The sequence below is a fragment of the Streptomyces sp. NPDC043861 genome (assembly GCF_056435905.1).
Map to the genome: position 1 here is coordinate 229,659 of NZ_JBWKDP010000012.1, position 55,734 is coordinate 285,392.

The 55,734-nt window shown below is 71.3% G+C and carries 52 protein-coding genes (2 of these 52 running past the window's edge); 27 read left to right on the plus strand and 25 right to left on the minus strand.

Annotation, left to right across the window (positions count from 1 at the left end):
* The 5 genes in view from AC068D_RS26095 to AC068D_RS26115 are tightly spaced (each overlapping or abutting the next) and all read right to left on the minus strand, a layout consistent with a single transcriptional unit that may run on beyond the window.
* Positions 1–637, minus strand: the 5' portion of a protein-coding gene (locus AC068D_RS26095) for an ABC transporter substrate-binding protein (RefSeq protein WP_478825484.1). 620 nt of this gene lie to the left of the window's left edge; only the first 637 of its 1,257 coding nucleotides appear in the window; it begins with the start codon at positions 635–637; its stop codon lies beyond the left edge, outside the window.
* Positions 634–1,890, minus strand: coding sequence for a branched-chain amino acid ABC transporter permease (locus AC068D_RS26100; protein WP_478825485.1), 1,257 nt, complete (start codon positions 1,888–1,890; stop codon positions 634–636). Before AC068D_RS26100 ends, AC068D_RS26095 begins: the two co-directional genes overlap by 4 nt.
* Positions 1,883–2,773 carry a branched-chain amino acid ABC transporter permease gene (locus tag AC068D_RS26105; RefSeq protein WP_478825486.1) on the minus strand — a complete coding sequence of 297 codons (891 nt, stop codon included), beginning with the start codon at positions 2,771–2,773 and terminating at the stop codon, positions 1,883–1,885. Before AC068D_RS26105 ends, AC068D_RS26100 begins: the two co-directional genes overlap by 8 nt.
* Positions 2,770–3,870, minus strand: a complete 1,101-nt coding sequence (locus AC068D_RS26110; protein ID WP_478825487.1) for an ABC transporter ATP-binding protein — start codon at positions 3,868–3,870, stop codon at positions 2,770–2,772. Before AC068D_RS26110 ends, AC068D_RS26105 begins: the two co-directional genes overlap by 4 nt.
* A complete protein-coding gene (locus AC068D_RS26115; protein WP_478825488.1) occupies positions 3,867–4,730 on the minus strand; it encodes an ABC transporter ATP-binding protein in 864 nt (287 codons plus the stop codon). The genes AC068D_RS26110 and AC068D_RS26115 overlap by 4 nt, the downstream gene beginning before the upstream one ends.
* A gap of 354 nt (positions 4,731–5,084) precedes the next feature.
* On the opposite strand from AC068D_RS26115, the gene AC068D_RS26120 reads away from it, so the two are divergent.
* The 4 genes from AC068D_RS26120 to AC068D_RS26135 all read left to right on the plus strand — a co-directional run bounded on the left by AC068D_RS26120 (position 5,085) and on the right by AC068D_RS26135 (position 11,087).
* A complete protein-coding gene (locus AC068D_RS26120) occupies positions 5,085–6,377 on the plus strand; it encodes a PucR family transcriptional regulator (protein WP_478825489.1) in 1,293 nt (430 codons plus the stop codon).
* A gap of 364 nt (positions 6,378–6,741) precedes the next feature.
* Positions 6,742–7,023 carry a hypothetical protein gene (locus tag AC068D_RS26125; protein WP_478825490.1) on the plus strand — a complete coding sequence of 94 codons (282 nt, stop codon included), beginning with the start codon at positions 6,742–6,744 and terminating at the stop codon, positions 7,021–7,023.
* Positions 7,023–8,642, plus strand: a complete 1,620-nt coding sequence (locus AC068D_RS26130) for a sodium/solute symporter (RefSeq protein ID WP_478825491.1) — start codon at positions 7,023–7,025, stop codon at positions 8,640–8,642. The genes AC068D_RS26125 and AC068D_RS26130 overlap by 1 nt, the downstream gene beginning before the upstream one ends.
* A gap of 1,047 nt (positions 8,643–9,689) precedes the next feature.
* Positions 9,690–11,087, plus strand: a complete 1,398-nt coding sequence (locus AC068D_RS26135) for an MFS transporter (protein WP_478825492.1) — start codon at positions 9,690–9,692, stop codon at positions 11,085–11,087.
* A gap of 111 nt (positions 11,088–11,198) precedes the next feature.
* On the opposite strand, the gene AC068D_RS26140 is transcribed toward AC068D_RS26135, so the two are convergent.
* From AC068D_RS26140 to lnt, 4 genes are all read right to left on the minus strand, one after another.
* Positions 11,199–13,094 carry a helix-turn-helix domain-containing protein gene (locus AC068D_RS26140; protein WP_478825493.1) on the minus strand — a complete coding sequence of 632 codons (1,896 nt, stop codon included), beginning with the start codon at positions 13,092–13,094 and terminating at the stop codon, positions 11,199–11,201.
* A 139-nt stretch (positions 13,095–13,233) separates the two neighbouring features.
* Complete coding sequence (locus AC068D_RS26145) at positions 13,234–14,013, minus strand: 3-hydroxybutyrate dehydrogenase (protein ID WP_478825553.1); 780 nt, start codon at positions 14,011–14,013, stop codon at positions 13,234–13,236.
* Positions 14,014–14,182: 169 nt separating this feature from the next.
* Positions 14,183–14,665, minus strand: coding sequence for an NUDIX hydrolase (locus AC068D_RS26150; RefSeq protein ID WP_478825494.1), 483 nt, complete (start codon positions 14,663–14,665; stop codon positions 14,183–14,185).
* A 56-nt stretch (positions 14,666–14,721) separates the two neighbouring features.
* Entirely contained in the window at positions 14,722–16,326 is a 1,605-nt protein-coding gene (gene lnt / locus AC068D_RS26155) for an apolipoprotein N-acyltransferase (protein WP_478825495.1), read from the minus strand.
* 246 nt (positions 16,327–16,572) lie between these two features.
* Between lnt and AC068D_RS26160 the strand changes: the two genes are divergently transcribed.
* Positions 16,573–17,691, plus strand: coding sequence for an O-antigen ligase family protein (locus tag AC068D_RS26160; RefSeq protein ID WP_478825496.1), 1,119 nt, complete (start codon positions 16,573–16,575; stop codon positions 17,689–17,691).
* A 49-nt stretch (positions 17,692–17,740) separates the two neighbouring features.
* Here the strand turns inward: AC068D_RS26160 and AC068D_RS26165 are convergent, their stop codons facing one another.
* Together AC068D_RS26165 and AC068D_RS26170 are read right to left on the minus strand one after the other, a co-directional pair.
* On the minus strand, positions 17,741–18,301 hold the full coding sequence (locus AC068D_RS26165) for a hypothetical protein (RefSeq protein WP_478825497.1): 561 nt from the start codon (positions 18,299–18,301) through the stop codon (positions 17,741–17,743).
* 132 nt (positions 18,302–18,433) lie between these two features.
* Positions 18,434–19,234: a glutamate racemase gene (locus AC068D_RS26170; RefSeq protein ID WP_478825498.1), complete on the minus strand. Its 801-nt coding sequence runs from the start codon at positions 19,232–19,234 to the stop codon at positions 18,434–18,436.
* A 58-nt stretch (positions 19,235–19,292) separates the two neighbouring features.
* On the opposite strand from AC068D_RS26170, the gene AC068D_RS26175 reads away from it, so the two are divergent.
* Entirely contained in the window at positions 19,293–20,477 is a 1,185-nt protein-coding gene (locus AC068D_RS26175; protein ID WP_478825499.1) for a glycosyltransferase, read from the plus strand.
* A gap of 13 nt (positions 20,478–20,490) precedes the next feature.
* Here the strand turns inward: AC068D_RS26175 and AC068D_RS26180 are convergent, their stop codons facing one another.
* Entirely contained in the window at positions 20,491–21,807 is a 1,317-nt protein-coding gene (locus AC068D_RS26180) for a TerD family protein (protein WP_478825500.1), read from the minus strand.
* A gap of 252 nt (positions 21,808–22,059) precedes the next feature.
* Between AC068D_RS26180 and AC068D_RS26185 the strand changes: the two genes are divergently transcribed.
* The 4 genes from AC068D_RS26185 to AC068D_RS26200 all read left to right on the plus strand — a co-directional run bounded on the left by AC068D_RS26185 (position 22,060) and on the right by AC068D_RS26200 (position 26,949).
* The gene (locus AC068D_RS26185; protein WP_478825501.1) at positions 22,060–22,512 is read left to right on the plus strand and encodes a DUF6643 family protein; all 453 of its coding nucleotides are present in this window, start codon (positions 22,060–22,062) and stop codon (positions 22,510–22,512) included.
* Between the two features lie 242 nt (positions 22,513–22,754).
* Complete coding sequence (locus AC068D_RS26190; RefSeq protein ID WP_478825502.1) at positions 22,755–23,579, plus strand: MOSC domain-containing protein; 825 nt, start codon at positions 22,755–22,757, stop codon at positions 23,577–23,579.
* Between the two features lie 184 nt (positions 23,580–23,763).
* Positions 23,764–24,174 (plus strand): hypothetical protein, encoded by a 411-nt coding sequence (locus tag AC068D_RS26195; RefSeq protein WP_478825503.1) that lies wholly within the window; start codon positions 23,764–23,766, stop codon positions 24,172–24,174.
* Positions 24,175–24,519: 345 nt separating this feature from the next.
* The gene (locus AC068D_RS26200; RefSeq protein WP_478825504.1) at positions 24,520–26,949 is read left to right on the plus strand and encodes a right-handed parallel beta-helix repeat-containing protein; all 2,430 of its coding nucleotides are present in this window, start codon (positions 24,520–24,522) and stop codon (positions 26,947–26,949) included.
* Between the two features lie 80 nt (positions 26,950–27,029).
* Here AC068D_RS26200 and AC068D_RS26205 read toward each other — a convergent pair whose 3' ends face one another.
* A complete protein-coding gene (locus tag AC068D_RS26205; RefSeq protein WP_478825554.1) occupies positions 27,030–29,435 on the minus strand; it encodes a hypothetical protein in 2,406 nt (801 codons plus the stop codon).
* Positions 29,436–29,819: 384 nt separating this feature from the next.
* Between AC068D_RS26205 and AC068D_RS26210 the strand changes: the two genes are divergently transcribed.
* From AC068D_RS26210 to AC068D_RS26225, 4 genes are all read left to right on the plus strand, one after another.
* On the plus strand, positions 29,820–30,656 hold the full coding sequence (locus AC068D_RS26210; protein ID WP_478825505.1) for a DeoR/GlpR family DNA-binding transcription regulator: 837 nt from the start codon (positions 29,820–29,822) through the stop codon (positions 30,654–30,656).
* A gap of 4 nt (positions 30,657–30,660) precedes the next feature.
* Positions 30,661–31,116 carry an SRPBCC family protein gene (locus AC068D_RS26215; RefSeq protein WP_478825506.1) on the plus strand — a complete coding sequence of 152 codons (456 nt, stop codon included), beginning with the start codon at positions 30,661–30,663 and terminating at the stop codon, positions 31,114–31,116.
* Between the two features lie 183 nt (positions 31,117–31,299).
* Positions 31,300–31,812 carry an SRPBCC family protein gene (locus AC068D_RS26220; RefSeq protein WP_478825507.1) on the plus strand — a complete coding sequence of 171 codons (513 nt, stop codon included), beginning with the start codon at positions 31,300–31,302 and terminating at the stop codon, positions 31,810–31,812.
* A 301-nt stretch (positions 31,813–32,113) separates the two neighbouring features.
* Positions 32,114–32,497, plus strand: a complete 384-nt coding sequence (locus AC068D_RS26225; protein ID WP_478825508.1) for a VOC family protein — start codon at positions 32,114–32,116, stop codon at positions 32,495–32,497.
* 158 nt (positions 32,498–32,655) lie between these two features.
* Here the strand turns inward: AC068D_RS26225 and cds1 are convergent, their stop codons facing one another.
* Positions 32,656–33,771, minus strand: coding sequence for an L-cysteine desulfhydrase Cds1 (gene cds1 / locus AC068D_RS26230; protein WP_478825509.1), 1,116 nt, complete (start codon positions 33,769–33,771; stop codon positions 32,656–32,658).
* Between the two features lie 182 nt (positions 33,772–33,953).
* Here cds1 and AC068D_RS26235 point away from each other — a divergent pair, with 182 nt between their 5' ends.
* Together AC068D_RS26235 and AC068D_RS26240 are read left to right on the plus strand one after the other, a co-directional pair.
* Positions 33,954–34,286 (plus strand): hypothetical protein, encoded by a 333-nt coding sequence (locus AC068D_RS26235; protein WP_478825510.1) that lies wholly within the window; start codon positions 33,954–33,956, stop codon positions 34,284–34,286.
* Positions 34,287–34,577: 291 nt separating this feature from the next.
* A complete protein-coding gene (locus tag AC068D_RS26240; RefSeq protein WP_478825511.1) occupies positions 34,578–35,150 on the plus strand; it encodes an ATP-binding protein in 573 nt (190 codons plus the stop codon).
* A 90-nt stretch (positions 35,151–35,240) separates the two neighbouring features.
* On the opposite strand, the gene AC068D_RS26245 is transcribed toward AC068D_RS26240, so the two are convergent.
* Genes AC068D_RS26245 through AC068D_RS26255 form a run of 3 tightly spaced genes read right to left on the minus strand, consistent with a single transcriptional unit; the run spans position 35,241 to position 38,871 of the window.
* Positions 35,241–37,811, minus strand: coding sequence for an ABC transporter permease (locus AC068D_RS26245; protein ID WP_478825512.1), 2,571 nt, complete (start codon positions 37,809–37,811; stop codon positions 35,241–35,243).
* A complete protein-coding gene (locus tag AC068D_RS26250; RefSeq protein ID WP_478825513.1) occupies positions 37,808–38,605 on the minus strand; it encodes an ABC transporter ATP-binding protein in 798 nt (265 codons plus the stop codon). The genes AC068D_RS26245 and AC068D_RS26250 overlap by 4 nt, the downstream gene beginning before the upstream one ends.
* A complete protein-coding gene (locus tag AC068D_RS26255; protein WP_478825514.1) occupies positions 38,602–38,871 on the minus strand; it encodes an SHOCT domain-containing protein in 270 nt (89 codons plus the stop codon). Before AC068D_RS26255 ends, AC068D_RS26250 begins: the two co-directional genes overlap by 4 nt.
* A 198-nt stretch (positions 38,872–39,069) precedes the next feature.
* Here AC068D_RS26255 and AC068D_RS26260 point away from each other — a divergent pair, with 198 nt between their 5' ends.
* On the plus strand, positions 39,070–39,666 hold the full coding sequence (locus tag AC068D_RS26260) for a TetR/AcrR family transcriptional regulator (protein WP_478825515.1): 597 nt from the start codon (positions 39,070–39,072) through the stop codon (positions 39,664–39,666).
* Between the two features lie 21 nt (positions 39,667–39,687).
* Positions 39,688–40,269: a DUF4865 family protein gene (locus tag AC068D_RS26265; protein ID WP_478825516.1), complete on the plus strand. Its 582-nt coding sequence runs from the start codon at positions 39,688–39,690 to the stop codon at positions 40,267–40,269.
* A gap of 15 nt (positions 40,270–40,284) precedes the next feature.
* Here the strand turns inward: AC068D_RS26265 and AC068D_RS26270 are convergent, their stop codons facing one another.
* Positions 40,285–41,067, minus strand: a complete 783-nt coding sequence (locus AC068D_RS26270; RefSeq protein WP_478825517.1) for an SAM-dependent methyltransferase — start codon at positions 41,065–41,067, stop codon at positions 40,285–40,287.
* A gap of 149 nt (positions 41,068–41,216) precedes the next feature.
* Here AC068D_RS26270 and pip point away from each other — a divergent pair, with 149 nt between their 5' ends.
* Entirely contained in the window at positions 41,217–42,176 is a 960-nt protein-coding gene (pip, locus tag AC068D_RS26275) for a prolyl aminopeptidase (protein WP_478825518.1), read from the plus strand.
* Positions 42,177–42,254: 78 nt separating this feature from the next.
* Here the strand turns inward: pip and AC068D_RS26280 are convergent, their stop codons facing one another.
* Positions 42,255–43,481, minus strand: coding sequence for an ROK family protein (locus AC068D_RS26280; RefSeq protein WP_478825519.1), 1,227 nt, complete (start codon positions 43,479–43,481; stop codon positions 42,255–42,257).
* Positions 43,482–43,660: 179 nt separating this feature from the next.
* Here AC068D_RS26280 and AC068D_RS26285 point away from each other — a divergent pair, with 179 nt between their 5' ends.
* From AC068D_RS26285 to AC068D_RS26295, 3 genes are all read left to right on the plus strand, one after another.
* Complete coding sequence (locus AC068D_RS26285; protein ID WP_478825520.1) at positions 43,661–44,902, plus strand: MFS transporter; 1,242 nt, start codon at positions 43,661–43,663, stop codon at positions 44,900–44,902.
* 89 nt (positions 44,903–44,991) lie between these two features.
* A complete protein-coding gene (locus AC068D_RS26290) occupies positions 44,992–45,345 on the plus strand; it encodes an SCO4225 family membrane protein (RefSeq protein WP_478825521.1) in 354 nt (117 codons plus the stop codon).
* Positions 45,346–45,366: 21 nt separating this feature from the next.
* Positions 45,367–46,107, plus strand: coding sequence for a maleylpyruvate isomerase family mycothiol-dependent enzyme (locus AC068D_RS26295; RefSeq protein ID WP_478825522.1), 741 nt, complete (start codon positions 45,367–45,369; stop codon positions 46,105–46,107).
* A 29-nt stretch (positions 46,108–46,136) separates the two neighbouring features.
* Here the strand turns inward: AC068D_RS26295 and AC068D_RS26300 are convergent, their stop codons facing one another.
* Entirely contained in the window at positions 46,137–46,541 is a 405-nt protein-coding gene (locus AC068D_RS26300) for a MarR family winged helix-turn-helix transcriptional regulator (protein WP_478825523.1), read from the minus strand.
* Positions 46,542–46,626: 85 nt separating this feature from the next.
* On the opposite strand from AC068D_RS26300, the gene AC068D_RS26305 reads away from it, so the two are divergent.
* The gene (locus AC068D_RS26305) at positions 46,627–48,114 is read left to right on the plus strand and encodes an MFS transporter (protein WP_478825524.1); all 1,488 of its coding nucleotides are present in this window, start codon (positions 46,627–46,629) and stop codon (positions 48,112–48,114) included.
* A gap of 84 nt (positions 48,115–48,198) precedes the next feature.
* On the plus strand, positions 48,199–48,483 hold the full coding sequence (locus AC068D_RS26310; protein ID WP_478825525.1) for a DUF6332 family protein: 285 nt from the start codon (positions 48,199–48,201) through the stop codon (positions 48,481–48,483).
* On the opposite strand, the gene AC068D_RS26315 is transcribed toward AC068D_RS26310, so the two are convergent.
* The 3 genes from AC068D_RS26315 to AC068D_RS26325 all read right to left on the minus strand — a co-directional run bounded on the left by AC068D_RS26315 (position 48,444) and on the right by AC068D_RS26325 (position 51,169).
* The gene (locus AC068D_RS26315; RefSeq protein WP_478825526.1) at positions 48,444–49,109 is read right to left on the minus strand and encodes a response regulator transcription factor; all 666 of its coding nucleotides are present in this window, start codon (positions 49,107–49,109) and stop codon (positions 48,444–48,446) included. The two genes, AC068D_RS26310 and AC068D_RS26315, sit on opposite strands and share 40 nt — an antisense overlap.
* On the minus strand, positions 49,106–50,314 hold the full coding sequence (locus tag AC068D_RS26320; RefSeq protein ID WP_478825527.1) for a sensor histidine kinase: 1,209 nt from the start codon (positions 50,312–50,314) through the stop codon (positions 49,106–49,108). The genes AC068D_RS26315 and AC068D_RS26320 overlap by 4 nt, the downstream gene beginning before the upstream one ends.
* A 111-nt stretch (positions 50,315–50,425) precedes the next feature.
* Complete coding sequence (locus AC068D_RS26325) at positions 50,426–51,169, minus strand: TetR/AcrR family transcriptional regulator (protein WP_478825528.1); 744 nt, start codon at positions 51,167–51,169, stop codon at positions 50,426–50,428.
* 142 nt (positions 51,170–51,311) lie between these two features.
* Between AC068D_RS26325 and AC068D_RS26330 the strand changes: the two genes are divergently transcribed.
* The gene (locus AC068D_RS26330; protein WP_478825529.1) at positions 51,312–51,764 is read left to right on the plus strand and encodes a nitroreductase/quinone reductase family protein; all 453 of its coding nucleotides are present in this window, start codon (positions 51,312–51,314) and stop codon (positions 51,762–51,764) included.
* Here the strand turns inward: AC068D_RS26330 and AC068D_RS26335 are convergent.
* Positions 51,754–53,058, minus strand: coding sequence for a geranylgeranyl reductase family protein (locus AC068D_RS26335; protein ID WP_478825530.1), 1,305 nt, complete (start codon positions 53,056–53,058; stop codon positions 51,754–51,756). The genes AC068D_RS26330 and AC068D_RS26335 overlap by 11 nt on opposite strands.
* A 149-nt stretch (positions 53,059–53,207) precedes the next feature.
* On the opposite strand from AC068D_RS26335, the gene AC068D_RS26340 reads away from it, so the two are divergent.
* Positions 53,208–54,572: a M20/M25/M40 family metallo-hydrolase gene (locus AC068D_RS26340; RefSeq protein ID WP_478825531.1), complete on the plus strand. Its 1,365-nt coding sequence runs from the start codon at positions 53,208–53,210 to the stop codon at positions 54,570–54,572.
* A 110-nt stretch (positions 54,573–54,682) separates the two neighbouring features.
* The gene (locus AC068D_RS26345) at positions 54,683–55,381 is read left to right on the plus strand and encodes an MBL fold metallo-hydrolase (protein WP_478825532.1); all 699 of its coding nucleotides are present in this window, start codon (positions 54,683–54,685) and stop codon (positions 55,379–55,381) included.
* Between the two features lie 65 nt (positions 55,382–55,446).
* Here the strand turns inward: AC068D_RS26345 and AC068D_RS26350 are convergent, their stop codons facing one another.
* Positions 55,447–55,734 carry the final stretch of an NUDIX domain-containing protein gene (locus AC068D_RS26350; RefSeq protein ID WP_478825533.1) on the minus strand. The gene runs 750 nt beyond the window's last position, so 288 of the gene's 1,038 nt are visible here — the last part of the coding sequence; its start codon lies beyond the right edge, outside the window; it ends in the stop codon at positions 55,447–55,449.

The window sequence follows — 55,734 nt, forward strand, 5'->3', positions numbered from 1 at the left end:
GCTTCTGCTTCTTGGCCGCGTACGCGGCACCGGCGAGCGCGTTCTCGCCGTACTCGCCCTCGAAGTAGACGTGGCCGATCTTGTCGCCCGCCTTCAGCCTGGCCGTGCGGACCACGAAGTCGACGCCGTTGATCATGTCGACGTCGTACGTGGAGCCGACCACCTGTACGTACTCGCGGCCCAGCAGGGTGGAGGCCCAGGCCATCGGGAACGTGAGCAGGTGCTTGGACTCCAGCTCCTGTTGGAGCGAGGACACCACGGGAGAGCCGACCATCTGGGACACGGCGGCCACGTTCGGCTCGGTCTCGGTGAACGCGGACACGGCCTTCTGCACGTCGTAGCCGTGGTCCTTGACCGTGATCTTGACGGTCCGGCCGCAGATGCCGCCGGAGGCGTTGAGCTGGTCGGCGTACAGCTGCTGGGCGTTGACGATGCTCTTGCCGAGCGAGGCGTACGGGCCGGTGAGGTCGGTCAGCGCGCCCAGGGTGATGGTCTTCTCCGTCACTCCGGGGCCGGTCTTGATGCCGTCGCTGCCGGCGCTGTTCGCGTCGGTACCGCTCTTGGTGCTGCAGGCCGTGGCGCTCAGGGCGAGTGCGGCGATGACGGCTGCGGCCGGGGCAAGTCGGGTGTGTCTCACGGGGTGTGCTCCTTCTGGGTGGTGCGGGTGCGGAGGGGGAAACGCCGGGTGCGGGGGGAGTCGTCGCCCTTGCGGCGCGGCCGTCTGTGGACCAGTCCGGCCAGGCCGCCGGGGGCGAAGATCAGGACGAGGACGATCGCGGTGCCGTAGAGGTAGCGGGCCGCGTCGCCCGGGGACACGCCCGATCCCGTGGTGCCGGGAGCGGTGAGCAGGGGCAGATCGTCGGCGTACTTGGTGAGCAGGTGCGGGATCAGGGCGACGAAGACCGCGCCGCAGGCCGCGCCGCCGACCGAGCCGAGGCCGCCGATGACGATCATCGCGAGGTAGTCGATGGACAGCAGGAGCCCGAAGTGGTCGGGGACGACGCGCTTGAACACCAGGGCCAGCAGGGCACCCGCGGCGCCCGCGTACATCGAGGAGACGATGAACGCCGAGGCGCGGTAGCGGGTGAGATGGACTCCCATGACGGCCGCGGCGACCTCGCTGTCGCGTACGGCGCCGAGTGCGCGGCCGGGGCGCCCGCGCAGGAGGTTGTGCGCGGCGAGCCAGGCCACGGCGACCAGGGCCAGGCCTACGTACCACAGGCGCTCCAGCCCGCCGAAGGGGACACCGATGACGGTGAGACCCTCGGGTGAGGTGTCGGTGAAGGAGAAGCCGAGGATGTCCAGCGGCGGTACGGAGCGGCCGTTGAACCCGCCGGTGACATGCGGGGCGTTGAGCATCATGTGGTGTCCCAGGAAGACCAGGGCGAGGGTCGCGATGCCCAGGTACATGCCGCGCAGCCGGCCGGAGATGGGGCTGAACAGGCCGCCCGCCGCACCGGCGAGGACGATGGCCAGCACGAAGGCGAGCACGGGCGGGAGCTCGAGGCCGTACAGGCTGCTGGAGCCGGTGCCGGACGGCTCGGACGCCAGCCACACATAGCCGTACGCGCCCACGGCGAGGAAGAAGGCGTGGCCGAGGGAGAGTTGTCCGGTCGTCCCGGAGAGCAGGTTCAGCCCGATGGCGCCGATGACGGCGGCCATGGCGAACAGGCCCGTCTGGAGCCAGAACGAGGTGACGTAGAAGGGCAGGGCCAGCAGGACCAGCACGCCTGCGGCGAGGGTGGCCGCACGCCGCCCGCGCGGGGAGACCTTGCCGGACCACCTGCCCGGGGCGGACGGGGAATCGGGGGGAGCGGCGGCGGGGGCCGTCACGGTGTCCGTGGGTTCGGTGGGTACGGCGGGTTCGGTGGTGGCGCGGGTGTCAGACACGGGTCAGCTCCTTGGATCCGAAGAGACCGGTGGGCCTGACCAGGAGCACGAGCACCATCACGAGGTAGGGGGCCACATCGGAGAACCCGGCGCCCAGGACGCTCAGTTCGTTCTGATAGCCGGCGGCCATCGCCGCCGTGAGGCCGATCACCAGGCTTCCGACGAGCGCGCCGACGGCCGAGTCCATGCCGCCGAGGATCGCCGCGGGGAAGGCACTCAGGGCGATCTGACTGGTCGTACGGTCGAGTCCCGGTGCGGGGAAGGCGGCGAGGAACACGGCGGCGATGGCGGCCAGTACCCCGGCGACGCACCAGGCGATGAGGCGTACGCGGTCCAGCCGTATCCCCATCAGCGCCGCGGCTTCCGGGTCGGCGGCCGCGGACCGCATGGACAGGCCCCAGCGGGACCAGCGGAAGGCTGCGAAGAAGGCGCCGATGACGACGACCGCGACGACGATGCTCGCCATCCGCGCGTCGGCGACGGTGATGCTGCCGAGCCGGGTCACATGGGCGCCCCAGGGGTCGCCCATGGTGAGGTAGTCGGCGCCAATCCGGCGGTTGAGTTCGGTGCTGAGCAGGACGTCCACCCCTATGGTGAGGATCGTCAGCGTGTGGATCTCCGCGCCGCGCAGGCCGCGGGTGGCCAGGAGCTGCACCAGGCCGGCCAGTGCTGCGGCGAGCGCGGCACCGACGAGGACGGCGGGGATGAAGCCGATGGCGTCGTGGAGGCGGGCCGTGACATAGCCGCCGAAGAGCAGCAGGGAGCCGTGCGCGAAGTTCATGACGCCGGACGCCTTGAAGATCACGACGAAGCCCAGGGCTATCAGCGCATAGACGGAGCCGAGCGCGAGTCCGTTGAGGACGGTTTCGGTGAGCTTGATCATGATTCTTCCTCCGAGTCGCGCTCGGTGTCCTTGGCGGGGTCCGAGGCGGCGGCAGTGGCAGGTTCCGGGGCCGGCTCGGTGTCCGGTTCGGTCCCCTCCACCGGCTCGGGTGCCGGGCCGGCTTCTGGATCGGGTGCCGGGATGGGCTCTGGACCGGATGCCGGACCGGGTTCTGGTTCGCGTGTCGGGCCGGGCCCTGGACCGGATGCCGGACCGGGTTCTGGTTCGCGTGTCGGGCCGGGCTCTGGACCCGGCTCTGTTTCCTGGACCGGGGTGCCGAGATACGCGCTGATGACCGCCGGGTCGTTCTGGATGCGCTCGGGCGGTCCGTCCGCGATGAGCCGGCCGAAGTCGAGCACCGTCACCGAGTCGGCGATCCGCATGATCAGGCCCATGTCGTGCTCGACGATGAGGATCGAGATCTTCAGGGCGTCACGGACCCGGGCGATCGTCTCGGCCATAGCCAGGCGCTCGGTCGGGTGCATGCCGGCGACGGGCTCGTCGAGCAGCAGCAACTGCGGTTCCATGCACAGCGCGCGCGCCATCTCCACTCGCTTGCGGTCGCCGTACGCAAGCCCGGCGACCGGCTTGTCGAACGCAGGGCCGAGACCCAGGAAGTCGGCGACCTCGGCCGCCCGCTCCCGGTGGCGGCGCTGCTCGCGCACCGTGCGAGGCAGTCGCAGCGCGGTCGCGGTGAAGCCCGCCCGGGTCAGCCGATGGCGGCCGAGCATGAGGTTGTCGGCGACGGTCCCGTGGGTGAGCACGATGTTCTGGAAGGTGCGGGCGACGCCGAGCTGCGCGATGCGGTGGGGTGCGAGGCGGGTGAGGTCCTTGTCCGCGTACCGGACGCTTCCGGCGGTGGCTCGGTAGACGCCGGAGATGACGTTGAAGCAGGTGGACTTGCCCGCGCCGTTGGGGCCGATGAGGGCGTGGATCGTGCCGGGCGGGACCGTGAAGGACAGGTCGTCGAGGGCGACCAGGCCGGAGAAGCGCACGGTCAGGTTCTCGACCGTGAGGGCCGGGACCGGGTCGGGCCCCCTGTCCGGTCCGGGGGCCTTGGCGGCCTCGGGGGTGGTGACCGTGGTGTCGATGCTCATCCGTTCCACCTGCCGAGTTCGGTCAGTCCCGGTCCGGTCACGGGCGGAGTGCTCGCGGACGTCGCGTACTGCGCGTCGGCGTCGGGCGCGCCGCAGCCGGTCTCGTAGCTCTCGCCCAGATACAGCCGCCGCACCTCGTCGGCCGCGGCGAGATCGGCCGAGGCCCCCTCCAGCCGCACCTGACCCACGTCCAGCACCGACGCGCGGTCGGACAGGTCCAGCGCCATGGCGGCGTTCTGCTCGACGAGCAGGATCGAGGTCCCCTGGGCGTTGATCTCGCGGATGATCTCAGCGATACGCCGGACCATCAGCGGCGCGAGGCCCAGCGAGGGCTCGTCGAGGAGGAGCAGGCGCGGCCCGGCCATCAGCGCGCGGCCCATCGCGAGCATCTGCTGCTCTCCGCCGGACATCAGCCCGGCGGCCTGCCGCCGACGTTCGGCCAGTACCGGGAACTGCGTGAAGACACGCTCGCGGGCGGCTCGCAGCTCGGCGCGCGAGCGGCATGCCGACCCGAGGAACCCGGCCCGGAGGTTGTCCTCCACTGAGAGGGCGCCGAAGATCCGCCGGCCCTCGGGCACCTGCACCACCCCGGCGGCGACGGACCGCGCGGCGTCGCCGCTCAGCCGTACGCCGTCGAAGTGCACGGTGCCGCAGTCGACCGCGCCGCGGTGCAGCGCGAGGGTCCCGGAGACCGCCCGGAGCAGTGTGGACTTGCCCGCGCCGTTGGAGCCGAGCACGGCGACGATCCGGCCCTGCGGGACGGTCAGCGACACCCCGTGGAGCGCCTGCACGGACCGTCCGTAGCTGACGTGCAGATCGCTGACCCGAAGGGTCCCGGACTCGGTCTCTGGTGGGCTCATCAGGGCGTTCTCCTTGCTCCTCGGCGAGCGGGCGCCGGACTGGAGCGCTACGGGAACACGGCGGGGGCAGGGCGTCCATGGACTGGGAACGAGCCGCTGTCAACTCCCAGCCCGGGCGCGCCCCGATTGTGAGGGGGCACAATCCGTACCTCCTGCTGTGCGTGGATCATCACGATTTGGCGGAGGTCTCGCCCCAAGGGGTGACCGACTGCTTAGCATGTGGATCCTTGAAGGGTGCGCCGCCGCCACACGCCGATCGCCGACCGGTGGCGCACCCGCACCCGCGACCCGCGCGGCACAAGACATGGCGACCCGCCGTGGTGTCCCTGCACGCCCCGTCCGTCTGGAGGGTCCATGTACACCAGTTCCGTCCGTGGCGCGGCCCGCCCCCGCGTCACCACCGTCGGTCCGCTGCCCCAAGCCGCCGCCGAGCCCTTGCCGCTCCAGCTGTTCGACCACGCCTGCCGGCGCCTTCTCGGGCGGGGCACCTCCTTCACCGACTCCGTTGTGCACCGGATCCGCACCGAAGTGCCGTACTACGCCGACCCGGTACTCTCGCCGCCCGACCTCAAGCAGTCCGCGGACACCGGCATCCGCTTCGCGCTGGAGGCCGCCCTCGACCCGGGCCGCATCGTGGACATCGAGCGCTACACCCGTGAGCTCGGCATACGCCGTGCCGAGGAGGGCCGCCCCCTCGACGAGGTGATGCACGCCTTCCGGGTCGCCGGCTCGGAGGTCTGGGGCGGGATCATCAGCGTCGTGGAGCGGGACGGGCTCGGCGAGCAGCGTCACCTCGTGCACGTGGCGGAGCTGGTGTGGAAGATGAACGACCGCGACACCGTCCTGGTCGCCGACGCCTACCGCCAGGTCGCCAAGGGCGTGGCCAGCCGGCACAACGAGCGGGTGCGCCTGATCCTCGCCGCCGTCCTGGAGAGCCGTAACGACCCGGTGTTCATCAAGGACGCCGCGTCGATCCTCGATCTGCCGCCCGACGGACGCTTCGCGGTGGCGGAGCTGCGGGCCACGCCGCCCTTCGGCCGTGCTCCCGACGCCGTTCCGGAGATCCGTGGCATGCGCGTCCTGCGCCACGTCGGCGCACAGCGCGATGTGCTCGTCGCCCACCTCGGCGACCGCCCACTCGACGCGCTCGCCTCCGCCCTCGACGCCGGACCCGGCATGCGCATCGGCATCAGCCCGGTCGTCCACGGCCTGGAGAACCTGCCCCGGGCGCGGGACATGGCGGGACTCGCCCTGCGCACCTGCCGCGCGGACGGGGAGGTCGCCCGGCTCGACGCCCGTCTACCCGACGGTCTGCTGGTCTCACGGCCCGACCTGTCCGCCGAGCTGGCCCTGCGGGTGCTCCGGCCGCTGTACGACCTGGAGCCCGCCGACCGCGAAACGCTGATCGACACGCTCGGAGTGTGGATCGAGAAGGGCGGCTCCGCGGTCCAGGCGGCCCGGTACATGCTGTGCCACCGCAACACGGTGCTGAACCGGCTGCGCCGCTTCGAGCAGATCACGGGTCTCGAACTGTCCCGCCCCCGCGACCTCGTACGGCTCACGCTCGCCTTCGACACCCTCCAACTGCTCGGTCCGGCAGCCGTCCTCGGCTGCGGGGACGCCTGGCACTCCGACCCGGAAAGCTGAAGCCGCACGGCGGTACGCCCGTCTGGCACACGTAGTCCGCGGGAGTGCGGCCGCCGGGCACGCGTACGGCTTCACGGCGGTGGGCAACTCCCGCCACGCGTACGGCCGCACGGCGGTACGCCCTCCCGGCACGCGTATCGCCATGGCCGGATTCCTTACATCGGATGGCCGAATGGGCATCAGCACAGTCGCACCCCTACGGCGTTGGGAGCGGGCAACGGGGTGCCCGCAGCGCGTGGACTGACCGGTCGGTACGTGCTCTGGTGAGCCCTCATCAGGGGCAATGCCGTCAGGGGCAATGCCCTCGCCAGGCATCGCCCGAGCGAAGCGATGCGCGCGCATCCCTGCCCGCCAGGAGAACTCCATGGCCCATCAGCACGCCCATCCGCACACCCCCCGGTTCCATCAAAGACCCCGCCCCCACCGGCCGGGCAGATCCTTCGCGCTCGTCAACGGACTGACCTTCGTGGTCCATCTCCTGCTTGCCTGCACCGCAGAGGACATGCTGGCCACCCGTGTCGCCGGACAGATCAACCTCGGCGTCGTCGCCGTTCTCGCGCAGGGCTCGCTCCTGTTGTGGACGGCGGCGCGTTACGACCGCGCCGCCCAGGAGGAGGCCGCGTACGAGCCGGCGGAGGAGCACTGATGCTTCCTCAGATCCTGCTCGCCGCAGGGGATCCCGGCGCCCTCGACCTGGACACGAACACCCGCTCCTGGGTTCTCGTCGGCTTCCTCACCTTCATCGTCCCGATCCTGCTCATCTGCGTGCTCAACGGCCCCGAGCGGGACCGGGTCAACGACTTCTACACGGCGGGCCGCAGACTGCGGCCCGTCCAGGGCGCCCTCGTCCTCACCGGCGTCTATCTCTCCGCCGCGACCGTGCTCGGCACGACGGGAACCGTCGCGGTCTTCGGCTTCGACGGCCTGTTCATCGCCCTGTGCACCGTGCTGTCGCTCGGCGTCCTGCTCCTGCTGTCCGGCCCGCTGCGGGAACGCGGCAGCTACACCCTCGGCGACACGTTCGCCCTGCGGGCCCCGGGGCCCTCGGTCAGGATCGCGGTCGCCGTCGTCACGCTGAGCGCGTGCGTCCCGTATCTGATCGTCCAGCTCTCCGGTGCGGGCAGGACCACCGCCATGCTGCTCGGCCTGTCCGGTCCCGGCGCCGAGCAGACCGCCATCGTCATGATCGGCACCCTCGTCGTCTGCGCCACGGCCTTCGGCGGGATGCACGGCATGATCGCGATCCAGGTGATCAAGACTGTGATCCTGCTCGCCATGGCCGTGGCCGTGGCGGCGGTGCTGCTCCACCGCTTCCACTGGAGCCCCGACTCCCTCATCGAGGCCGCCGGGCGGGGCAGCGGCCGTCCCGTTGGCTATATGCGTCCGGGCCTGCGGTTCGCTGCCAGCAGCCCGGTTGAGGGGACCCTCGACTTCATCGGTCTGATGATCACCGTGGTGCTGGGCGTCGCATGCATGCCCCATGTCGCCACCCAGCTCAACACCGCGCCCGACGCCGCCGCGGCACGCCGTACGGTCCGCCACACCATCGCCATCGTCGGTGCCATCTGCCTGCTCACCACCGTGCTGGGTTTCGGGGCCGCGGCGCTGATCGGTGCCCCGAAGATCCTCGCCGCCGACCCCGGGGCCACCAGCAGCTTGCTGATGCTCACCGGCGATCTGGCGGGCGGCTCGTCGGCGCAGACGGGCGAGGCATGGCTCGTCGTGCTGGTCTCCTGTGCGGTGTTCCTCACCACGCTGGCGGTCGTCGCGAGCGTGACGCTGGCGGCCGCAGGCTCGGTCGCCCACGACCTCGTCACCAACGTCGTCCGCCGCGGGCGCACGACCGAGGGCCGGGAGGTGGCCGCGGCCCGTATCGCGTCCGCCTTGGTCGGGGTGCTGAGCATCTGCCTCGCGGTATGGGTGCAGGGCTGGAACATGGGCTTCCTGTCCACGATCTCCCTGGCGGTGGCGAGCTCCTGCCTGCTCCCGGCGCTGGTGTACTCGCTGTTCTGGCGCGGCTTCACGCGCAGGGGGCTGCTGTGGACGCTGTACGGAGGTCTCGGCTGCGCGCTCGGACTCCAGGTCGTGAGCCCCGTCTTCTCCGGCAGCCCGGTGGCGCTGTTCCCCGAGTGGGACATCGCCTGGTTCCCGCTGCAGACGGTCGCCCTGGGGTCGCTGCCCGTCGCGTTCCTGCTCGGCTGGCTGGGGAGCGTCACAGGACAGCGGCGTGCTGCCGCGTTGCCGGAGCAGCCCGTCAGGGCCTGACGCACGAATGCGGCGGCCGGTGGAGCGCCTCACACGCTCCACCGGCCGCCGCCCCGTGCCGCGTTCAGCCTGCGGCGACGTCGTCGATACGCCGGCGCAGGTGCCGCATCCCGCGCAGCCACCGGTCGGTGTCAGTCGCGCGGTAGGCGTGCCCTCGCCGGCCTCGCCGACCAGCTCCTCGGTGTGCTCCCAGTCGGTGGAGCGAGGCTATCCGACGGGACGCGCGGCAAGGCGCAGTTGACTGTTGATGCGGCTCATTTCCGCGGCTCCTCGACAGGTGGCCGTCGGCGAAGCATAGGCATACCAACTGGTTGGTATGGTTTTCGCGAGGCTAAGCGCTCGCTGGGCGTGGAGGCAAGCCCCGAGGGGCGTACGACGGTGTGATCAAGCCGTCGGCGAGGCGGCCGGTCACCAGGATCAGGGGGAAGTGAGCCGCGCCGTCGCTGCTTTGGCAGTGGCCGTGCGGTGCAGAACTTCGCCCGACGTCCCATCAGAACTAGCGTCCGCACCAAGCCTCTGCGGCGCGTCGGCATGCAGACACAGACAACGACTCTGTTCCGCGCAGCTGACACACAGCCGCCCAACGAAGAAGGCGCCCTGAGCCCCGACGCTCTGACGCGCATCGCTGCACCAGAGCACTCGTCCGGCACGGGCCCTTCACGGCTCATGGTCCAACCAACGACCAATCCACCTCGCGCCGCACGGCCCGGCGCCCGATCTGCAACACAACCGGAGTTCTGAACAGCGTAGTCAGCACCAAGTCAGCACGGGAGGGGTGGGAACGGGTGATGACGTGGGCTTCTGGTCAGCACCAGACCAGCACGGGAGTCAGCACGCCACCTCCAAGTCGTACCCCAACAGTGCAACTCGGACAGCCTCCTTCGCGGCCATCGAGGCCGTCACAGAGCCTCCGACACCCCCTCATGGTGGCCGCGCGCATCCCAGCGCCCAGAACTATGGTGTCCCACCACATACGCCTCTGACCTGCGCGTTCCTACGGTGTGGCAACACGCAAACGTCCCCGTCAACCGCCAGGAAGTGGTGCCGATGTCCTCCCCCGCGACCGCTCCGCCAACCCCCGCCAGTCTCAAGCGCATCGTCGCCGCCAGCCTCATCGGCACGACCATCGAGTGGTACGACTTCTTCCTGTACGGATCAGCCGCAGCTCTGGTGTTCAACAAGCTGTTCTTCCCGGGCTCCGATCCTCTGGTGGGAACCCTGCTGTCGTTCCTGACCTATGCCGTCGGATTCGCCGCACGGCCGCTCGGGGCCCTCGTGTTCGGGCACTACGGGGACCGGCTCGGGCGCAAGAAGCTGCTGGTGCTGAGTCTGCTGCTGATGGGCGGGGCGACGTTCGCGATCGGGCTGCTGCCGACCCATGCCACGATCGGGACGGCGGCTCCCGTACTGCTGACCGTCCTGCGGCTGGTGCAGGGCTTCGCCCTCGGCGGTGAGTGGGGCGGCGCCGTCCTGCTGGTCTCCGAGCACGGGGATGCCGAGCGTCGCGGGTTCTGGGCGTCATGGCCGCAGACCGGGGCCCCGGCCGGGCAGTTGCTGGCAACAGGGGTGCTTGCCGCGCTGACGGCGGTCCTGTCGGATGCGGCATTCGGCTCATGGGGCTGGCGCATCCCGTTCCTGCTGTCCGGTGTGCTGGTGGTCGTCGGCTTGTGGATTCGTCTTTCTGTCGATGAATCGCCGGTGTTCAAGGACGCGCTGGCGCAGGCGGAGGAGCGCAGGGCAGCTGCGGGCGAGGTCGAGAGGATGCCGCTCGTGGCCGTGCTGCGGCACCACTGGCGCGAAGTGCTCATCGCGATGGGGGCGCGGATGGCGGAGAACATCAGCTACTACGTGATCACCGCCTTCATCCTCGTCTATGCGACCACCTCGGCCGGGCTCAGCAAGCAGACCGCGCTCAATGCCGTGCTGATCGCCTCCGCGGTGCATTTCGCGGTGATCCCGATGTGGGGTGCGCTGTCGGACCGGATCGGACGGCGGCCGGTGTATCTGATGGGCGCCGTCGGCATGGGCCTCTGGATGTTCCCCTTCTTCTCGCTCATCGACTCCGAGTCCTTCGGCAGCCTGCTTCTGGCCGTCACGCTCGGACTGGTGCTGCACGGGGCGATGTATGCACCGCAGGCGGCGTTCTTCTCGGAGATGTTCGCGACGCGTATGCGGTACTCGGGCGCGTCCATCGGCGCCCAGTTCTCGTCGGTGGCGGCCGGGGCGCCGGCACCGCTGATCGCGACCGCGCTTCTCGCCGACCACGGCAGCTCCACGCCCATCGCCCTGTACGTCATCGCCGCCGTGCTGGTCACCGTCGTGGCGATCGCCTGCGCCCGGGAGACCCGGGACCGGGACCTGGCGGACGTGCCCGCGGTGCAGGACGCCCGGGTGCCCCGGGACACGGACGCGGTGACCACCATGGACGCCCCGACCAAGGCCTGAACCGGCACGGCGGCGAGCGCACGCACCCACGTCCGCCGACGCCCGGGCCGGTGGGACCCAGGGCCGCGTGGACCGGCAGCACGGTTCGCGCGGCCTGCCGTGTCTGCGGTGTCAGCGGGCAACGGCCGTGGATATCGCGTGGAGCCGGAGCGCGAGCTGGATCTCGAGAGCACGGGCCGGGGACTGCCAGTCCTCGCCGAGCAGCCGGCCCACGCGTTCCAGCCGCTGGGCAACTGTGTTCACGTGGACGTGCAGTTCGTCCTTCGTACGGGCCGGGCTCATGCCGCTGGCGAAGTAGGCGTCGAGTGTGCGAACGAGGTCCGTGCCGCGCCGCTCGTCATAGTCGGCGACCGGTCCGACGGTACGCCGGACGAAACCCTCGATGTCCCGGGGGTCGGCGAGCAGCAGCCCGAGGAAGCCCAGGTCCTGCGCGCCCGCCCCGTCACCGGAGCGGTTCAGCAGCCGCAGTGCCTCCACGCAGCGGCGTGCCTCCGCGTATGCCCCGGCCATCGGTCCCGGCACACCGGCAGGCTCCGCCACCGGGTTCGAGGCGCCGACCGTGACGGGCTCGCGGAGGGTGCCGCCGAGGTGCCTGGCGGTCTCGCGGGCGAGATCGCCGGCACTGTCCCCCGCACCGAGCGGCAGCAGAAGCACCGCACCTCCGTCGCGGGCAGCGGCCAGGCCGTGACGGGTCGCCGCGAGATGGGAGGCCGCGGACGAGAGGCGCTGTCGGTCAGCGGTGGCGCGGTCGGCGGTGGCGGTGCCGGGGTGGGCGTCGATCCGGGCGGCGAGCACGACATGGGGCACGTCCAGGTCGGCGCCGAGCCGGGCCGCACGCTCGCGCAGCAGACCCGGGTCGCGACCGGGCGCGTCCAGCAGGTCGTCGAGGAGTTCGCCCCGTACGCGCTGCTCGGCCTCGCCCGCGGAGCGTCGGGCGAGCAGCAGGAGCGACGTGACCATCGCGGCACGCTCGAGCGTGCGCCGGTCGACCGGGTCGAGGGAGGGGTGCCCCCGCAGGACGAGGGCGCCCAGCAGCTCACCGCCGGCCGAGACCGCGGCGACCCAGTCGTCCCCTTGCCGTATCGCATGACCGTCGGAACCGGTGAGCTCCACGGCGTTGAGGGACGGATCGCCCGGATCCGCGAACTCGACGGTCCCGTCGAGGACTTCGGACAGCGCATTCGCCACGTCGTGCACCCCTCCACCGTGCAGCACCAGTTCGGTGAGCCTGTCGTGGACGTCCGAGGCCCGTTCGATGACGGCGCTGTGGTCACGGATGATCTGGTTGGCCCGCTCCAGCTCGGCGAGTGCGGTGCGGGTTTCCCCGAGCAGGTTGGCGGTGTCGATGGCGACCGCGGCGTGTGCCGCGAACGAGCCCAGGAGGGCCACCTGTTCGCGTTCGAAGACGCGGGCGCGCCGGTCGGCGGCGAAAAGCACGCCGATCACCTGGCTGCCCAGCAGCAGCGGAACACCGAGGATCGCGACGAGGCCCTCGTCCCTGACGCCCGAGTCGATGGTGCGGGTGTGCCGGAAGCGCTCGTCGTCGAAATAGCTGTCGGTCACATAGGGCCTGGCCGTCTGGGCGACGAGGCCCCCGAGCCCCTCCCCCATGCCGAGCCGCAGCTGTTGGAAGCGGGCCGAGACGGAGCCTTCCGTGACCCGCATGTATGTGTCGCCGGCGACCGGGTCGTTGAGGCTGAGATAGGCGACCTCGGTCCCGAGCAGTGAACGGGCGCGCTGCACGATGGCCCGGAGCACAGCGTCGAGGTCGCGCAGGCCGGACAGGTCGTGCGCGGTCTCGAACAGCGCCGACAGCTCCGCCTCGCGGCGCCGTCTGCCCTCCAGCTCGGCGCGCACGCGCAGCGCGAGCTGTTTGGCATGCTCCAGGCCGGCCAGCGTCTCGGGGCCGGCGCCGCCCGCGCGGGCGAGCAGCACGGGCCGTTCGTACGCCTCGGCGGCGGCGCCGCGGGCGAGGAGCTCCAGGTAGGAGGCCTGATCGTGGGACATGGAAACAGGGATACCTGCCGTGCGGGGGTCGCACCAGCCCCTGTGGACGGCACGGCTCCTGTGGACAACTCCGTCACACCCGCGCCGGGCCGGCGAAGGTGTGGCAGGGGGAACCCGGGGGTGACGGGGCCGGGTCGCCTCAGTGCGCCGTCCAGCCCCCGTCCAGCGCGAGCGAGGTGCCGGTGATGAAGGACGCCTGCGGCGAGCAGAGGTAGGCGACGGCCTCGGCCACCTCGTCCGGCTCGATGAGCCTCTTGAGGGCGGAGTCCTTCAGGAGGATTTCGGCGACGACCCGGTCCTCCGGGATGCCGTGAGCGGCGGCCTGGTCGGTGATCTGCTTCTCGACCAGTGGGGTGCGCACATAGCCGGGGCTGACGCAGTTGGAGGTGACCCCATGCGTGGCGCCCTCCAGCGCAGCGGTCTTGGAGAGTCCTTCCAGCCCATGTTTGGCAGCCACATACGCGGATTTGTAAGCCGAGGCGCGGAGCCCGTGCACGGAGGAGATATTGACGATCCGGCCCCACCCCTGCCCGTACATATGCGGCAGCGCCCCTCTGATGAGACGGAACGGTGCTTCGAGCATCACGGTGAGCACGGTGCTGAAGACCTCCGGAGGGAACTCCTCGATGGGTCGGACCAACTGCAGCCCGGCGTTGTTGACGAGGATGTCCGTTCCGGCCGCTGCCGTCTCCGCCGCATCAAGGTCGGTGAGGTCGAGGACGTACGGCTCCACCGAGCCCGGAACGTCCAGGGCGAGGGTGCGCTCGACGAGGGCGTCGAGCCCCTCCGCCTCCTTGTCCACGGCTCTGACCTCTGCCCCGGCGGCGGCGAGCCGGAGCGCGCAGGCCCGCCCGATGCCACCCGCTGCACCGGTGACGAGCGCGGTACGACCTGCGAGTTCGACGCCGATGGCACACATGGCCGTGGACGTGGGGGCCTGAGCCGGCGGACGAACGGCCGTGTCGGCACTGGTGTGGGCAGGGGGAGGCACGGCAGCCGAGAGCTGGGGGGCGTGCCCCGGAGTCTTGGTCATGCTCCGAACCCTAGGGACGGCTCGGGCACCGACCGATATGGGCAGCGCCTACATTTCAGTCAGGCATGGTGGAGTCGAACCACGTCGGCGCATCGGTCAGCGCCTGTTTGATCCGGAACAGCGCGAACTCCTGCAGCTCCGGAAGCGCGTCCACGGAGAACCAGCCGACTTCCAGCGACTCCTCGTCATTGACGCGCGCCTCCCCGCCGACGGCCCGGCAGCGCAGACAGATGTCCATGAACTGGCACCGGTCGCCGTTGGGGTAGGTCACCGGTTTCCGCATGGCCTGGACGAGCACGACCCGCTCCGCGACGCACCGCACCGCGGTCTCCTCGTACACCTCGCGCACGGCCGTCACCGCGGGCTGCTCCCCCGGCTCCGGGATGCCGCCGATGATCGACCACTTTCCGGTGTCGGCCCGCCTCCCCAGCAGCACCCGTCCCTCGTCGTCGAGGACGACCGCACTCACCCCTGGCAGAAAGAGCAGTTGCGTGCCCGCGCTCTCCCGGATCCGACGGATGAACTCAGGTGTGGCCATGGGTCGACCCTATGTGCTGATGCCCGATGACGCCCGAGGGCAGTGGGCCCGGTGCCTCAGGCCTCCGACCGTCCGCGGCGGCCCCGGAAGCGGGTGTACCCGACCCAGCCGAGCGCCCCGGCCGCGAGGGCGACGAGGACGCCCTCGGGGAGGGTGCCGATGCGCGTGGCAGGGGTGAGCGACGAACGCAGCGGCACCTCGGCCACGAGCGCGTCCGGGGTGAACATCTCCGTCTGCTGGGCGATCTTCCCGTCCGGGCGGATGACCGCGCTGACGCCACTCGTGACCGGGACGACGACGGCCCGGCCGTGCTCGACGGCCCGTACCCGCGACATCGCGAGCTGCTGGTAGGTCATCTCACTGCGTCCGAAGGTGGCGTTGTTGCTGGGCACCGAGATGAGTCGGGCACCATGGGTGACGGTGTCCCGGACCGCCCAGTCGAACGCGGCCTCGTAGCAGGTCGCAAGTCCCACCTTCGTACCGGCGAGGTCGAACACGCCCACCTTGCCGCCGGGACCGAAGTCGCGGCTCACACGGTCGACGTCCGAGCTGAAGATCCGGACGAAGGGGCGCATCGGGATGTACTCGCCGAACGGCTGGACGTGCCGCTTGTCGTACGTGGCGACGGGGCCGCGCGCCGGGTCCCATTCGATGAGGGTGTTGCGGAGCTTCCCCGTCTCGGGCGTGAGAACGGCACCGATCACCGTGGGCACGCCGATCTTGCGCACGGCCTTGTCGATCACGAGGCGCGCGTCGCCGTTGCGGTACGGGTCCAGGTCGGAGGAGTTCTCCGGCCACAGCACGAAGTCGGGCTTGGCCACCTTGCCCGCCGCGACATCGGCCGCGAGTTGCTCGGTGCGACGCGCATGGTTGTCGAGGACCGCGCGGCGCTGGGCGTTGAAGTCGAGTCCGAGGCGCGGCACATTTCCCTGGATCGCGGCGACGGTCGCGGTGCCTTCCTCGGCCGAGTCGTCGACGAGCGGCGACGCGGCGAGGGCACCTGTGACGGGAAGGAGCACGGTGAGCGCCGCGGCCGCGATGGGGCCGCGCGGCAGTTCGCCGGTCGTGCGGTACAGACGGAACCGGCGCACGGACTCGTACAGTCCGAAGCCGCACAGCACGATCCCGAAGCCCAGCACCGGCGTACCGCCGGCCGCGGCGAGCGGCAGGAAGAGGCTGTCCGCCTGCCCGAAGGCGATCTTGCCCCAGGGGAAGCCGCCGAAAGGCACACGGGCGCGGACCGCCTCGCCGAGGACCCACACCGAGGCGCCCCACAGAGGCCACAGCGGGAGCCGGGTCACCAGCCCGATGCCCACACAGGTGACGGCGACGAAGAGGGCCTCGACACCTGCGAGGGCGAGCCACGGCACCGCTCCGACCTCCTCGCCGGTCCAGACGAGCAGCGGGAGCAGAAAGCCGAGGCCGGACAGATATCCGAGTCCGAGCGCTGCGCGCGGGCGGCGCCCATGGAGGCACCACGCGAGCAGCGCAAAGCCGGGCAGGGTCAGCCACCACAGGGGACGGGGCGGGAAGCTCAGGTAGAGCAGTAGGCCTGACACGACGGCCACGCCCGGTCGTACGAACCGCCGCAGCAGCCGGGCCCGGCCCGCAGTCGCCTCGGCAGGCTGCTGGATGTCGACGGGTGTCATGGTCGCGCTCACGTGCCGGAGTCTACGGTGGCAGGGCCGGACCAGGCAGTCCGGTCCGGCTCGGCCCGGTTCGAGGACCCACCCCAGGGGCCGGATCATGCGACTGTGGACACAGATCCTGCGCAAACCATCCACAAAACCCGTCCCCGGCGTTACCGTGTGCGCCAGCCTCCCCTCCCCTGTCCGACCGGCAGGTGGCGGGGAAGGATTGCACAGGTCGGGGGCCGAAGGGCCGGGGTCGGTCGGGGGTCGACGGGAATGGCAGCACCGGCAGACCGGTCGTGGGGCGGAGCGCGGGAGCCGGAGCGGGAGCGTCCGGAACGGGGCAACGGCCCCGACGCCGTCGGCGTCGCCGTGCTCGGCGGCTGCGCGGCGTGGGCCCTGGTCAGCGCGGCCGGGCGCGACGCACGGCCCGAAGGGGTGCTGCTCGCCGTGCTTGCCGTCGCCGCCGGCTATGCGTGCGGGCGGATCTGCGGATCGCTGCTTCCGGTGACGGCCGCTGCCGCTGCCGCGCTGGGCGGTCTCGCGCTGGCCATCGCCTCTCCGCACGGAATGCCGGGCGTCGTGACCGTCGCCCCCACGCCCCCGGGGCAGACCGGGGCTGCGGCCGCCCTGCTGATCCTCGCGACGGGCGCGGCATGCTGCGCGGCGTCGGCGGCGGGGAATGTGGCAGTGCGTCTTGTGCTGTGGCTGCTGGCGGTCTCGGTCGTCTGTGCGTCCGTGGTGCTCGGTTCGGTCACAGGGTTCGGTGCCGCACTCGGCGTACTGCTGTGTTCGCTTGCGGCCGCTCGTATGCGCCGCCGTGGGCTCGGGCTCGTCGGATTCGCACTGGCCGTGGTCCTGGTGACCGCCGGTTCATGGGCGGTGGCGGAGGATGCGCTGCCGGACGGCCTCACGGTCTCGCTGCAGGGGCAGCTCACCCAGCACCGGGTGGAGCTGTGGCACGACGCCGCAAACATGGCGAAGGAGCATCCGTTGTTCGGTGCGGGCCCGGACCGGTTCGCCGATCTGAGTCCGACGGTACAGCAGTCCCTCCACTCCGACGGGAAGCCGCACTCCGCCCCGCTGCAGCAGGCGGCCGAGCAGGGCTTGGTGGGTGCGGGGCTGCTTGCCCTGCTCTTCGGCTGGATGCTGTACGGGCTGTGGCGTTCGGCCCGTTCCACACCAGTGGTGCTCAGCGCGGGCGCGGCGCTGACGGCGCTCGCCGCACTGGCGACCGTCGGCAACCCGCTGAGCTTCACCCCGGTGACGGCGGGCGCGGGTCTACTGGCCGGACTGGCCACGGCCCGCCGGGCCGTGGACGGATTCGCCCTTCCGCCCGCGTCCCGGGCGGCGATCGCGAAGGACCTGGCCCCGCAGAGCCGTCATCCCGCCTGACATGGGGCGGCACCCCCGGCCGAGGTCGGTCGTGACCCGCCCCGGAGGGTCAGATCTCCGCCGTGGTCCCCGTCGAGGACAGCCGTAGTCGGTCGCGGATGACCCGGACCGCCGATTCGGCGTCGTCCACGGTGACGGTGAAGGTCCGGCCGTCGCTCAGCGTGAGGAGCATGCCTTCGCCACGCCGGACGATCACGGCCGTGCCCTTCTCCGGACGCCAGCGGCAGCCCCAGCCGCCCCATTGGCATGGGGTAACCCTGGGCACGAATTCGGCGGCCACGACGGATGCGAGCGGGATCCTGCGGCGGGGCACTCCCATGTGGCCGCAGCGGACCACCATGGCCTCCTTGTCGACCGTGACGTCCACATGCACGAAGGCGAGCGTGCCGAAGAGCATCAGCATTCCCGCGGCAACGCAGCCGATCACCGACATGAGGAGCGGGACGGTGCCCGACGTCCAGGGCGAGTCGACGGCGAGTTCGATGCCGAGCGCCATGCAGCCGGCACCCGCAGCCGCGAGTACCCATTGGATGCGGTTGGTCGCTCGGCCGGTCCAGATGGGGGGCAGTGGCTCCGCGGCCTGCCCCCCGGCACGGGGGTGGTCCGTCATGCGTAGCAGCGTACTCACGTGCCGCTCCCCGGGCACCGGATCGCACGGGGCCGGGAAACCCGGCACCGGCCGCGTGGGGATCGGTGTCGGCGCAGGCCGGAATGGGTGCGGTCGGGCCGGCAGCGAGGTGTCTCAGTGCGCCGGCGTGACCGGATTCACCGCGTCGAGCAGCCTGCCCTCGGCGTACGCCAATGCCGCCGGCGGCAGCTGGGACGCACGGCCGCTGAGCAGTACGGCCAGCCGGTTGCTCGGGGTGGCCGCGGGCGCGGGTGAGGCAGCGATGCGGCGCAATGCCTGTGCCGCGACCGCGCCCGCGGAGCCGTGCAGGGCGAGTGGCGGCAGCCCTTCGGGGCGGCCCGCGCCGACCGCGGTACGGATGCGTTCGGCGACGAGTTCGTAGTGGGTGCAGCCGAGAACCACGGCGCTTACGTCCATTGGAGTGAGCGCGGCGGCCGCGGCCACGGCGAGCTCGATCGCTTCCTGGTCGGCCTGCTGGACCGCGGCGGCGAGTCCGGGGCAGGGCACCTCGGTGACGTCCACGCCGTCGGCGAAGTCCCGGATGAGGCCGAGCTGGTAGGCACTGCCGGTGGTGGCCGGGGTGGCCCAGATGGCGATGCGGCCGCCTCCCGCCGCGGCGGGTTTGATGGCAGGAACCGTGCCGATGACCGGCAGCCCCGGCTCCAGCTCTGCCCGGAGCGCGGGCAGCGCGTGCACGGAGGCGGTGTTGCAGGCGACGATCAGTGCATCGGGGCGGTGGGCGGCGGCGGCCCGTGCCACGGCGAGGGCGCGCTCGGTCACGTCGTCGGGGGTGTGCCCCCAGGGCATCCCGTCGGGGTCCGAGGAGAGCACCAGATCGGCGTCCGGCCGCAGGCGGCGTACCGCGGCGGCCGCCGCCAACAGGCCGATTCCGGAATCCATGAGCGCGATCTTCACCCGATCACCCTAGCCGACGGCCCTTGCGGTCCTGGCGGTGTGGGGCACACTGCGGCAGATGGGCACCCTTGCGTGGATCGCCACGGGATCTCTGGCCGTGTGGCTGTGGCTGCTGCTCGGGCAGGGCTTCTTCTGGCGGACGGATCAGCGGCTGCCCCGGCGTACGGCGCCGGGGACATGGCCGTCCGTCGTGATCGTCGTACCGGCTCGGGACGAGGCCGGCGTACTGCCGGAGAGCCTGCCGTCGCTGCTGCGGCAGTCATATCCGGGCGAGGCCGAAGTGATCCTGGTCGACGACGACAGCACGGACGGTACGGGCAAGCTCGCACGCGAACTGTCCGTCCGGTACGAGGGGCTGCCCCTCACCGTGGCATCGCCGGGCGAACCGGAACCGGGCTGGACGGGCAAGCTGTGGGCGCTGCACCACGGAATCGCGCTCGCGCGGACACGGCGGCCGGAGTATCTGCTGCTCACGGACGCGGACATCGCGCATGAGCCGGACAGCCTGTGCGAGCTGGTCGCGGCGGCCCGCACCAATGGCCTCGACCTGGTCTCCCAGATGGCTCGGTTGCGGGTCACCACGGTCTGGGAGCGTCTGGTGGTGCCTGCCTTCGTCTACTTCTTCGCTCAGCTCTATCCGTTCCGCTGGATCAACAAGAAGCGTGCGTGGGCGACGGCGGCGGCCGGCGGCTGCATGCTGTTGCGCACGGAGACGGCCGAGCGGGCCGGGATCCCGGACTCCGTACGCCAGGCGGTCATTGACGATGTGGCGGTGGCGCGGGCGGTGCGACGGGTCGGCGGACGCGTGTGGCTGGGGCTCGCCGAGCGGGTGGACAGCATCCGTCCCTATCCCCGGCTGTCGGATCTGTGGCGGATGGTGTCGCGGAGCGCCTACGCGCAGCTGCGGCACAATCCGCTGCTGCTCGCCGGGACGGTGGCCGGGCTCGCGGTGGTGTACCTCGGGCCGCCCGTCGCGGTGTGCGCCGCGCTGTCCGGTGCGGATTTCCCGGGGGCCGAGACGGCGGCCTGGGCGGGGATCCTTGCGTGGGCGGTCATGGCCGGCACGTACATCCCGATGCTGCGCTACTACCGGCAGACACTGTGGCTGGCGCCCCTGCTGCCGGTCACGGCGCTGCTCTATCTGCTGATGACGGTCGACTCCGCGGTGCAGCACTACCGGGGGCGTGGCGCGGCCTGGAAGGGACGTACGTACGCCCGCCCCGAGGCCGCGCCGGACCGCTGACCCCGGGCAGGCGTCACTTCCTTCCCGGCGTCCAGTTCATGCCCCAGCCGTAGGCGTGGTCGATGGTGCGCTGGGGGCTCACTCCGCGCTCGGGAACCAGATAGCGCGCCTCACGCCGCACGACGAGGTCGCCGCCCTCGTTGGTGAGGAGGGCGAGGGCACAGACCATGGAAGGAACGGTGCACTCGTCGAGGGAGAACTCGACGGGGGCGCCGCGCTGCGGCTGGAGGGTGACCGTGGCGTGGAGATCGGCGAAGCTGCGCGCGCCCTCGTAGATGGTCACGAAGATGACGACCCGCCGGAGCTTGTCCTTGTGGTCGAGATTGATGCTGAGGTTCTCGCCGGTGGCCACGGCACCGGTGCGGTCGTCACCGTCGAGTTGGATGAACGGCGGCTGGTGGAGCGACCCGAACGCGTTGCCGAGTGCCTGGACGACTCCCTTGCGGCCGTCGGTGAGCTCGTAGAGTGCGCACAGATCGAGATCGAGGTCGGCATGCATGGCGACGGCCCGGCCGAGCTTGGATCCCCATCCCTTGAACTGCTTGCGCACCTCCCAGTTGAGGTTGACACGCATGGCACCGGAGGTGCCGCCCTGCTTGCTGAGCGAGACGGTTGGCGACTCCTTCGTCAGGGTGACCTTGGTGAGGCGCACGGTTGCCGCACCGGGCGCGGGGGGCTCCGTGGGCGCTGCCGCGCTCACCCCGTGCGCCGGGTGCGGCGGGTGCGGCGGGTGGACGGGGGGCGCGGCCGGCTGGTGGACGGCGGCCGGGGCGGCGGGTGACGGGGGCCGGGTCTGCTGTGGCTCGTCCACGGTGATACCGAAGTCCGAGGCGAGGCCCTCCAGTCCGCTCCCGTACCCCTGGCCCACGGCGCGGAACTTCCACGCGCCCTGGCGCCGGTAGAGCTCACCGAGAATGAATGCGGTCTCGACCGTCGCGTCCTGGCTGTCGTAGCGGGCGATCTCCGTACCGCCGGCCGCATCGACGACGCGCACATACAGCCCCGGTACCTGCCCGAAGCTGCCGCCGTCCGCAGATGCCGCGAGCACGATCCGCTCGATGGCGGGCTCGACGCGCGCCAGATCGACGACGAGATGATCGGTCGTGCCGTCCGCCGCGCTGCGCTTGCCCTCGTGCCGGACCGCGCCCGAGGCGTGCGCCGGCTGGTTGTAGAAGACGAAGTCCGCATCGGAGCGGACCTTTCCCGAGCCCGAGTCGAGCAGGAGTGCCGACGCGTCGACGTCGGGAACGCCGTCGCCCGAGCGCCATCCCAACTCGACACGGACATTCAGAGCCGGTACCGAAACATTGGCTCCTTTGAGCATGGACATCCTCGCCCCCATCGCGCGTCCTCGTGCCCGGGCGTTTCCCGTGGCGCCAACCTAGCGCCGGAGTCGTGCCGGCAACCCCGGCGACCCGTGGGTAACCCCTTCTCAGCTTGCCCTTTACATGATCCAGATACTTCAGGGCGACCGTTTTTAACAGATTCGCTCGCATTGGGGATCCACGGTCACGGGTAACACGTCAAACAACCCTCTTATCGGGCTCCCCAACCAGCACATCGTGGGCTTAACTTATGTGCCATGACCTCCCCCCGCTCCACCTACGGCGGCGGTTACTACTCCGCGCCGTCCTTCCCCGACACCCCGATCTACGACTCCCTGGTCGCTGAGCGGGGCACGCCTCAGATCGCACCGATCCGAGTGCCTTCCGCGTACGACACCGTCGGCAGCTACATGCCGGCGCTGCCCGCGGCCCTGCCCGCCCTTCCTCCGGCCCCTTCGCAGCCCGCTCCTGCGTACGGATACCCGCAGCAGATGCCGCACCCCGTTCCCCTGCAGCAGGCCGCCGCGCCGTACATCCCGCAACAGCCCGCCGGCCCCCGTGGCTACCCGGGCGCCCAGCCGGGACCGATGCAGCGACCGGTGGCGACCGGCTATGAGGCGATGCGTCCGGCCGCGGCGCCGCGCCCCATGCCCACCCCTGCTCCGTACGAAGATCCGTACAACCGCCCGTACCAGGGTGGCGGGTACTAGGCTCTTTCGTTTGGATCGGGCTGGATCGGTGAGCGGGGTCCGTGCCGGGGCACGCGAGCCCGGCACGATCCAAACGACAGGCCCTGGACATCACACCGGACGGTGGGCAGTGCCCGGCGGCCGACCACCGGTCGGCTGACGGACCGTTCCCCGCATCGCTCCCTGGGGACAGGGTGACGAGCGGGCCGAGCGGGCCCCGGCATTGCCCGGCCGCCGGGACGTGCGGCTGGCAGGATGGCCGTATGCCTGGTCCCGTGCTGCATTCCGTCCACATCTATCCCGTCAAGTCCGTCGCGGGTTATGCACCGGATTCGGCCGTCGTGGAGCCGTGGGGGCTCACCGGTGACCGCCGATGGATGCTGGTCGATGCGTCGGGCAGGGCCGTGACACAGCGCCAGCACGCCCGGCTGGCGCTGGTCTCCGCCGAGCAGTCGGCGGACGACTCTGTCCGGCTGTCCGCACCGGGACAGCCGCCGCTGACGGTGACGGTGCCCGAGCCGGTGGGCACCGCAGTCGTGGAGCTCTTCGGGGAGAAGGTGGAGGCGGTGCCCGTGGGCGCCGCCTCCGACGGCTGGTTCGGGAATTTCGTCGGAGCGCCGGTGCGGCTGATGCATCTCGACGACCCGGCCAACCGCCGTCCTGTCGATCCCGCCTATGCCCTGCCCGGTGAGACCGTTTCGTTCGCCGACGGGTTTCCGCTGCTCGTCACATCGGTCGCTTCCCTCGACGCATTGAACTCCCTCATCGCCCAGGGGAGCCATCCGGACGAGGGGCCGCTGCCCATGAACCGATTCCGGCCCAACCTCGTCGTGGACGGCACCGCGCCCTGGGCCGAGGACGACTGGGGGCGCATCCAGGTGGGCGACGTCCGCTTTCGCGTGGCCAAACCCTGCGGCAGGTGCGTGGTGACGACCACCGACCAGCTGACGGCGGCGCGGGGCAAGGAACCGCTGCGCACCCTCGCCCGGCACCACCGGATCGGGGACCGGCTGGTGTTCGGCCAGAACCTCGTTCCGGAACACACGGGAAGCGTGCGGGTCGGGGATCCGGTACGCATCCTCGGCTGAGCCGCCCCGTCGCACCACCGTCGCCGCCTCGGCACAATCCGCCGCTGCGGCCCGGTCCGCCGACGGCCGCGGAACGGTCACCGACGGCACGAACGGCGCGGCGACGAAATGCTCCGGTCCACTGAACACCCGCGCCGGCCGTGCCGTACAGGGTGGTGACGGACGGGCGAGGGGGTGGGGAGTCGTGCAAGCGATCACGGGGATCCGGCGACGCCGGCGACACCATCGCCCGTGCCGGGCAGCCGGTCTGGTCGAGGCATGGGTGGCGCTGACCGCCCTGCTGCTGCTGACCATCGCGGAGCCGGCCGTCGGATGGCTCGGCGGCGCGCTGGCCGACGACGCCCTCCACGAGTCCGGGCGGCGGACCGGGCTGCACAGCACGACGGCACACGTCCTGCGTACTGCACCGAAACCGGGGCAGAGCGTCGAAGGCGTACCGGCGACAACCGCGGTGCCCGGGGGGCGTCGGATGGTCGTCGCCGAGGGGACGGGTCCGGACGGCAGCCGGCGCTCCGGCACGGTTGCGGCGAGCGGCCGAACGGCAAGCCCCGGGGCTACGTTCCGGATGCGGACGGATGAACGAGGCAGATCCTGAGGCCGGCCCATGTGACCGCCCTGGGGGCGCGGGGTTCTGTGGTGCTCGCCGGTGGCGACCCGGCGAAGCGCCCTACGGGACGCGCCGCAAGCCGGTCCGGTCACCGCCGACGGCACGCAGAGTCAGGAGTGGGGGGAAGCAGACAGGCGCCCGTTCGTACGGCGGCTGATGCAGCGGCGGTACACGCGGCTCGACCGCACGCGGACGAAAGCCGGTCCCGACGGGAGCCGTTCGGGCACGGGCGGCTGACCGGTCAACTCGCGGCCTTCGCGCGCGCTACGGTGGTGCGACGCCGGCGCAGCATGCGACCGCAGGCAACCGACGAGGTGGGGGCAGAGCAGCACCATGGCACAGGGCACGGTCCAGGTGACGCACACCGGCACATCGCGGTGGCGGCGCCGCACGGGCGAGTACGCCTCCCTCGCCGCAGCCCTCGAGGCCGCCGGCGACGGTGACATCCTCACCGTCGCCCCCGGGACCTACCGGGAGAACCTGGTGGTGCAGCGGGCCGTGACCCTGCGCGGGACCGAAGGCTCGGCCGGGTCGGTGCGGATCGCCCCGACCGACGGGGTACCCCTGACCGTGCGCGCATCGGCGACCGTTCAGGACCTCCACATCGAGGGGCAGGACACCGCGGCCCCGGCCCTGCTCGTGGAGGACGGCACTCCGGAGCTGTCGGATCTGCGGATCGTCACCCGGTCCGCGGCGGGCATCGAGGTGCGCGCCGCGGCAAGGCCGACCGTGCGACGGTGCACCGTCGACAATCCGGCCGGGGTCGGGATCGCCGTACTGGACGGCGCGGGCGGTGTGTTCGAGGAGTGCGAGGTCGTCTCGGCAGGGCAGTCCGGCGTCTCGGTTCGCGGGGGTGCCCATCCCCGGCTGGAGCGCTGCACGGTGCACCATGCCTCGGGCGCCGGGCTGAGCGTCACCGGCGAGGCGAGTGCGCTGGAGGCCCTTGGCTGCGAGGTGTACGAGATCAAGGGCGCCGGTGTGCAGATCGCGTCACGTGCCACGGCCCATCTCACCGATTCCAAGGTGCACCGCACCTCCTCCGACGGCATCACGCTCGACACGGACGCCGTGCTCACGCTCTCGGACTGCGACATCCACGACATTCCCGAGAACGCGGTGGACCTGCGCTCCCGTTCGGTGCTCACGCTCACCCGGTCGACCGTGCGCCGGTTCGGCCGCAATGGCCTGTCGGTATGGGACCCGGGCACCCGCGTGGACGCCAACCAGTGCGAGATCCATGACAGTACGGGCGACTATCCGGCGGTGTGGGTCAGTGACGGCGCCACCGCCGTCCTCGATTCGTGCCGGGTCCACGATGTTCCGGACGCGCTCTTCGTCCTCGACCGCGGCTCGCGGGCCGATGTCGTCGACAGTGATCTCTCGCAGGTGCGCAACACGGCGGTGTCGGTGAGCGACGGTGCCACGGCCCAGCTCGACGACTGCCGTATCCGGGAGGCGTCCACGGGCGCCTGGTTCCGTGACCACGGCAGCGGCGGCACACTGAGCAACTGCACCATCGACCAGGCGCAGACGGGCGTGATCGTCACGAAGGGCGCGGACCCCTCGATCGAGCGCTGCACGGTGACCTCGCCCGCAGAGGCGGGTTTCTACGTCTCCGCGGAGGGCCGCGGTACCTTCCACGGCTGCCGTGTGACGGGCAGCGCCGGCTACGGCTTCCACGTGATGGACGGCTGTCGTACGACGCTGACGCGCTGCCGCACCGAGCGGTGTGCGCGAGGGGGCTACGAATTCCCCGAAGAGGGCCTGGTCGTGGACGACTGCACGAGCGACGAGAGCGGAGTGCGGCCGACGTCCCAGCCGGCGTCTGCGGTACTGACGGCTGCCCAGCCCGACCGCTCCCCCGGACTGCTCGGCTCGATCCCCGGGCAGCGCGTCGCCGGGGCCGAGTCCTCGCTCCCGGCCTCTTCCGATGCTTCGGCGGCCGCCCCCGTCCGCACACCGACCGATGTCCTCGGCGAACTCGACGCGCTGGTGGGCCTGGAGAGCGTCAAGCGTGAGGTCCGTACGCTCACGAACATGATCGAGGTCGGCAGACGGCGGCAGGAGGCAGGCCTGAAGGCGGCGTCCGTGCGCCGGCATCTGGTCTTCACGGGCTCCCCCGGCACGGGCAAGACGACGGTGGCACGGCTCTACGGCGAGATCCTTGCGTCGCTCGGGGTGCTGCCGCGTGGGCATCTCGTCGAGGTGTCCAGGGTCGACCTGGTCGGCGAGCACATCGGCTCGACCGCCATCCGTACGCAGGAGGCGTTCGACCGGGCGCGGGGCGGGGTGCTCTTCATCGACGAGGCCTATGCACTCTCCCCCGAGGACTCCGGGCGTGACTTCGGCCGCGAAGCCATCGACACGCTGGTGAAGCTGATGGAGGACCACCGGGACGCCGTCGTGGTGATCGTCGCCGGATACACGGCGGAGATGGAGCGGTTCCTGACCGTCAACCCCGGTGTGGCATCCCGTTTCTCACGCACCATCACCTTCAGCGACTACGTCCCGGACGAGCTGTTGCGGATCGTGGAGCAGCAGGCCGACGAGCACGAGTACCGGCTGGCCGACGGAACGGCCGAGGCACTGCGCAAGTACTTCACCGTTCTGCCCAAGGGGCCCGCGTTCGGCAACGGCCGTACCGCACGTCAGACCTTCGAGTCGATGGTGGAGCGGCACGCGGGCCGGGTCGCCGGGCTCACCGACACCAGCACCGACGATCTGACCCTGCTGCATCCGGAGGACCTGCCCGAACTGCCCTGAAGCGGGCCGGCGCAGGCCCGCTGCCGGGGCGGCCGCGGGCCACGGTGTCGTGTTCGGTTCCCCGGCTTCCCCGGCACCGGTCAGCGGCCCGGTCGGCCCCGCTGCTGCGGCAGTGCGGGCGGCAGCCGGTCCAGCAGCGCCTTGCGCTCCTGTGCGAAGGCCGCATCCGCCTGGTAGTCGGAGTGCCCGAGGATCGGCTCGGGGAGCGGATGCCTGTCCGTACGCCCGTACACGACCGGGTCCTTGAGGGCTTCCCGGTCGACCTCCGGCTTGCCGTCCTCGGCCGGTACCAGGAGCGGCCCGCCGATCGGGTCGGTGTGCCGCCACAGGTTGCGCCAGCAGTGCAGCTCCTGGTGGAGGGCACGCAGTTGGGCGGGCCCGAAGTAGGCGGGGAACCAGCGACCGTAGAGCCGCTCCAGCGGTGACCCGTAGGTGAGCAGGGCGACGCGGCGCCGGGTGGCGGGCGGGAGCTGCCAGACCGCCGCTGCGGCGAGCACACTGCCCTGCGAGTGACCGGAGATGACGAGGCGTCCGCCGGTGCTGTCCGTCCAGGAGGCCATCCGCCAGGTGAGGTCGGGTACGGCACGTTCGGCGTAACAGGGCGGGGCGAAAGGATGCGCGGCCCGTGGCCAGAACGTCCCGACGTCCCAGAGGATGCCGATCGTCCGGCGGGCGGACGCGTCGCTGTACGCCCGCCTGCCCCAGGTGACGAAGAGTATGAAGCCGAGCCCGATCAGCCATGAACCCAGCGTCTGTGCGGCATCCGCCGCGGCTTCCACGACCGGATGGGCCCGTTCGAAGGTCTCCCCTGGTACCTCGCCGCTCGCCCAGGCTCCGGCCACCGAACCGGCACCGAGCAGCATGGTCGCCGTGCACAGGATGCCGATCACGACGGGGGCTGCGTCGGTGAGTCCCGCTCTCGCCCTGGTGCCGGCGATCCGACGGGTACGGACCCCGTCGGGGTGCTCGTCGGGGTACTCCCGCTCGACCTCGTGGGCGAGGGCCCGTGCGGTGCGCCATGTCCTTGCGCCGAGGGCCGCGAGCGGGGCGAGCAACAGGAACAGCAGTACCGGAATGACGGACGCCTGCCAGCTGAGCAGGACGGGCGGTCCGACGATCGTCCCCCGGCCCGTCCCGGGGGTGCCGGGCCCGTCCAGCCAGTCGGCGACACGCTGGGCGACACCACCGGTGATGACACCACCGAGGGCACAGGCCAGCAGCGCGACGGCAGGACCGCCCATGCCGCGCATGGCGGTGCGGGCGTGCCGGACACGGCGGTTCAGGACATGCGCGGTGACGGTGAGGGCGACGATCAGGGTGCCCTGGGCGAGGGCGAGGACACGGAATGCGGTGTCGCCGGGAAGAGTGCCGTGGGAGACCCAGCCAGGTCGTGACCAGCCGGCGTACAGCATCGCGAGTGCGAGCAGGGCGAGGCAGACGCCGGGCAGCCAGCCGACCACGGCTCGGTCGATCCGGTTGTCGGTGACCTTCTCACTGCGGCCCCGGCGGAACACGACCGCCACGACGACTGCCGCGACGAGTGCGAGTAACGACTCGAGTGCCCGGCCCACGATGTCGAGCGCGAGGACATCACCGCCCCGGTCGTGGCGGGCCGCGGCCCCGGTGACGGCTGCGGCGACGACCAGGAAGCCGGCGGCCGTGTGGGCGGCACGCAGCCGGGCGACGATGCGCCGTCCGTACCAGAACCCCGGGCGGCCGAGTGCGGGACGGACGGCCGGCCCGCCGGTGCCGGTATCGACGGTGCCGGTTCCGGCCGGGGTGCAGGCGGCCCCGGTGCCGTCCTCCATGCCCGCGCCTGCTCCGCTCGCACCGGACTGCCCCGTCGCGGCGGAATGCCGGGCGGCTGCGGAGTTCGCCTCCGCCGCGTTCTCGGCCGGGGCCGCCGCCTCCCGTCCGTCCCGGCCCGCGTTCGCGGTGGTGGTGTCAGGGGGTCGCTGCGACTCGTAGGCGCTCCAGGTGCGGTTGGAGAGGTACCAGAGGAGGCCCACCAGCCCGGCCGGAACGAGCGCCGCGAGCGAGAGGCGGCGGCCCGGCTGTGCCCACCAGCCGTCGTTGGCGGCGGAGAGGAAGCCCAGCCAGGAGCGTTCCGCGGAGCAGGGAGCCGAGCCCGCGCACTGCCAGGCGGTGAGATCGAGGGCCACCTCGCAGGCGGCGGCGGTGAGCAGCGCGGTGAGACTCAGCGCCACGAGGCGCACGAGCATCCCGTAGAACCTGACCGCCTTCGCGGGGCCCTTGGTCGTCGGACGCATCCAGTGCGCCAGATTGACCACCATGAAGGGCAGGAGCAGCAGCCAGAGCGCGCGGGCGCCGTTGCCCGAGGTGAGATTGGACCAGCAGTACGCCTCGGGGACCGGACCGACGCGGTGGCGCTCGGGGTGCTCCTCGGCGTCGGCGTCCCCGGGGCACCGGTACACGGCGGCGGTCTCGTCACCGGTGATCCGGACGGTACGCGGATCGCCGAGCATCTCCTGCGGGGTCGCTCCGCCGACGCCGTGGACCAGCAGCTCCAGCGCGGGGCCACCGCTCTGCGGCGGGGCCTCCCGTTCGGGGACCGGGGCCTGCTCCGGCGAGGGGGCCCGATCGGGGGTGGTGTCCTTGTCCGGTACGGGATCCGTGTCGTGCGGTACGGGGGCCTGATCCGGGGCCGGGGTGGCAGGGGACACTTCTGCGGCCTCGCTCTCTGCTGGGAGGACCGGCGGCGCGCGACCAGAATCGCGGAAGCACCCCCTTCGCCGCAGGGCACTCACGGAATCTCCCCCCACCCGGCGCGATCGGACCGTGGCAGGATGAGAAAACCTGATGAACAGCGGTGATTCGGCGAAGGCACAGAGGAAGGACAGGCCCCGGCGGTGAGCGACAATCAGAACCTCCTCGCGGAGCAGCGGCGCGCCCTGATTCTCGACGAAGTACGGCGGCGCGGCGGGGTGCGGGTCATCGAGCTCACCCGGAAGCTGAACGTCTCCGACATGACCGTGCGCCGGGATCTGGACGCCCTCGCCCGTCAGGGGGTGATCGAGAAGGTGCACGGCGGTGCGGTTCCGGTCGAGGCGAGCGCGCACGAGCCCGGGTTCGAGGCCAAGTCGTCGCTGGAGCCGAGTGCCAAGGAGGACATCGCGCAGGCTGCCGCGGCGATGGCGGTTCCGGGCAGTGCGATCGCCCTCTCCGGCGGCACGACGACGTACGCCCTGGCCCGGTATCTCGTCGACGTCCCCGATCTGACCGTGGTGACGAACTCGGTGCGGGTGGCCGATGTGTTCCACTCCGTGCAGCAGGCGGGCACACCGAGCGGCCGGCGGGCCGAGGCGGCGACGGTGGTGCTCACCGGTGGTGTGCGTACGCCGTCGGACTCGCTGGTGGGTCCGGTCGCCGACCAGGCGATCCGTTCACTCCACTTCGACATGCTCTTCCTCGGTGTGCACGGCATATCGGTCGAGGCGGGCCTGTCGACACCGAATCTCGCGGAGGCGGAGACCAACCGGCGGTTCGTACGATCGGCCCGGAGGGTGGTCGTCGTGGCCGATCACACCAAGTGGGGGACGGTGGGACTGAGTTCGTTCGCCCGGCTGGAGGAGGTGGACACACTCGTGACGGACGCGGGCCTGCCGGCCGAGGCGCGCGAGGAGATCGCGGAGTGTCTGCCCCATCTGGTGGTGGCGGGCGGACCGCCCGAGCCCTTCGTGGGGTGAAGTCATGGCAGTCTTCCGCGTCGTCCGTACGACACCGCTGTCCGTGGCCGAGGCATGGCGCCGGCTCACCGACTGGCCCGCGCACGCCTCGTGTGTCCCGCTGACGAGCATCTCCCTGCTGACGCCGGAACGGTCGGGAGCGGGCATGTGCTTCGTCGCACGTACCGGGCTCGGTCCGGTGTGCGTCGACGATCCGATGGAGATCGTGCGCTGGGAGCCTCCGGGCGAGGGGCGCCCCGGTCGCTGCCGTCTCGAGAAACGGGGCAGGACCGTGCTGGGCTGGGCCGAGATCGAGGTACGGGAGGGTCCCGGCGGATCGCATGTGACATGGGTGGAGGAGCTGCGCGTGAGGCGGCTGCCCCGGGCCCTGGACCCCGTACTGGCCCGATCGGCACGGAGGATCTTCGGGCGCGCGGTCGACGGCCTGCTGTCCCCCCGCTCGCCGCACGGCATCGGCTGACGGGGCGCTCCCGGATCGGTCGGCGGTGCGGCGATTCGCCGACCGGCGCAGTGGCGGGCCGGAGACACCGTCGGGCAGGCGTGCCCGACGCGATCGCGGCATGCACGGTGGTGCCTTTCCGACAGCCCTGCGGCTATGGTTGCCCGGCCCCGACAGCTGCCCACACCCCGGAGGAACGGCCTCATGTCACGCCGACTGAACCCCGTGCAGCTCGACTTCGTACGGTCCGCGCCGGTACGTCTCGTGTTCACGGCCGGGCTGAGCGCCGAGCCGTCCGCCGTCTTCCGTGCGCTCGCCGATGACGTGGAGGGGTGGGCCTCCTGGTTCGGGGCGATCACCTCGGCCAGGCCGACCGCAGGGGGCGGTGGCCGGGACGTCCGGCTGGTCGGCGGTGTCCGCTTCCAGGAGACGGTCGTGGCCGCGGACCCCGGGCTGCGGTACGCGTACCGCATCGACAGGACCAACGTCCCGGGTGTGACGGCCATGCTGGAGGAATGGGTGCTCGCGCCGGGCGGATCCGGCACCCGGGTGCAGTGGACCATGGCCGCCGCCGGGCCGGCCCCGTTCCGGGCCGCGCTCCGGCTGGCGCGCCCGGGCATGGGCCACGCGTTCCGCGGCGCCGTGCGCAACCTCGACCGCCGCCTCGCAGCCACGGCCGGGCATTTCCCCGGGCCGGGCGACTCTTCCGGATCCTGACCGACCCGCGGCGCCCGGCAGGGTCCGGAGCGGACGGCCCGGTACTGCGAGCCGCAGTTGTTGCCACCGGCGCCCGTTGGGCGATCGAAGAGTGCTTCCAGGCCGCGAGGAACGAGGCCGGCCTGGACCACTCCCAAGTACGCCACTACCCGGCCTGGTACCGGCACATCACCCTGGCCATGGCCGCCGCCCACCTGGCCCCCATTCGCGCGACTGAGCACGAAGAGGGGGACCCGGCCGCGACCTGATCCCCGCCATATACCGGTGGCGGGCGGGTCGCCGCTGCGACATGATCGCGCGCATGCCTTCAACGGTGACGAACATAGCGATCGACTGTGCGAACGCCTACCGACTGGCGCGGTTCTGGAGCGATGTGACCGGACACCCGCTGGATCCCGAGGACGAACCGGGTGACGACGAGACGGAGATCATGCTGCCCGGCGGCCCGGCCCTGCACTTCAACGAGGTTCCAGAGCCGAAGTCGGCCAAGAACAGGCTCCATCTGTGCCTGCGCCCGGACACCTCACGGGACGCAGAGGTTGAGCGGCTGCTGAAGCTGGGCGCCTCCCTGGTCGCCGATCACCGCAAGCCCGACGGCTGGGGCTGGGTCGTTCTCGCCGACCCGGAAGGCAACGAGTTCTGCATGCTGCTGGCCGAATCCGAGCGGGCAGCATTGTCCTCGTGACCTCAGCGCAGCTCAACGAACAGCCCGACCACCGGTCACAGCACCAGGGTCTTTTGTTTGGATCGGGCTGGATCGGTGAGCGGGGTCCGGTGCCTCCGCCGACGCGGCGAGCGTGCGTGCCGGGGCACACGAGCCCGGCAAGATCCGAACGAGAGACCCTAGTCCGGCCAGATGCCGTCGGCGAGGAACCGGTCGATCGTGTCGCTGTACGGTGCGATGTCGAGGCCCTGTGCGGCGAGCCAGGCGTCCGAGTAGTACTTGTCCAGGTAGCGGTCGCCCGGGTCGCAGAGCAGCGTCACGACACTGCCCCGGCGTCCTTCGGCCACCATCTCCGCGACGATCTTCAGCGCGCTCCAGAGTCCTGTGCCGGTGGATCCGCCCGCCTTGCGGCCGATGGCCTGCTCCAGTGCGCGGACGGCGGCGACGCTCGCCGCGTCGGGCACCTTCATCATCCGGTCGATGGCCCCGGGGACGAAGCTGGGCTCCATGCGCGGGCGGCCGATGCCCTCGATGCGCGATCCGCAGTCGCTCGTCGCCAGTGGGTCGTCGCGGGTCCAGCCTTCGAAGAAGCAGGAGTTCTCCGGGTCGGGCACACAGACCCTGGTGTCGTACTGCATGTAGTGGACGTACCGGGCTATGGTCGCCGATGTGCCACCCGTACCGGCCGTCGCAACGATCCACGCGGGCTCCGGGTAGCGCTCCAGCTTCAGCTGCTGGTAGATCGATTCGGCAATGTTGTTGTTGCCCCGCCAGTCGGTGGCCCGCTCGGCGAAGGTGAACTGGTCCATGTAGTGCCCGCCGCACTCCACGGCGAGAGCCGCGGACTCCTCGTACACCTTCATCGGGTCGTCCACGAAGTGGCACTGTCCGCCGTGGAATTCGATGAGCCGGCACTTCTCGGCGCTGGTGGTGCGGGGCATGACGGCGATGAAAGGAACACCGATCAGCTTCGCGAAGTATGCCTCCGACACGGCGGTTGAGCCGCTGGACGCCTCGATCACCGGTCTGCCGGGCCGGATCCAGCCGTTGCAGAGTCCGTACAGGAACAGCGAGCGGGCCAGCCGGTGCTTGAGGCTGCCGGTCGGATGCGTGGACTCGTCCTTGAGGTAGAGGTCTATCCCCCACCTCTCGGGCAGCGGGAAGCGCAGCAGATGCGTGTCCGCCGAGCGGTTCGCATCGGCCTGCACCTTCCGTACGGCCTCTTTCAGCCACTCCCGGTAGGCCGGATCACTTCTGTCCACATCGACGGTGGCCATCGCCTGGTACGTGCCCATGCGCCCCGCTCCTCACTTTGTCGGGTCGACTCCCCACTGCCACCATAAGCCCCTCACCTGCACAAACGTTGACTTTGGGGTTCCATAGCAACTTCTTGTGGGGGACGCCGGGACGCGCCCTGGTGTCGGCGTGGCCGACTGGGCACACTGAGGTGCAGAAGCAGGCGAAGGGGGCAGCGGCCATGCACGAGCCGGAGTTCAACGCCATGGGTGTGCGTATCGAGCGGTGGCCCCGCTCGCTGACGAAGGCCGGCCAAGTCCTCATCGCGGACGGCCGTCTCGCGCTGCTCACCAGCTACGGACGCGTGATCGACAGTGCACCCGTGGACGCCGTGCACGCAGGAAAGTCGTGGTTCGCGGGCAGCGACAGCACCGTCGCGACGGTCAACGGCACTCGCTACCGGCTGACCATGGACCGTCCCGGCCGGGCCGACGACGGCCGGGTCCTCGACGGTACGGCGCTCGCGGGGCGGTTCCTGGACGCGGTGCGCAGGTCCGGGAGCGGCCGGATCTGATCCTGGCCCGCACCTGAAGCACGGGGAGGCCGACCGCTCGGGCCCGTCCTGCTCTTGCCCGGGGGCGTACGCGGGAGGCAATACGCGTACCGGCCGGACACTCGGTGCACCGCGCCGAAGCGCAAGTGCGTGGAGTTGCGAAGTCGTCACTGCTGGTTCACGCTTGACTGCATCACTCAGGGTTCACCGGCGGTTACACTGTGACCCAGTCCGCCGGCTCAAACAGCAGGCAGCCAACTGCTGGATCCGTTCCTTCGTCTTCTTCCGGACCTATTTCGGGGAGTCGCAGCCGTGATCAGCGAGGCAAGCAGGCATTGCAGGGTGCAGCTTCAAGCTCTGCCCACGCGGATCGGTCAGGTCCGCAGAATTGTGTCGGCGCAGTTGCGCTACTGGCATCTCGATCCCTTGATCGACCATGCCGCGCTCGGCGTCACGGAACTGCTGACCAATGTCCACCGGCATGCCGAGCCGGACAAACTGTGCACGGTCGAGATCGAGCTGCTGCTCGACCGGCTCACCATCTCGGTGCACGATCACGACCCGCGGCTGCCCAAGGTTGCTGCAGCGGGACCGCTCGAGACCACCGGACGTGGGCTCGCCCTGATAGAGGCGGTGAGCGAGAGCTGGGGAGTGCTGCCCAAGGGCGATGACGGCAAGGTCGTCTGGTTCACGCTCCCTGCTTCGGTGCCGATGGCGTCCAAGCCGGCCTTCACCGCCGTTTCGGGGTACGGGGCGGCGGCGAAGGCGGGTCCGTCCCTCCCGGCCGGCGGCACCCTCGTGGACGCTCCGTTCGCGGCGGTCGAGACGGGACGCTCGTACGAGCCCCGTACACCTGCCGTGGTCCGGTCAGCCGTTACGCGCTGACCGGTCGGCCGGCTCGTACCGGCCGACCGGCACCACGACGCGGGCAGGCGCCGGACGGGACGGCGGGATGCCCCGGGCCGTGGCCGTCCCTCATTCCGTCGCGACGGCACGCAGTACGTCGAGGCGGGCCGCCCGGTTCGCGGGCCGCCGGCCCGCGAGCACGCCTGCGGCAAGACCGACGAGCCCGACCAGCGCGAGCCGGTCCTGCGGGAGGGCGAAGGCGAAACCCGTGCCGCTCGCACCGTCGGACGCCTTGACCAGCACCCAGCCGAGGAATCCGCCGAGCACCAGTCCACCTGCCGTACCGAAGGCGGCGACGAGCACGGACTCCCAGCGCACCATGGCGCGCAGCTGGGACCTGGTCTGTCCGACGGAGCGCAAAAGCCCCAGTTCGCGGGTCCTTTCGTGGATCGAGAGGGTGAGGGTGTTGGCGATGCCGAGGAGTGCGATGAGCATCGCCAGGGCGAGCAGCGCGTAGACGAGGGTGAGCATCATGTCGATGCCGGCGGCCGATGACTCGGCATATTCGTCACGCGTCTGCACCTCGGGACTGCCGTACGCCTGAGCGGTCTTCTCGACCGCGGCCCTGCCGTCGGCGGGGCTCACCCCGTCCTTGAAGGAGACGGCGACCAACGTGTCGGCGTCCTGGGTACGGTGCGGGGCCCATGCCTCGCGCGTGATCATGTAGTCCCCGACGAGCTCCGGCTGCTCGTAAACGGCGCGGACGGTGAAGATCCGCTGCGAACCGCCGGAGAAGGTGAGCTCGGCGGTGCTGCCGGGCCGCCAGCCGTGGCTCCGTGCCTCGTCCCGGGTCACGGCGATTCCACCGGTGCCAAGCGAGCCCAGGGAACCCTCGACCCTGCCGAGGTCGAACACCTCGCTCACTGCCGCCGGGTCCGCGACGGTCAGCGAACGGCCCTGCCCGTCGACCTCGGCGACGCCTCTGCCCAGGCCGACGGCGGTCGCCACCTCGGGCTGCCGGTCGAGCGCCGGGGCGAGCCGCGGACTGATCCCGCTGCCGCCCGCACCGAACGCCGGGGCGCTGACCGCCACATCGCCCGCGAAGGAGCGGGACACGGTCTGGTCCATGGTTGCTTTCAGCGATGCCCCGAAGACCGTGAACAGGGACACGACCGCGACACCGATCATCAGCGCGCTCGCGGTCGCGGCGGTCCGCGCGGGACTGCGCAGAGCATTGCGCCCGGCAAGCCGCCCGGTGACGCCATGCAGCCGGCCGAGCGGCCATCCGAGTACCCGTACGGCGGTGGCCGAGGCCACGGGCCCGAGGACGACGAACGCCGCGAGGGCCGCCACCGCTCCGGCTGCCGCGAGCCACAGTGAAGGCATCGCGAGCACTGCGGTCAGGGTCGTCCCGGCGGCGAGGGCGGCGAGAGCGCCGCCCACGACGGTGCGGGTGCGAGAGCCGCCCGATCGATCGACGGCCGTCTCGCGCAGTGCAGCGAGGGGTGCGGTGCGTCCGGCGCGTACGGCGGGCAGCAGCGCCGAGCCGAGGCAGACGGCGATGCCGACGGCCGACGGCAGCGCCATGGAGAGCCCGCTGACGACGAGTTCGCCGTCGGGAAACGGGAAACCGACGGCGGGGAACAGCGCCTGCAGCCCCGCGGCGACGGCGATGCCGCCGATGAGGCCGGTCGCGGACGCGGCGACGGCAACCGCCGCTGCCTCGGCGAGCGTCGATCCCACGACCTGGCGCCGGGACGCTCCCAGGGCGCGCAGCAGCGCGTTCTCCCGGGTCCGCTGGGCGATGACGATCGCGAACGTGTTGTGGATGGAGAAGGTCGCGACGAGCAGCGCGACACCGGAGAACACGAGCAGGAAGGTCGTGAACAAGGTCAGGAACCGACCGGAGATCATGTCGGTGTTCTCCTGCGCGGACTCCTGACCGGTGATCGCCTCGACGCCCCGGGGAAGTGCGGGGGTGAGCGCGTCGACGAGTTCCTGCTGGCCGGTGCCGTGCCCGGCCCGCACGAGGATGCTCGATGCCTGGCCCGGTTTCGGGGTGAGGTACCTCTCGGCGTCGGCACGGGTCAGGCCGGTGTAGGTCACCTGGCCCATGCCGTCCTCGCCGCCGAAGGTCGCCAGGCCGACGACCGTCACCGGGACGGGGTCGGGGGTGCGCAGGACGGTGGTGTCGCCGATGCCCAGGCCGCCGGCCTCGGCGGCACCACGGTTGACGACGATCTCGCCGGACCCGGCCGGGGCGCGGCCTTCGGCGAGCTGGTACGGATTGAGCTCGGGGTCGTCGATCCAGTTGCCCGCGAGGGTGGGCGGGCCCTGGCCGCCGACCGGCTTGCCGTCGCCGCCGATGAGCTGGCCCGCCCCCTGGATGTCCGGAACTGCGGCCGCGACTCCCGGGATCCGCGCGATCCGCTCGGCCAGCGTGCTGTCGACGGGCTCGCGGGACCCCATGGCCTCTCCGGGCGCGGTGATGGTGTCGGCGCTGCGGACGACGGCGTCGGTGCCGCTCGCCGCGTTGCCGAACATCGTGTCGAAGCTCGCGCGCAGCGTGTCGCCCATGACCAGGGTGCCCGCGAGGAACGCGACTCCGAGCAGTACAGCGGTGAAGGTGCCGGCGAAGCGGCGACCGTTGGCCCGCAGGGAGGAGAGGGCGAGCCGGGCGGAGGCGGTGACGGTGCTCATGACGGTGTCTCCCCGGCAGGGACCTGGTCCTTGCCGCCCGCCGAGTCGAACGCCTTCATCCGGTCAAGGACCTTGTCGGCGGTCGGGGCGTCCATCCGGTCGACGAGCCGGCCGTCCGCGAGGAAGACCACCTCGTCGGCGTGGGCGGCGGCAACCGGGTCATGGGTGACCATCACGACCGTGCGGCCGTTGCGGCGTACGGCATCGCCCAGCAGCCGCAGCACCTCCTCGCCCGATCGCGAGTCGAGATTGCCGGTCGGCTCGTCCGCGAAGACGACGTCGGGGTCGCCCGCGAAGGCCCTGGCGACGGCGACACGCTGCTGCTGGCCGCCCGAGAGCTGGGAGGGCCGGTGGTGGAGCCGGTCGCGCAGTCCGACGATGTCGACGAGGGTGTCGAGCCACCGTTGATCCGTGCGCCCGCCCGCCAGATCGGCGGGGAGCGTGATGTTCTCGGCGACGGTGAGGGTGGGGATGAGGTTGAAGGCCTGGAAGACGAAGCCGATCCGGTCCCGCCGCAGCAGGGTGAGGGCCCGGTCGTCCAGCGTGCTCAGGTCGGTCTCGCCGATGAGGGCGGCCCCGGAGGTGAGCGTGTCGAGTCCGGCCGCACAGTGCATCAGCGTGGACTTGCCCGAGCCCGAGGGCCCCATGATGGCGGTGAAGCGGCCGGCCGGGAAACCGACGCTGACGCCGTCCAGGGCCCTCACCTCCGTGTCGCCCGTGCCGTAGACCTTGACGGCGTCCACGACGCGGGCGGCGGTGGAGGTCGCGACGGTGTGCGAGGTCGCGGTGGTCATGCGCGTCCCCCCTTGGCGGGGCGTCCGAACTGCTCGTCGAGCACGGACAGCCGTCGCCAGTACTCGTCCTCGTCGATCTCGCCGGCGGCGAAGCGACGGCCGAGCACCGTGATCGGCGACCTGTCGTCGTACTGCCGCCACGGGCCGCGGTGCCCGCGCCACACGGTGCGGCGCAGCAGGGTGACGACCCCGACGATCACGGCTGCCCAGAGCAGAGGGACGAGCAGGATCCACGGGCCGGGCCCGTCATGGGCGAGGGTGTTCATCTCGGTCAGCTCCTCGGTAGCGGCTGCCTGCCGGCCGCTGTCGGGCGGCTTTTCGGCGGTGGTTTCTCGTAGGTCCGAGGCTCGCTCCGCGAGGGCGTCCGGGTCGTCGTACAGCCAGCGGCACCGTGCGTACCACGCCGGGAGTACTCGGGGCCTTCGCGGCTGCTCCCTCTCCCGCTGGATTCTGTACCTACTAGTATGTACATTGGAGCCATGAGTACTCCGGAGCGTCTGATAGAGGCCACCCGGGAGCTGCTGTGGGAGCGCGGCTATGTGGGCACCAGCCCCAAGGCCATCCAGCAGCAGGCCGGCGCGGGCCAGGGCAGCATGTACCACCACTTCACAGGCAAGCAGGATCTGGCGCTCGCGGCGATCCGGCGGACGGCCGAGGAACTGTACGCCCGGGCCGAGGCGAAGCTCGGCGGTCCGGGTTCGGCCTATGAACGCATCTCGGCCTATCTGCTGCTGGAGCGCGACGTACTGCGCGGCTGCCCCATCGGCCGGCTGACGATGGACCCGGACGTCGTCGGCGACGACACACTGCGCGCGCCGGTCGACGACACCCTCGACCGGCTGCGCGAGCGGCTCGAGGAAGTGGTCGAGGAAGGGCGGGAGCACGGCGAGTTCGGCGCCGGACTCGTGCCGTCCGAGATCGCCGCGCTGATCGCCGCGACCGTGCAGGGCGGCTATGTGCTCGCCCGTGCCGCGAAGTCGACGGCGGTGTTCGACGCGAGTGTCCGGGGACTGCTCGCGCTGCTGGCGCCGCCGTCACCGCCCCGGGGCCAACACACCTGAGTGACGAGGAGGTTCGTTCCGGTGCACGCCATGCAGTACGAGATCACGCTGCCCGCCGGGTACGACATGGGCATCATCCGCAGACGCGTCGCGACGAAGGGGCATCTCCTCGACGAGTTCCCCGGCCTCGGCCTCAAGGCGTATCTGGTTCGTGAACGCGCCGACGGCTCAGCGGTGAACCAGTACGCACCCTTCTATCTCTGGTCCGCTCCCGAGGGCATGAACTCGTTCCTCTGGGGACCCGGGTTCCAGGGCATCGTGGACGATTTCGGGCGACCGGACGTACAGCACTGGGCAGGACTGGCATACGAGGAGGGACCGGCCTCCGGGGCGGTACCGCGGAGCGCCACCCGCAGCCGTGTCCGTGTCGAGGGTGCCGGAAGTCCGACCGGAACCGTCGAGCGGGCGCTCGCCGCCCATCATGAACTCGCCGCCCGGGACGGTGTGGTGGCGGCCGCGGTCGCCATCGATCCCCGGCACTGGGAGCTGCTGCACTTCACGCTCTGGGCGGACGACCCCCCGCGGACCGACGGCGACCACTTCCAGGTGCTCCATGTCTCGGCACCCCATCGCGCCGAGCTCCCACGGGGCAGGCACTGGTGACGTATCGTCAGGCGCTCAGTCGACCGGGATCAGTGTGAGGGAGGCGAACCCGAGCACTCCGCGGTAGCCGCGCAGCCAGCTCGCCCGGTGGCGGTCCACCCGCTCCCGGGTCTCGGCGGCCAGGGAATGACCGGAGTTGGCGGCGAGCCATTCCTCCAAGCCCGCGAGATAAGCGGACTCGAAGTGCTCCCACTCCTCCTCGCTCGCCGTCTCGGTCCATTCGATGCGGAACCCGGCGTCCGTGGCCGCCTCCGCGATTGCGGCGAGAGGCAGATGGTCGCTCGCACGGGCCCCGGGCCACATGGCGGAGAGTTCCTCCGGTGCGGGCGTACGCTGCCAGAACCCCTCGCCGAACAGCACCCTGCCGCCGGGCGTCACCAGCGGTCGCAAGGCCTCGAGCGCTGCGGCCGTGGTGCACAGCGCGCCTTCCCTGGTCGTCTCCCCGTCGTCCAGCAGCGCCTGCCCGGCTCCCACGCACAGCACGACATCGGCCGGGCCGCGCATGGTCCCGGTCGCCGACTCCTCGATGAACTCGACGCGTCCTTCGAGCCCGCGTGCCTGTGCGTTGCGCCGTCCGCGGTCGAGATCCTCGGCGTTCAGGTCGAGCCCGACGCCCTTCGCCCGCGGCACCGCCTCCAGCAGCCTCAGCATCAACTCGCCCCAGCCGCACCCGATGTCCAGCACCGACGCGGGGTCGTGCCTGGTCAGCCGCGCGACCTGCTGCGTGGCACGTGCCTCGGAGAGTGGTCCGTGGAAGGTGAGCCGATTGAGCCTCGGCGGAAGTTCTGAGTCGGACATGGTGCGCACGGTACGGCAAGAGGTTCGTGCACTCATCCGAATTCTGTTGACGGCACGAGGCGACCGCGGCGACGGTCGGGCATCGAAGCCGTCGCTGCGTCGTGTCCGCGCTGCAACCGAGGCGCCTCGAGCGATCAGGAGGTCCTGGAGTGGAAGAGCTGTACCCGCCGATCGAGCCGTACGGGCGAGGGATGCTCGACGTCGGCGACGGCAACCTCGTGCACTGGGAGGTCTGCGGCAATCCTCGGGGCAAACCGGCGCTGGTCGTGCACGGTGGGCCGGGGTCCGGCTGCAGTCCGCGTGCCCGCCGGTACTTCGACCCGGATCTGTTCCGGATCGTCCTGTTCGACCAGCGCGGCTGCGGCCGCAGCACCCCGCATGCCGCCGATCCGTCGACCAGCATGAGGCACAACACCACCGCCCATCTGATCGCCGACATGGAGCGGCTGCGAGAGCACCTGGACATCGACAGCTGGCTGTTGTACGGCGGCTCGTGGGGCTCCACCCTGATCCTTGCCTATGCCGAGCAGCACCCTGGGCGTGTGTCCGAGGTCGTGATCTCCGGCGTCACCACCACCCGGCGTTCGGAGATCGACTGGCTCTACCGGGGCGCAGGCCGGTTCTTCCCCGAACAGTGGGAACGGTTCGTCGCCGGTGCACCCGGGACCCCACACGACGGCGACGTCGTCGCTGCCTATGCCCGCCTGACCGAACACCCGGATGCCGCGGTACGCGAGAAGGCCACGGCCGACTGGTGCGCCTGGGAGGACGCGGTGCTGTCCGGGGAGACGAACGGCGCCTCCAGCCCGTACGGGGACCGGCCCCCGGCCGCCCAAGTGGCCCTGGTGCGGATCTGTTCGCACTACTTCGCGCACGGAGCGTGGCTGGAGGAAGGTGCCCTGCTGCGCGATGCGTGGCGGCTGGCGGGCATTCCCGGCGTGCTGATCCACGGCAGGCTCGACATCAGCGGCCCGCTCCACACCGCCTGGGAGCTCGCCCGCGCCTGGCCCGGCGCCGAGCTGAAGGTCGTTGAGAACGAGGGCCATCTCGGCGGCGCGGCGACCCGCGACCATGTTCTGCGAGCCATCGGCCGCTTCGGAAGACGGTGACGGACCCGTACGGCCGCGCGGGTCGTTCCCGCGCGGACAGGGAACAGCCTCGCGTGATGATGCGCCGGCCGCTTCAGGTCAGGACGCGCGGGCCGGCAGCACGGTCAGGGGGTCGTCCAGCACCGGCTGCCAGGCCAGCTCGGCCGCCCCCACCAGGCTGTTGTGGTCGAGGGTGCAGGGCAGGATGGGGATGCTGCCGCTCCGGCCCCAGAGGCTGCGGTCGGCGACGACCGCACGAATGCGCTCGGGGTCGGCGTCGAGGAGTTCACGGTGGAGGCCACCGAGGATGATGCGGTCCGGGTTGAGGATGTTGACGAGGCCCGCGAGGCCGAGGCCGAGCCTGTCGACCAGCTCTTCGGCGGCCGCGCGTACCGAAGGGTCGCCGTACTCCGTGCGGATCAGGTCGCGGGACTGCTGGAGCAGGGAGACCTCGGGGCCCGGGTCGCGTCCGGCGGCGGTGAGGAAGGCGAGGGGGTCGGCCTCGACGTCGAGGCAGCCGCGGCTGCCGCAGTGGCAGGGCCGGCCCTCGGGGTTCACCGTGAGATGGCCGACTTCCAGGGCAAGGCCGGAACTTCCCGTGTGGAGGCGGCCGTCGAGGACGAGCGCACCGCCGACGCCGCGGTGGCCGGTGGCGACGCACAGCAGATGCCGGGCACCGCGCCCCGCGCCGTGACGGTGCTCGGCTAGGGCGGCGAGATTCACGTCGTTGCCCGTGAACGCCGGTCCCGCGATGCCCGCCGCGCGGATCCGTTCGGCGAAGATGTCGCGCACCGGGGCGCCCGCCGGCCAGGCGAGGTGCAGGGGATTGAGTGCGGTGCCCTCGGGTTCGGCCACGGCCGACGGGACGGCGAGTCCGGCACCCACACAGCGCCGGCCCGAGGCCTGCAGCAACGCCGCCCCGGCCTCGACGACCTCGCCCAGCACCTGTGCCGGGTCGGCGGACACCGTCACACAGCCGGGTGCGGTCGCGACGATCGTCCCGCCGAGTGCGACGAGGGCGGCCCGGAACCCGTCCGCGTGCACCTGCGCGGCGAGCACGACAGGGCCCGTGTCGTCGACGGACAGCCGGTGCGAGGGACGACCCTGGGATCCGGCGGCGGCACCGGGGCGTGAGTCGACGCGGATCAGCCCGAGCGCCTCGAGTTCGGCGGCGACGGCGCCGGCGGTGGCACGAGTGACGCCGAGTTCGGCAGTGAGTACGGCGCGGGTGGGCGCCCGGCCCGTGTGTACCAGCTCCAGCGCGGGGCCGAGCGCGCTGCGGCCTCTCTCCAGCCTGCTCCGGGTGGTCGTCGCCTTGCCGTTCATGGGGGCGAGTCTCCCATGATCCCGCAGGACGACGGCGGCCCGGTGGCCGAAACCCGGTGACGGATGCCGGGTGGCCGGGCCGGGGCCCCGTGACGGCCGGAGTGCGGTCCGCCTCCGGTGTTTTCCCGGGCTGTACTGCGCGGTTGTCCCGGGCGCGGGGCCGCCCCTATCCTGAGTTTGTGCCGCTACTAAACAAAACCCGCTCGACGACTGCTCCGGGTCCCCACGACGCAGACCCCGTCCCGCACTCCCTGACCCGCCTCCGCGCCGCGCTGACCGTCTTCTTCGCCCTCGACGGCTTCCTCTTCGCCGGCTGGGTGGTCCGCATTCCCGCCATCAAGCAGCAGACCGGTGCATCGGCGAGCGATCTGGGACTCGCCCTGCTCGGTGTGTCGGCGGGGGCGGTGGTGACGATGACCCTGACCGGGCGGCTGTGCCGCCGCCTCGGCAGCCGCCCGGTCACCGTCATCGCCGGGGTCCTCATGTCGCTGAGCATCGCGCTGCCCGCGCTGACGCATTCCACGCTCGCCCTGGGGCTGGTGCTGCTCGTGTTCGGCGCCGCGTACGGCGGCATCAACGTGGCGATGAACAGCGCGGCCGTGGACCTGGTCGAGGCGCTGCGGCGGCCCGTGATGCCGAGCTTCCATGCGGCCTTCAGCCTGGGCGGCATGATCGGTGCCGGTCTGGGCGGGCTGGTCGCCTCGGGCCTCTCCCCCACCACACACCTCTGCGCACTCGCGGTCATCGGTCTGCTGGTCACGGCGATGGCGGGCACCCTGCTGCTGCGCAGCACCTCGTCCAGCCCGTTCGCATCGCCGACGGCCCCTGTGCAGCCCCGACCCGCCCGGCTCACCCGGCGCACCCGCCGGCTGGTCGCACTGTTCGGCGTGATCGCGCTGTGCACGGCGTACGGAGAGGGTGCACTGGCCGACTGGGGTGCCCTGCACCTGGAGCAGGACCTGGACGCGCATCCGGGTCTCGCAGCCGCCGGATACTCGCTGTTCGCCCTGGCGATGACCGTCGGCCGGCTCACGGGCACCACGATGCTCGAGCGGCTCGGCCAGACCCGCACACTGGTCACGGGCGGCACGACCGCCGCCGCGGGCATGCTGCTCGCGGCACTGGCGCCGACCGTCTGGCTCGCCCTGCTCGGCTTCGTCGCGACCGGCCTCGGACTGGCGAACATCTTTCCCGTGGCGGTGGCCCGCGCGGGCGCCCTGGCCGGTCCCGCCGGTGTGGCTGCCGCATCCACGCTGGGCTACGGCGGGATGCTGCTCGGACCGCCCGCGATCGGCTTCCTCTCCGACTGGTTCTCGCTGCCGGTGGCCCTGACGACGGTGGCGGCGCTCGCGGGTGCCGCGGCCGTGATCGGGTACTCGGCCCGTAACGCCCGGGGTGCGCAGTCGGTTCAGGCCACTTGATCCTCGGGCCCACGTCCGATGAGTAGCCGTACTCAGGCGCCTGTGCGGCGGCGGAGGCACGATGGAGCCATCGACCCGAGGGGGACAGCATGAACACATCCGGACGTCCGGCCCGCATCGCCCGTACGACGTTCGCCAATCCGGCGTCGCTCGTCTATCTCGGGCTGGCGGCCGCGGCCACGCTGATCGCCCTGTACGACACCTTCTTCGTCCAGCACGAGGACGCGTCGTTCGCCTGGGTGCCCGCACTGCTGCTGGCGGCGCCGACCATGATCGTGCTCCTCACGGGCGCAGACGCGGTCGGAGGACCGGCGGTCACCCCGGACTGGTACTTCTATCCCGCGCTGATCGTGTCCGTGCTGTTCCAGTCCTTCCTGCTCGGCCTGCTCGTACGGCTGCTGCGGCGCGGCCGGTTGGGTACCGCACGGCGCACGGCCCGCTGACGTCTCCGGCACAATGCGTGCATGGAGACCTCGGAGCTGATCCGGCATCTCGTCGAGCAGGGGCGGTCGCTGGCCGCCGCGGCGGAGAAGGCCGGCCCTGACGCCGGTGTACCGACCTGCCCCGGCTGGCGGGTCCGGGACCTGCTGCGGCACACCGGCATGGTGCACCGCTGGGCGACGGCGTTCGTGGCCGAGGGCCGAACGACGTACCACCCGGACTCGGGTGAGCCGGACCTCGACGGGGCCGAACTGCTCGACTGGTTCGGGAAAGGCCACGAACTGCTGGCCGCCGCGCTCACCGACGCCCCGGACGACCTGGAGTGCTGGACCTTCCTGCCCGCACCTTCGCCCCGCGCCTTCTGGGCACGGCGGCAGGCTCACGAGACCACCGTGCACCGGGTGGACGCCGAATCGGCTCTGGGCGAGCCGGGTACCGTACCCGCCCGGCTCGCGGCGGACGGCATCGACGAACTGCTGGGCGCATTCCACACCCGCACAAGAAGCCGGGTACGCACGGAGAGTCCGCGAACGCTCCGGGTGAGGGCGACCGACACGGACGACACCTGGACCGTGCACCTGTCCCCCGACCCGGCGCATGTCGTACGCACCGCAGAGGGTCCGGCGGACTGCGAACTGAGCGGCCCTGCCGGCCGGCTGTACCTGACGCTCTGGAACCGACTGCCCCACACGGCGGTGAAGGTCGCGGGCGACAGGGAACTCGCTCGACTGTGGCGCGAGAAGTCCCCCATCACCTGGTCCTGACACCGGGCTGACGGCCCACGCGCCGGACGTCAGCGCGCCTGATCGTCCGACAGCATCCGCGTCAGCACCGCCCGCTGCAGCGGCAGCGCCCGGGCATGGCGCTCGCGTCCCTCGGCGGTGAGCGCCACGCGCACCCCGCGCCGGTCCTCGCTGCACATGCCCCGAGCGACCAGCCCGTCCTTCTCCAGCCGTGCCACCAGGCGGGAGAGCGCGCTCTGACTCAGATGCACACGCGCAGCGAGGTCCTGGAAGCGGTACGAAGAGCTGCCGTCATCGGTCCTGCTCTCGGCCAGCACATCCAGGACCTCGAAGTCACTGGCACCCAGTCCGTGCTGCTGCAGCGCGCGGTCGAGCTCGCACATCGTGCGGGCATGCAGCGAGAGAACGTCCCGCCACTCCTCGACGAGCGCACGCTCGGACTTCTTCACTGCCATGGGCGCACGTTAGCCGAAGAGCAAGTTCATTGCAACCGCATTAAATGCACTTGCAATCAATGCATGCGCATGTACTGTTCCGGGCATGACCTCTCCGCTCAATGTCCCCGCACCGCAGGAGCGTTGGACGCCACGACTGTGGGGCACCCTTCTGGTGCTCTGCGCCGCGATGTTCCTCGATGCACTCGATGTCTCGATGGTCGGCGTCGCCCTGCCATCCATCGCCACCGACCTGGGCCTGACCACTTCGACCCTGCAGTGGATCGTCAGCGGCTACATCCTCGGCTACGGAGGACTGCTGCTCCTGGGCGGCCGTGCCGCCGACCTCCTCGGCCGGCGCCGCGTCTTCCTCATAGCCCTCGCCGTCTTCGCCCTCGCGTCCCTGCTCGGCGGGCTCGTCGACTCCGGGCCCCTGCTCATCGCCAGCCGCTTCATCAAGGGACTGAGCGCCGCGTTCACCGCTCCTGCAGGGCTGTCCATCATCACCACGACTTTCAAGGAAGGGCCGCAGCGCAACCGTGCCCTGTCCATCTACACCACCTGCGCAGCCACCGGTTTCTCCATGGGCCTCGTCCTGTCGGGGCTGCTCACCGAGCTCAGCTGGCGCTGGACCATGCTGCTGCCGGCCCCCGTGGCCCTCGTCGCGCTGGTCGCCGGGCTGAAGCTGATCCCGCACAGCGCACGCGAGAACGGCCACCGCGGCTACGACCTCCCGGGTGCCGTCACCGGCACGGCCTCGATGCTGCTGCTCGTCTTCACCGTCGTCCAGGCGCCCGAAGCGGGCTGGACCTCGGCCCGGACACTGCTGTCCTTCCTGGCCGTCGCCCTGCTGCTCAGCGTGTTCGTGGCGATCGAGCTGCGCTCCGCACATCCGCTGATCCGGCTCGGCGTGCTGCGCTCCGGCAGCCAGATCCGGGCACATCTGGGTGCGGCCGCGTTCTTCGGCTCCTACGTCGGCTTCCAGTTCCTCGTCACCCAGTACATGCAGTCGCTGCTCGGCTGGTCGGCGCTGCAGACGGCGCTCGCCTTCCTGCCGGCGGGCGTACTGGTCGCGCTCTCCTCCACGAAGATCGGTGCCGTGGTCGACCGCTTCGGCACCCCACGGGTCATCGCGACGGGCTTCGCACTTCTGGTGATCGGGTACGCGCTGTTCCTGCGGATCAGCCTCACGCCCCAGTACGCGACCGTCGTGCTGCCCTCGATGTTGCTGCTCGGCGCGGCCTGCGCCCTGGCCTTCCCCTCCCTCAACATCCAGGCAACCAACGGGGTGGACGACGACGAGCAGGGCATGGTGTCCGGCCTGCTCAACACGTCGTTCCAGGTCGGCGGCGCGATCTTCCTGGCCGTCGTCACAGCGGTGATCACGGCGGGCGGCGGCGAGGGCGGCACTCCGCAACAGGTCCTGGACAGCTTCCGTCCCGGCCTGGTGGTCGTCACCGTGATCGCACTGGCCGGACTGCTCATCACCATGACCGGGCTGCGCACCCGGCGCTCCGGCCCCACGGTCGTGGTCTCGAAGTCCGCGCCGGTGCGGGAGAACGCGACCGGCACACGCGTCGGCGCCCGCGACTGAGGCACCGACCGGAGGACCGCTGCTCACGGGGGCGGCGGCGCGCGGGGGTTGCCCGCACGCCGCCGCTGCGTGACACTGCCTGTCATGGGGGCACGTACACGGGCCGAACGGGACGCGGTCACCGTGGAGATCGGATACGCACTGTTCAGCGCGGTCCTCGCCGCAGCACTGGTCTTCGGCGCGATCACAGGACCGGCACTGCTCTTCCAACTTCCCAGGACAGCAGGGCAGTTCCTCTCGATTGCCGGCGCCGGGGCGGCGTCACTCGTGTTCGTGGCACGGATCGTGCATGTGCTGTGGCGATTTCCCCGTGCTCCTGCCGGCAGTGATCAGCCGAGCCAGCCAGGGCGGACCAGCCCGGACTCATAGGCCAGGACAACCAGTTGGGCCCGGTCCCGCGCGCCCAGTTTCACCATCGTCCGGCTGACGTGCGTCTTCGCCGTCAAAGGACTGACCACGAGACGGCGTGCGATCTCCTCGTTGGTGAGTCCGATCCCGACGAGAGCCATCACCTCCCGCTCCCTCTCGGTGAGTTCGGCAAGGTGCTCGTCCCCGGCCGGCGCCTTGGACCGGGCGGCGAATTCGGCGATGAGGCGGCGCGTGACACCGGGCGACAGCAATGCGTCGCCCTCCACCACCGCCCTCACCGCCCGTACCAGCTCCTCCGGCTCGGTGTCCTTCACCAGGAACCCGGAGGCTCCGGCGCGGATCGCCTCGAAGACGTACTCGTCCAGCTCGAAGGTGGTCAGCATGACGACCTTCACACCGACGAGCGACTCGTTCCCGGTGATCCTGCGCGTGGCGGCAAGGCCGTCGAGGAGCGGCATCCGGATGTCCATCAGAACGACATCGGGCCTGAGTTCGGCAACCCGGCGCACGGCCTCCTCACCGTCCGCGGCCTCCCCGGCGACCTCGATGTCCGGCTGAGCGTCCAGCAACGCACGGAATCCGGCCCTCACCAGCAACTGGTCATCGGCCAGCAGTACCCGGATCACGGTGTCTCCTTCGGCTCGATCGGCAGTCGGGCGTGCACCCGGAAGCCACCGTCGGGGCGGGTGTCCGCCTCGATGCTGCCACCGAGCGCGGCGGCCCGTTCCCGCATCCCCACGAGACCGCGGCCACTGCCTCCCTCGTGCGTGCCGGTGGCGGGCCCGTCGTCGTCCACAAAGAGATCGAGGCGCCGGGTCGCGTAGGCGATCCGCACCCGGGCGGTGCGGGACCCGGAGTGGCGCACCACGTTGGTCAGCGCCTCCTGCACGATCCGGAAGGCGGCGAGATCGGCGCCGGGCGGGAGATCCGCCTTCCGGCCCTCGATGTCGACCTCCACCGTGAGCCCGGTTCCCGCGGCCTGCTCGACGAGCTCGCCGAGCCGGTCGAGCCCGGGAGCCGGCGCGCGCGGCGCGTCACCGGGGGTCCGGAGTGTGTCCAGGACCTGCCGCACCTCCCCCAGTGCCTCCTTGCTGGCCGCCTTGATGGTGGTGAGTGCCGTGCGGGCCTGCTCCGGGTGGGAATCGAGCAGGGCAAGGCCGACACCTGCCTGCACATTGATGACGGAGATGGAGTGGGCGAGGACGTCGTGGAGTTCGCGGGCGATGCGGAGCCGCTCCTCGTCCGTTCGGCGTTTCTCGGCCGCGGCCAGCTCGGCACGCTGGGCGGCCCATTGCTCCCCGCGCACACGCGCCAGCTCGGCGAGGGCCAGGACGGCGACGACGAACACGCCGAAGACGAGTTCCTGCCCCCACTGCGACGCCGGGTCCCCGGCCGGGGGCAGATAGCGGTGGAGCCAGTGCCCGACCAGGAGATGACCCGCCCAGAGCATGCCCACGGCGCCCCACGCCGCGCGCCGGTGACCGGTGACGACGGCCGAGAACACCCCGATGGCCACGGTGACGAGGACCGGCCCGTACGGATAGCCCGCGGCGAGGAAGACGAGGGCGATCGCCGAGACCCCGAAGACCACGGGCACCGGGTACTTGCGGCGCAGCAGCAGCAGTGCCGGGCCGGCCAGCAGCAGTGCACCGGCCAGTGCGTCGAGCGGTTCCCTGTCCGGCTGGTTCCGGGACGCGAAGCCGGAGCCCACCAGCACGAAGACGGCGAGTACGAGGGTCGACCGCCAGGGCAGCCGGGTGCCGTCCCACCAGTACGCACGCATCCAGGGCGGGCCACCGTGGTGGTGGCGGCCGCGTTGCTCCTCATCCATACCGGCCACGCTAGACCGGGGCGCTCCGGGCGGGCGTCAGCCCGGCGCGGTGATCACGCGTACTCCCTGTGCAGTACGGCGCGCCCCCTCCCTCCCCCTCCGGCCCGGGCCCTAACCTCCGGCGGAAGGCGGCGGTACGAGACCGACGTCGCGGGCGAGCCGGGAGACGGAGTGCGTGAAGAACGCGTCCCGGTCCTCCACGACCCGGGTGAACTGGCCGAAGATTTCGAACGAGATCAGCCCGAACACCTCGGACCAGGCCGCCACCAGTGCGATGACCAGGGCCGGTGGCAGGTCGGGGGCGACATCGGCGGCCAGCCGCTCGGCCTCGGAGCGGAGCTCGGCGGCAAGCGGGGGCGGGGCGACGCCGGGACCACGGTGCGCATCGCGGGCGACGGAGACGAGAGCGAGGCCGACGCGGGACGCGGGCGCGACCGTGGTCTGCGGGGCGGCGTATCCGGGAACGGGCGAGCCGTAGATCAGGGCGTACTCATGCGGGTGGGCCAGTGCCCAGACGCGGACGGCCGTGCAGACTGCGGTCCAGCGGGACACGGGGCCGAGCGGGCCCCCGGCAGCGTCGCCGGACTCGGCGAGAGCCTGCTCGGCCGCGGCGCCGACGGCATCGTACGCATCGACGATCAGCACGGTGAGCAGGTCGTCGCGGCTGGGGAAGTACCGGTAGACGGCCGAGGACACCATGCCCAGCTCACGGGCCACGGCCCGCAGGGAGAGCTTGGCGGCGCCGTCGGCCGCGAGTTGTCTGCGCGCCTCGTCCTTGATGGCGACGGTGATCTCGCTTCGGGCCCGCTCCCTGGCTCCTCGCACGATGCTGCCGGCTCGGCGCGTGCTGCTCATGCAGGGAAGTGTGTCAGATTTCGGAGCATCGACCAATATCGAGAGCACTGCTCTTGCTCTGGATCAATGATCTGACGCACACTGAACCCGGACGAGAGCACTGCTCTCCACATGGACCACCGATCCAGCCAGGGAGCTCGCCATGCCATCGACGCCCCACTACAGCGGGGTCAGCTCGTTCGACCGCCGGACGAACGCGGTCGTCGCCTGGCTCGCCCGCCGCGGCATCAGCCTGCTCGGCTCGGCCGAGCTCTCCGTGCGCGGCCGCAAGAGTGGTGCCATGCAGCGCATCCCCGTCAATCCGTTCAACCGGCACGGGGTGCGGTACCTGATCTCGGCCCGCGGCCACTCGCAGTGGGTGCGCAACATGCGCGTCGCGGGCAGCGGCGAGCTGCGCGTAGGGCGCAACGTGCACACCTTCACCGCCGTCGAGATCGCGGACGAGGAGAAGCTCCCCGTCCTCCGCGGCTATCTCGAGCGCTGGGGCTGGGAGGTGAACCAGTACTTCCAGGGCGTCACCGCCAAGTCCTCCGATGCGGAGATCCTGGCGGCCGCCCCTGATCACCCGGTGTTCCGGATCACCGTCACGAACTGACGGAGGCTCCGTCGGACTCCGCACCGGAACCCGTTCCGGCATCGGCGCCCGCACGGTCCGCGGGGGCGCCGTCCACCGGCCGTACCCGGTCGAGCGCCTCCAGCGCGCGCCGGACCATCGGCCGCGAGCGCACGATTCCCGCCAGCGAGGTCGACCCACGGGTGATGTCCGTGAACGCCTTCCAGGCGGGCCGGAATCCAGTGATGACGGCGTGGAAGAGCCCTGGACGCCGTTCGAAGACCGTCACCATCCGTCGGCCGACCGCCATCTCCACACCCAGTCCCGCCTTGATGGCAAAGGTGTAGTTCAGCGCCTGGCGCCGGGCATCCACGGCGTCGTTGGCCTCCGCGATCCGTACCGCCCACTCCCCCGCGAGGCGCCCGGAGCGCAGCGCGAACGAGATGCCCTCGCGCGTCCACGGCTCCAGCAGCCCGGCCGCGTCCCCGCACACCAGCACCCGGCCACGCGACAGCGGCGAGTCGTCCGCCCTGCACCGCGTCAGATGCCCGGACGAGACGGCCGGCTCGAAACCGGACAGCCCCAGCCGCGCGATGAAGTCCTCCAGATAACGCTTGGTGGCCGCGCCTTCGCCACGCGCCGAGATCACTCCGACGGTGAGCACATCGCCCTTGGGGAACACCCAGCCATAACTTCCCGGCATCGGGCCCCAGTCGATGAGCACCCGCCCCGCCCAGTCCTCCGCCACCGTCGACGGCACCGGGATCTCGGCCTCGAGACCGAGATCCACCTGGTCGAGCTTGACGCCGACATGGGCCCCTATCCGGCTGGCACTGCCGTCCGCACCGACGACGGCACGTGCGAGCACCGTCTCTCCGTCGGCGAGGAAGACGGCGACCGTACGGCGGTCCGGCACGGCGGGACCGTGCTGCTCGACCCGGGAGACCGTCACCCCGGTGCGCAGTTCCGCGCCGGCCCTCTGCGCCTGCTCGACCAAACCGGCGTCGAACTCGGGGCGGTTGACGAGCCCGAAGAGCATCCGGCGCGAGCGGCGGGTCCTGGCCACCTTGCCGTTCAGCGAGAACGTGACGGCGTGCACCCGGTCCTGGAGCGGCAGCTCGAAGCCGGGCGGCAGGGCGTCCCGGGAAGGCCCGATGATCCCTCCGCCGCAGGTCTTGTAGCGGGGCAGCTCGGCCTTCTCCAGGAGGAGCACCCTGCGTCCGGCGACCGCCGCCGCGTACGCGGCCGACGCTCCCGCCGGCCCGGCGCCGACCACGACGACATCCCACACCGGCTCGCCCTGTCCGCTGACGGCATCTGCGTTCTCGCTGCTCACGATGTGCTTCTGCTCCCGATCCGACCCATGGCCCAAGCTCTCGACGGCATCCTAAAGGCGCGGCCCGCCACCCTCCGCTGTGGGAGGATCGGACCTACCTTCGCTGTACACACATTGAAGACAACGTCGCACCCACAAGGAGCGTGCCCATGACCGCGAATCCGATCGCCGAGACCGTCGCGACCCTGATGCCCCGCGCCAAGGCGGAGCTCACGGAGCTGGTGGCGTTCCGTTCGGTGGCGGACCCGGCAGTGGCACCGAGGAGCGAGTGCGAGGGGGCCGCCATGTGGGTGGCCGATGCACTGCGCGACGAGGGCTTCCAGGACGTGGAACTGCTCGACACCCCTGACGGTTCCCAGTCCGTGTACGGCCTGCTGCCGGGCCCGGAGGGTGCGCCGACCGTGCTTCTGTACGCGCACTACGACGTACAGCCGATGCTGGACGAGTCGGCATGGGTGACCCCTCCGTTCGAGCTCACCGAGCGCGACGGCCGCTGGTACGGGCGCGGGGCCGCGGACTGCAAGGGCGGCTTCATCATGCACCTGCTCGCCCTGCGTGCCCTGAAGGCGAACGGCGGCATACCGGTCTCCGTCAAGGTGATCGTCGAGGGCTCCGAGGAGCAGGGCACGGGCGGTCTCGAGCGGTACGCCGAGGCGCACCCGGAGCTGTTGCGCGCGGACGCGATCGTGATCGGCGACACGGGGAATTTCCGGGTGGGGCTGCCGACCGTGACGGCGACGCTGCGCGGTATGACGATGGTGCGCGTCCGGATCGACACCCTGGAGGGGAATCTGCACTCGGGGCAGTTCGGCGGGGCCGCTCCCGACGCCCTGGCGGCCCTGATCCGGGTCCTGGACTCGCTGCGCGCCGAGGACGGCTCGACCGTCGTCGACGGGCTCGACGCCGATGCGGCCTGGGACGGCCTGCAGTACCCGGAGGGCGACTTCCGCAAGGACGCGAAGGTCCTGGACGGGGTGGGTCTGATCGGCAACGGCACGGTCGCCGACCGGATCTGGGCGCGCCCGGCCGTCACCGTCATCGGTATCGACTGCCCGCCGGTGGCGGGCGCTACGCCGTCCGTCCCCGCGAGTGCCCGCGCGCAGATCAGCCTGCGCGTGCCGCCCGGCCAGGACGCGGCCGAGGCGACGAAGCTGCTGTTCGCGCACATCGAGAAGCACACCCCCTGGAACGCCCGGGTGAGCCTGGAGCAGGTCGGGCAGGGCCAGGCGTTCCGCGCGGACGTGAACAGCCCGGCGTACACGTCGATGGCCGAGGCGATGCGGATCGCGTACCCCGGCGAGGAGATGCAGACGTCCGGCATGGGCGGGTCGATTCCGCTGTGCAACACGCTCGCCGCCCTCTATCCGGATGCGGAGATCCTGCTGATCGGCCTGAGCGAGCCGGAGGCACAGATCCACGCGGTGAACGAGAGCGTGTCGCCGCAGGAGCTGGAACGGCTGTCGGTGGCGGAGGCGCACTTCCTGGTGAACTACGCGCACTCGAAGCGGGGTTAGCCGCGGCTCAGCCGCTGGTTGCGGGCTTCACCGACGGCTACGCGGACAGCGAAGTCCGCGGAGAGCGCAGTCCGGCCCGGTGAACGTACGCTGCGGCGTACGTTCACCGCATGGACGTTGTGGAAGTACTCCCTCGGCTGCACATGCTGCGTTTCCCGATCGGCCAGGCGTATCTGTGGCGGGACGACGGGGAGTTCACGCTCATCGACGCGGGGCATGCGCACGCGGCCGCCGGCATCGAAAAGGCGGTCAGGAGGGTCGGTGGCGATCCGGCTGCGATACGGCGGATCGTCCTCACCCACTGCCACCGTGACCATGTCGGCGCGGCCGGGGAACTCGCGGACCGCTGTGGCGCGAAGGTGCTCGCACATGCGCTGGACGCGCCGGTGATCAGGGGCGAGGCGCCGGTGCCGGAGCCCGTGCTGCTCGACTGGGAGATCCCGCTGTACGAGCACGGCCTCACCGTGCCGGTGGCCCCGCCGACCCGGGTGGACCGGGAGGTGACGGACGGCGAGGAGCTGGGGTTCGGCGGAGGGGCTCGGGTGGTGCACGTCCCGGGCCACACCGATGGCTCGATCGCGGTTCATCTGCCGCGCCACGGTGTGCTGTTCACAGGGGACGCGGTCGCCGGTGCGGACCAGGTCGTGCTGGGAGTGTTCAACGTGGACCGGGAGCGGGCCGGGGCGTCACTCCGGCGGCTGGCCGGACTCGCGCCGTCCACGCTGTGCTTCGGGCACGGCGACCCGGTGACCCTCGACGCGGCGGCGGCGCTGAGAACGGCGGCCGGGCTCCCGCGCGAAGGGGGATGAGCCGCCCGGGGCCGGACCGTGCCCGTCGGCGGCCGACAGGGCTGCCCGGGTGCCGCTTCAGTCGTTCATCCGACGGGAACACCGGCTTCCAGATTGAGGACGGTTCCTCGCTCGCGGGCCCGCAGGGCCCAGCGGAGCCGCTCGTAGCGGGCCGGCGGCAGCATCCCCGCGGCCTCCTCCTCGGATGCGAACCGCCAGCCCCGCAGCTCCTCGCCGGGGAGCATCACCCGCTCGGCCTCCTCACCGCTGAGCCGGCCCCCGTCGAAGAGCATCCTGAGCCCCCCGAAGCCGGGCGGCCGGGGCGGCTCCCAGTCGACGACCAGCAGCCGCGGTACGGCGTCGAGTCGGATGCC

What these genes read in the sequence shown, in the direction of transcription:
- AC068D_RS26105 (WP_478825486.1), bottom strand. Translation starts at nt 2,773, where the DNA reads ATGATCAAGCTCACCGAAACCGTCCTCAACGGACTCGCGCTCGGCTCC.
- AC068D_RS26110 (WP_478825487.1), bottom strand. Translation starts at nt 3,870, where the DNA reads ATGAGCATCGACACCACGGTCACCACCCCCGAGGCCGCCAAGGCCCCC.
- AC068D_RS26115 (WP_478825488.1), bottom strand. Translation starts at nt 4,730, where the DNA reads ATGAGCCCACCAGAGACCGAGTCCGGGACCCTTCGGGTCAGCGATCTG.
- AC068D_RS26120 (WP_478825489.1), top strand. Translation starts at nt 5,085, where the DNA reads ATGTACACCAGTTCCGTCCGTGGCGCGGCCCGCCCCCGCGTCACCACC.
- AC068D_RS26125 (WP_478825490.1), top strand. Translation starts at nt 6,742, where the DNA reads ATGGCCCATCAGCACGCCCATCCGCACACCCCCCGGTTCCATCAAAGA.
- AC068D_RS26130 (WP_478825491.1), top strand. Translation starts at nt 7,023, where the DNA reads ATGCTTCCTCAGATCCTGCTCGCCGCAGGGGATCCCGGCGCCCTCGAC.
- AC068D_RS26135 (WP_478825492.1), top strand. Translation starts at nt 9,690, where the DNA reads ATGTCCTCCCCCGCGACCGCTCCGCCAACCCCCGCCAGTCTCAAGCGC.
- AC068D_RS26140 (WP_478825493.1), bottom strand. Translation starts at nt 13,094, where the DNA reads ATGTCCCACGATCAGGCCTCCTACCTGGAGCTCCTCGCCCGCGGCGCC.
- AC068D_RS26145 (WP_478825553.1), bottom strand. Translation starts at nt 14,013, where the DNA reads ATGTGTGCCATCGGCGTCGAACTCGCAGGTCGTACCGCGCTCGTCACC.
- AC068D_RS26150 (WP_478825494.1), bottom strand. Translation starts at nt 14,665, where the DNA reads ATGGCCACACCTGAGTTCATCCGTCGGATCCGGGAGAGCGCGGGCACG.
- AC068D_RS26160 (WP_478825496.1), top strand. Translation starts at nt 16,573, where the DNA reads ATGGCAGCACCGGCAGACCGGTCGTGGGGCGGAGCGCGGGAGCCGGAG.
- AC068D_RS26165 (WP_478825497.1), bottom strand. Translation starts at nt 18,301, where the DNA reads ATGACGGACCACCCCCGTGCCGGGGGGCAGGCCGCGGAGCCACTGCCC.
- AC068D_RS26175 (WP_478825499.1), top strand. Translation starts at nt 19,293, where the DNA reads ATGGGCACCCTTGCGTGGATCGCCACGGGATCTCTGGCCGTGTGGCTG.
- AC068D_RS26180 (WP_478825500.1), bottom strand. Translation starts at nt 21,807, where the DNA reads ATGTCCATGCTCAAAGGAGCCAATGTTTCGGTACCGGCTCTGAATGTC.
- AC068D_RS26185 (WP_478825501.1), top strand. Translation starts at nt 22,060, where the DNA reads ATGACCTCCCCCCGCTCCACCTACGGCGGCGGTTACTACTCCGCGCCG.
- AC068D_RS26190 (WP_478825502.1), top strand. Translation starts at nt 22,755, where the DNA reads ATGCCTGGTCCCGTGCTGCATTCCGTCCACATCTATCCCGTCAAGTCC.
- AC068D_RS26200 (WP_478825504.1), top strand. Translation starts at nt 24,520, where the DNA reads ATGGCACAGGGCACGGTCCAGGTGACGCACACCGGCACATCGCGGTGG.
- AC068D_RS26205 (WP_478825554.1), bottom strand. Translation starts at nt 29,435, where the DNA reads ATGCTCGGCGATCCGCGTACCGTCCGGATCACCGGTGACGAGACCGCC.
- AC068D_RS26215 (WP_478825506.1), top strand. Translation starts at nt 30,661, where the DNA reads ATGGCAGTCTTCCGCGTCGTCCGTACGACACCGCTGTCCGTGGCCGAG.
- AC068D_RS26220 (WP_478825507.1), top strand. Translation starts at nt 31,300, where the DNA reads ATGTCACGCCGACTGAACCCCGTGCAGCTCGACTTCGTACGGTCCGCG.
- AC068D_RS26225 (WP_478825508.1), top strand. Translation starts at nt 32,114, where the DNA reads ATGCCTTCAACGGTGACGAACATAGCGATCGACTGTGCGAACGCCTAC.
- cds1 (WP_478825509.1), bottom strand. Translation starts at nt 33,771, where the DNA reads ATGGGCACGTACCAGGCGATGGCCACCGTCGATGTGGACAGAAGTGAT.
- AC068D_RS26235 (WP_478825510.1), top strand. Translation starts at nt 33,954, where the DNA reads ATGCACGAGCCGGAGTTCAACGCCATGGGTGTGCGTATCGAGCGGTGG.
- AC068D_RS26245 (WP_478825512.1), bottom strand. Translation starts at nt 37,811, where the DNA reads ATGAGCACCGTCACCGCCTCCGCCCGGCTCGCCCTCTCCTCCCTGCGG.
- AC068D_RS26250 (WP_478825513.1), bottom strand. Translation starts at nt 38,605, where the DNA reads ATGACCACCGCGACCTCGCACACCGTCGCGACCTCCACCGCCGCCCGC.
- AC068D_RS26255 (WP_478825514.1), bottom strand. Translation starts at nt 38,871, where the DNA reads ATGAACACCCTCGCCCATGACGGGCCCGGCCCGTGGATCCTGCTCGTC.
- AC068D_RS26260 (WP_478825515.1), top strand. Translation starts at nt 39,070, where the DNA reads ATGTACATTGGAGCCATGAGTACTCCGGAGCGTCTGATAGAGGCCACC.
- AC068D_RS26270 (WP_478825517.1), bottom strand. Translation starts at nt 41,067, where the DNA reads ATGTCCGACTCAGAACTTCCGCCGAGGCTCAATCGGCTCACCTTCCAC.
- AC068D_RS26280 (WP_478825519.1), bottom strand. Translation starts at nt 43,481, where the DNA reads ATGAACGGCAAGGCGACGACCACCCGGAGCAGGCTGGAGAGAGGCCGC.
- AC068D_RS26290 (WP_478825521.1), top strand. Translation starts at nt 44,992, where the DNA reads ATGAACACATCCGGACGTCCGGCCCGCATCGCCCGTACGACGTTCGCC.
- AC068D_RS26295 (WP_478825522.1), top strand. Translation starts at nt 45,367, where the DNA reads ATGGAGACCTCGGAGCTGATCCGGCATCTCGTCGAGCAGGGGCGGTCG.
- AC068D_RS26300 (WP_478825523.1), bottom strand. Translation starts at nt 46,541, where the DNA reads ATGGCAGTGAAGAAGTCCGAGCGTGCGCTCGTCGAGGAGTGGCGGGAC.
- AC068D_RS26305 (WP_478825524.1), top strand. Translation starts at nt 46,627, where the DNA reads ATGACCTCTCCGCTCAATGTCCCCGCACCGCAGGAGCGTTGGACGCCA.
- AC068D_RS26310 (WP_478825525.1), top strand. Translation starts at nt 48,199, where the DNA reads ATGGGGGCACGTACACGGGCCGAACGGGACGCGGTCACCGTGGAGATC.
- AC068D_RS26320 (WP_478825527.1), bottom strand. Translation starts at nt 50,314, where the DNA reads ATGGATGAGGAGCAACGCGGCCGCCACCACCACGGTGGCCCGCCCTGG.
- AC068D_RS26325 (WP_478825528.1), bottom strand. Translation starts at nt 51,169, where the DNA reads ATGAGCAGCACGCGCCGAGCCGGCAGCATCGTGCGAGGAGCCAGGGAG.
- AC068D_RS26330 (WP_478825529.1), top strand. Translation starts at nt 51,312, where the DNA reads ATGCCATCGACGCCCCACTACAGCGGGGTCAGCTCGTTCGACCGCCGG.
- AC068D_RS26340 (WP_478825531.1), top strand. Translation starts at nt 53,208, where the DNA reads ATGACCGCGAATCCGATCGCCGAGACCGTCGCGACCCTGATGCCCCGC.
- AC068D_RS26345 (WP_478825532.1), top strand. Translation starts at nt 54,683, where the DNA reads ATGGACGTTGTGGAAGTACTCCCTCGGCTGCACATGCTGCGTTTCCCG.